The sequence below is a fragment of the Pantoea sp. S62 genome (genome assembly GCF_016658625.1).
Classification (GTDB): domain Bacteria; phylum Pseudomonadota; class Gammaproteobacteria; order Enterobacterales; family Enterobacteriaceae; genus Pantoea; species Pantoea vagans.
This window is the reverse complement of sequence record NZ_JACVVI010000003.1, coordinates 287578-344182: the sequence shown is the minus strand read 5'-3', so window position 1 is coordinate 344182 and position 56605 is coordinate 287578. Positions and strand designations below refer to the sequence as shown.

55 protein-coding genes, 1 tRNA gene, 1 pseudogene and 1 other annotated feature (1 of these 58 cut by a window edge) are annotated in these 56605 nt (G+C 53.8%); of the genes and pseudogenes, 26 read left to right on the top strand and 31 right to left on the bottom strand.

Features of this window, described 5'->3' with window-relative positions:
• Positions 1-293 precede the first annotated feature (293 nt).
• From IBT54_RS06710 to yeaG, 4 genes are all read right to left on the bottom strand, one after another.
• Positions 294-527 (bottom strand): DUF1480 family protein, encoded by a 234-nt coding sequence (locus IBT54_RS06710; RefSeq protein WP_013358069.1) that lies wholly within the window; start codon positions 525-527, stop codon positions 294-296.
• Positions 528-605: 78 nt separating this feature from the next.
• Positions 606-2333: a potassium/proton antiporter gene (locus tag IBT54_RS06705; RefSeq protein WP_033783277.1), complete on the bottom strand. Its 1728-nt coding sequence runs from the start codon at positions 2331-2333 to the stop codon at positions 606-608.
• A 248-nt stretch (positions 2334-2581) separates the two neighbouring features.
• Entirely contained in the window at positions 2582-3856 is a 1275-nt protein-coding gene (locus IBT54_RS06700) for a YeaH/YhbH family protein (protein WP_110330377.1), read from the bottom strand.
• Between the two features lie 89 nt (positions 3857-3945).
• The gene (gene yeaG, locus IBT54_RS06695) at positions 3946-5880 is read right to left on the bottom strand and encodes a protein kinase YeaG (RefSeq protein WP_003852739.1); all 1935 of its coding nucleotides are present in this window, start codon (positions 5878-5880) and stop codon (positions 3946-3948) included.
• Positions 5881-6300: 420 nt separating this feature from the next.
• Here yeaG and IBT54_RS06690 point away from each other — a divergent pair, with 420 nt between their 5' ends.
• Positions 6301-7050 (top strand): MipA/OmpV family protein, encoded by a 750-nt coding sequence (locus tag IBT54_RS06690; RefSeq protein ID WP_095707106.1) that lies wholly within the window; start codon positions 6301-6303, stop codon positions 7048-7050.
• Positions 7051-7122: 72 nt separating this feature from the next.
• On the top strand, positions 7123-7974 hold the full coding sequence (locus IBT54_RS06685; RefSeq protein WP_095707107.1) for an aldo/keto reductase: 852 nt from the start codon (positions 7123-7125) through the stop codon (positions 7972-7974).
• A 2-nt stretch (positions 7975-7976) separates the two neighbouring features.
• Here IBT54_RS06685 and IBT54_RS06680 read toward each other — a convergent pair whose 3' ends face one another.
• Together IBT54_RS06680 and gapA are read right to left on the bottom strand one after the other, a co-directional pair.
• On the bottom strand, positions 7977-8870 hold the full coding sequence (locus IBT54_RS06680) for a D-hexose-6-phosphate mutarotase (protein ID WP_201251857.1): 894 nt from the start codon (positions 8868-8870) through the stop codon (positions 7977-7979).
• A gap of 74 nt (positions 8871-8944) precedes the next feature.
• A complete protein-coding gene (gene gapA, locus IBT54_RS06675; RefSeq protein ID WP_013358063.1) occupies positions 8945-9943 on the bottom strand; it encodes a glyceraldehyde-3-phosphate dehydrogenase in 999 nt (332 codons plus the stop codon).
• A 340-nt stretch (positions 9944-10283) separates the two neighbouring features.
• Between gapA and msrB the strand changes: the two genes are divergently transcribed.
• Complete coding sequence (msrB, locus tag IBT54_RS06670; RefSeq protein WP_013358062.1) at positions 10284-10694, top strand: peptide-methionine (R)-S-oxide reductase MsrB; 411 nt, start codon at positions 10284-10286, stop codon at positions 10692-10694.
• A 3-nt stretch (positions 10695-10697) separates the two neighbouring features.
• On the top strand, positions 10698-10979 hold the full coding sequence (locus IBT54_RS06665) for a YeaC family protein (RefSeq protein WP_013358061.1): 282 nt from the start codon (positions 10698-10700) through the stop codon (positions 10977-10979).
• A gap of 29 nt (positions 10980-11008) precedes the next feature.
• Here the strand turns inward: IBT54_RS06665 and pncA are convergent, their stop codons facing one another.
• The 3 genes from pncA to sppA form a co-directional block, all read right to left on the bottom strand.
• Positions 11009-11617, bottom strand: a complete 609-nt coding sequence (gene pncA / locus IBT54_RS06660; protein ID WP_095707109.1) for a bifunctional nicotinamidase/pyrazinamidase — start codon at positions 11615-11617, stop codon at positions 11009-11011.
• 16 nt (positions 11618-11633) lie between these two features.
• The gene (gene ansA, locus IBT54_RS06655) at positions 11634-12647 is read right to left on the bottom strand and encodes an asparaginase (RefSeq protein WP_033783270.1); all 1014 of its coding nucleotides are present in this window, start codon (positions 12645-12647) and stop codon (positions 11634-11636) included.
• 85 nt (positions 12648-12732) lie between these two features.
• Entirely contained in the window at positions 12733-14595 is a 1863-nt protein-coding gene (gene sppA / locus IBT54_RS06650; protein WP_201251856.1) for a signal peptide peptidase SppA, read from the bottom strand.
• Positions 14596-14768: 173 nt separating this feature from the next.
• Between sppA and IBT54_RS06645 the strand changes: the two genes are divergently transcribed.
• From IBT54_RS06645 to IBT54_RS06635, 3 genes are all read left to right on the top strand, one after another.
• Complete coding sequence (locus IBT54_RS06645) at positions 14769-15320, top strand: NAD(P)H nitroreductase (protein ID WP_201251855.1); 552 nt, start codon at positions 14769-14771, stop codon at positions 15318-15320.
• A 193-nt stretch (positions 15321-15513) separates the two neighbouring features.
• On the top strand, positions 15514-17430 hold the full coding sequence (locus IBT54_RS06640) for a DNA topoisomerase III (RefSeq protein WP_201251854.1): 1917 nt from the start codon (positions 15514-15516) through the stop codon (positions 17428-17430).
• Positions 17427-17738 (top strand): YnjH family protein, encoded by a 312-nt coding sequence (locus tag IBT54_RS06635; RefSeq protein WP_003852760.1) that lies wholly within the window; start codon positions 17427-17429, stop codon positions 17736-17738. The genes IBT54_RS06640 and IBT54_RS06635 overlap by 4 nt, the downstream gene beginning before the upstream one ends.
• A 33-nt stretch (positions 17739-17771) precedes the next feature.
• Here the strand turns inward: IBT54_RS06635 and xthA are convergent, their stop codons facing one another.
• The 4 genes from xthA to IBT54_RS06615 form a co-directional block, all read right to left on the bottom strand.
• The gene (xthA, locus tag IBT54_RS06630; protein ID WP_201251853.1) at positions 17772-18578 is read right to left on the bottom strand and encodes an exodeoxyribonuclease III; all 807 of its coding nucleotides are present in this window, start codon (positions 18576-18578) and stop codon (positions 17772-17774) included.
• A gap of 170 nt (positions 18579-18748) precedes the next feature.
• Positions 18749-18833: transfer RNA gene (locus IBT54_RS06625), tRNA-Tyr, on the bottom strand.
• Positions 18834-18977: 144 nt separating this feature from the next.
• On the bottom strand, positions 18978-19826 hold the full coding sequence (gene purU, locus IBT54_RS06620; RefSeq protein WP_003852258.1) for a formyltetrahydrofolate deformylase: 849 nt from the start codon (positions 19824-19826) through the stop codon (positions 18978-18980).
• 56 nt (positions 19827-19882) lie between these two features.
• Positions 19883-20338, bottom strand: a complete 456-nt coding sequence (locus tag IBT54_RS06615) for a YchJ family protein (RefSeq protein WP_071822179.1) — start codon at positions 20336-20338, stop codon at positions 19883-19885.
• Between the two features lie 96 nt (positions 20339-20434).
• On the opposite strand from IBT54_RS06615, the gene rssA reads away from it, so the two are divergent.
• From rssA to IBT54_RS06590, 5 genes are all read left to right on the top strand, one after another.
• A complete protein-coding gene (gene rssA / locus IBT54_RS06610; protein ID WP_013358054.1) occupies positions 20435-21340 on the top strand; it encodes a patatin-like phospholipase RssA in 906 nt (301 codons plus the stop codon).
• A gap of 99 nt (positions 21341-21439) precedes the next feature.
• Entirely contained in the window at positions 21440-22456 is a 1017-nt protein-coding gene (rssB, locus tag IBT54_RS06605; protein WP_013358053.1) for a two-component system response regulator RssB, read from the top strand.
• A gap of 193 nt (positions 22457-22649) precedes the next feature.
• Positions 22650-23558 carry a UTP--glucose-1-phosphate uridylyltransferase GalU gene (gene galU, locus IBT54_RS06600; RefSeq protein WP_013358052.1) on the top strand — a complete coding sequence of 303 codons (909 nt, stop codon included), beginning with the start codon at positions 22650-22652 and terminating at the stop codon, positions 23556-23558.
• Positions 23559-23580: 22 nt separating this feature from the next.
• Entirely contained in the window at positions 23581-24921 is a 1341-nt protein-coding gene (locus tag IBT54_RS06595; RefSeq protein ID WP_013358051.1) for a UDP-glucose/GDP-mannose dehydrogenase family protein, read from the top strand.
• A gap of 14 nt (positions 24922-24935) precedes the next feature.
• Positions 24936-25943 (top strand): NAD-dependent epimerase, encoded by a 1008-nt coding sequence (locus IBT54_RS06590; RefSeq protein ID WP_201251852.1) that lies wholly within the window; start codon positions 24936-24938, stop codon positions 25941-25943.
• A gap of 75 nt (positions 25944-26018) precedes the next feature.
• Here IBT54_RS06590 and hns read toward each other — a convergent pair whose 3' ends face one another.
• Positions 26019-26429: a histone-like nucleoid-structuring protein H-NS gene (gene hns / locus IBT54_RS06585; protein WP_033732837.1), complete on the bottom strand. Its 411-nt coding sequence runs from the start codon at positions 26427-26429 to the stop codon at positions 26019-26021.
• Between the two features lie 408 nt (positions 26430-26837).
• Here hns and tdk point away from each other — a divergent pair, with 408 nt between their 5' ends.
• On the top strand, positions 26838-27458 hold the full coding sequence (gene tdk, locus IBT54_RS06580) for a thymidine kinase (protein ID WP_033783265.1): 621 nt from the start codon (positions 26838-26840) through the stop codon (positions 27456-27458).
• A gap of 68 nt (positions 27459-27526) precedes the next feature.
• Here the strand turns inward: tdk and adhE are convergent, their stop codons facing one another.
• A complete protein-coding gene (gene adhE / locus IBT54_RS06575) occupies positions 27527-30214 on the bottom strand; it encodes a bifunctional acetaldehyde-CoA/alcohol dehydrogenase (protein WP_013358047.1) in 2688 nt (895 codons plus the stop codon).
• Between the two features lie 459 nt (positions 30215-30673).
• Here adhE and IBT54_RS06570 point away from each other — a divergent pair, with 459 nt between their 5' ends.
• The 7 genes from IBT54_RS06570 (at position 30674) to oppF (ending at position 39282) form a co-directional block, all read left to right on the top strand.
• Positions 30674-31321, top strand: a complete 648-nt coding sequence (locus IBT54_RS06570; protein WP_201251851.1) for a YchE family NAAT transporter — start codon at positions 30674-30676, stop codon at positions 31319-31321.
• A gap of 581 nt (positions 31322-31902) precedes the next feature.
• Positions 31903-33528, top strand: coding sequence for an ABC transporter substrate-binding protein (locus IBT54_RS06565; protein ID WP_201251850.1), 1626 nt, complete (start codon positions 31903-31905; stop codon positions 33526-33528).
• Positions 33529-33682: 154 nt separating this feature from the next.
• A complete protein-coding gene (gene oppA, locus IBT54_RS06560; protein ID WP_201251849.1) occupies positions 33683-35323 on the top strand; it encodes an oligopeptide ABC transporter substrate-binding protein OppA in 1641 nt (546 codons plus the stop codon).
• Between the two features lie 92 nt (positions 35324-35415).
• The gene (oppB, locus tag IBT54_RS06555; RefSeq protein ID WP_147789160.1) at positions 35416-36336 is read left to right on the top strand and encodes an oligopeptide ABC transporter permease OppB; all 921 of its coding nucleotides are present in this window, start codon (positions 35416-35418) and stop codon (positions 36334-36336) included.
• A 14-nt stretch (positions 36337-36350) separates the two neighbouring features.
• On the top strand, positions 36351-37259 hold the full coding sequence (gene oppC, locus IBT54_RS06550; protein WP_013358041.1) for an oligopeptide ABC transporter permease OppC: 909 nt from the start codon (positions 36351-36353) through the stop codon (positions 37257-37259).
• 11 nt (positions 37260-37270) lie between these two features.
• Entirely contained in the window at positions 37271-38284 is a 1014-nt protein-coding gene (locus tag IBT54_RS06545; RefSeq protein WP_013358040.1) for an ABC transporter ATP-binding protein, read from the top strand.
• Entirely contained in the window at positions 38281-39282 is a 1002-nt protein-coding gene (gene oppF / locus IBT54_RS06540) for a murein tripeptide/oligopeptide ABC transporter ATP binding protein OppF (protein WP_013358039.1), read from the top strand. The genes IBT54_RS06545 and oppF overlap by 4 nt, the downstream gene beginning before the upstream one ends.
• 43 nt (positions 39283-39325) lie before the next feature.
• Here the strand turns inward: oppF and IBT54_RS06535 are convergent, their stop codons facing one another.
• Positions 39326-39649, bottom strand: coding sequence for an HI1450 family dsDNA-mimic protein (locus IBT54_RS06535; RefSeq protein ID WP_003853921.1), 324 nt, complete (start codon positions 39647-39649; stop codon positions 39326-39328).
• Positions 39650-39694: 45 nt separating this feature from the next.
• Positions 39695-41155: a cardiolipin synthase gene (cls, locus tag IBT54_RS06530; protein WP_013358038.1), complete on the bottom strand. Its 1461-nt coding sequence runs from the start codon at positions 41153-41155 to the stop codon at positions 39695-39697.
• A gap of 170 nt (positions 41156-41325) precedes the next feature.
• Between cls and IBT54_RS06525 the strand changes: the two genes are divergently transcribed.
• Complete coding sequence (locus IBT54_RS06525; protein ID WP_095707117.1) at positions 41326-41499, top strand: YciY family protein; 174 nt, start codon at positions 41326-41328, stop codon at positions 41497-41499.
• Positions 41500-41521: 22 nt separating this feature from the next.
• Here the strand turns inward: IBT54_RS06525 and IBT54_RS06520 are convergent, their stop codons facing one another.
• Complete coding sequence (locus tag IBT54_RS06520; protein WP_013358036.1) at positions 41522-41839, bottom strand: hypothetical protein; 318 nt, start codon at positions 41837-41839, stop codon at positions 41522-41524.
• 345 nt (positions 41840-42184) lie between these two features.
• Between IBT54_RS06520 and ycgZ the strand changes: the two genes are divergently transcribed.
• Positions 42185-42427: a regulatory protein YcgZ gene (gene ycgZ, locus IBT54_RS06515; protein ID WP_033732828.1), complete on the top strand. Its 243-nt coding sequence runs from the start codon at positions 42185-42187 to the stop codon at positions 42425-42427.
• Positions 42428-42619: 192 nt separating this feature from the next.
• On the opposite strand, the gene IBT54_RS06510 is transcribed toward ycgZ, so the two are convergent.
• A complete protein-coding gene (locus tag IBT54_RS06510) occupies positions 42620-42805 on the bottom strand; it encodes a hypothetical protein (RefSeq protein ID WP_041456886.1) in 186 nt (61 codons plus the stop codon).
• Between the two features lie 76 nt (positions 42806-42881).
• Positions 42882-43178, bottom strand: coding sequence for a YciI family protein (locus IBT54_RS06505; RefSeq protein ID WP_003853909.1), 297 nt, complete (start codon positions 43176-43178; stop codon positions 42882-42884).
• A gap of 197 nt (positions 43179-43375) precedes the next feature.
• Between IBT54_RS06505 and tonB the strand changes: the two genes are divergently transcribed.
• Positions 43376-44131 carry a TonB system transport protein TonB gene (tonB, locus tag IBT54_RS06500; RefSeq protein WP_201251848.1) on the top strand — a complete coding sequence of 252 codons (756 nt, stop codon included), beginning with the start codon at positions 43376-43378 and terminating at the stop codon, positions 44129-44131.
• Between the two features lie 36 nt (positions 44132-44167).
• On the opposite strand, the gene yciA is transcribed toward tonB, so the two are convergent.
• The 4 genes from yciA to IBT54_RS06480 are packed head-to-tail and all read right to left on the bottom strand — an operon-like array spanning position 44168 to position 46419.
• Positions 44168-44590, bottom strand: a complete 423-nt coding sequence (yciA, locus tag IBT54_RS06495; RefSeq protein WP_013358032.1) for an acyl-CoA thioester hydrolase YciA — start codon at positions 44588-44590, stop codon at positions 44168-44170.
• A 59-nt stretch (positions 44591-44649) separates the two neighbouring features.
• Positions 44650-45189 (bottom strand): septation protein A, encoded by a 540-nt coding sequence (locus IBT54_RS06490; protein WP_201251847.1) that lies wholly within the window; start codon positions 45187-45189, stop codon positions 44650-44652.
• Between the two features lie 51 nt (positions 45190-45240).
• Positions 45241-45975 (bottom strand): YciC family protein, encoded by a 735-nt coding sequence (locus IBT54_RS06485; protein ID WP_013358030.1) that lies wholly within the window; start codon positions 45973-45975, stop codon positions 45241-45243.
• A gap of 27 nt (positions 45976-46002) precedes the next feature.
• Positions 46003-46419, bottom strand: coding sequence for a YkgJ family cysteine cluster protein (locus IBT54_RS06480; protein ID WP_013358029.1), 417 nt, complete (start codon positions 46417-46419; stop codon positions 46003-46005).
• A gap of 197 nt (positions 46420-46616) precedes the next feature.
• Between IBT54_RS06480 and ompW the strand changes: the two genes are divergently transcribed.
• Positions 46617-47306 (top strand): outer membrane protein OmpW, encoded by a 690-nt coding sequence (gene ompW, locus IBT54_RS06475; protein ID WP_223811659.1) that lies wholly within the window; start codon positions 46617-46619, stop codon positions 47304-47306.
• A gap of 48 nt (positions 47307-47354) precedes the next feature.
• Here the strand turns inward: ompW and IBT54_RS06470 are convergent, their stop codons facing one another.
• The 6 genes and pseudogenes from IBT54_RS06470 to IBT54_RS06440 form a co-directional block, all read right to left on the bottom strand.
• On the bottom strand, positions 47355-47669 hold the full coding sequence (locus IBT54_RS06470) for a BON domain-containing protein (protein ID WP_009089937.1): 315 nt from the start codon (positions 47667-47669) through the stop codon (positions 47355-47357).
• A gap of 149 nt (positions 47670-47818) precedes the next feature.
• Positions 47819-48622 carry a tryptophan synthase subunit alpha gene (gene trpA, locus IBT54_RS06465; RefSeq protein ID WP_033783257.1) on the bottom strand — a complete coding sequence of 268 codons (804 nt, stop codon included), beginning with the start codon at positions 48620-48622 and terminating at the stop codon, positions 47819-47821.
• Positions 48622-49812: a tryptophan synthase subunit beta gene (trpB, locus tag IBT54_RS06460; protein ID WP_201251846.1), complete on the bottom strand. Its 1191-nt coding sequence runs from the start codon at positions 49810-49812 to the stop codon at positions 48622-48624. Before trpB ends, trpA begins: the two co-directional genes overlap by 1 nt.
• A 46-nt stretch (positions 49813-49858) precedes the next feature.
• A complete protein-coding gene (gene trpCF / locus IBT54_RS06455) occupies positions 49859-51220 on the bottom strand; it encodes a bifunctional indole-3-glycerol-phosphate synthase TrpC/phosphoribosylanthranilate isomerase TrpF (protein ID WP_201251845.1) in 1362 nt (453 codons plus the stop codon).
• 2 nt (positions 51221-51222) lie between these two features.
• Positions 51223-52817, bottom strand: a pseudogene (gene trpD / locus IBT54_RS25140) (bifunctional anthranilate synthase glutamate amidotransferase component TrpG/anthranilate phosphoribosyltransferase TrpD).
• The gene (locus tag IBT54_RS06440; RefSeq protein ID WP_201251844.1) at positions 52817-54382 is read right to left on the bottom strand and encodes an anthranilate synthase component 1; all 1566 of its coding nucleotides are present in this window, start codon (positions 54380-54382) and stop codon (positions 52817-52819) included. Before IBT54_RS06440 ends, trpD begins: the two are co-directional and overlap by 1 nt.
• Before the next feature lie 23 nt (positions 54383-54405).
• Positions 54406-54507, bottom strand: a sequence feature (Trp leader region).
• Between the two features lie 120 nt (positions 54508-54627).
• Between IBT54_RS06440 and IBT54_RS06435 the strand changes: the two genes are divergently transcribed.
• Both IBT54_RS06435 and IBT54_RS06430 read left to right on the top strand, forming a co-directional pair.
• A complete protein-coding gene (locus IBT54_RS06435) occupies positions 54628-55545 on the top strand; it encodes a PHP domain-containing protein (RefSeq protein ID WP_013358021.1) in 918 nt (305 codons plus the stop codon).
• Between the two features lie 12 nt (positions 55546-55557).
• Complete coding sequence (locus tag IBT54_RS06430; protein ID WP_013358020.1) at positions 55558-56178, top strand: L-threonylcarbamoyladenylate synthase; 621 nt, start codon at positions 55558-55560, stop codon at positions 56176-56178.
• A 12-nt stretch (positions 56179-56190) separates the two neighbouring features.
• Here IBT54_RS06430 and IBT54_RS06425 read toward each other — a convergent pair whose 3' ends face one another.
• Positions 56191-56605: the 3' portion of a hypothetical protein gene (locus IBT54_RS06425; protein WP_033783249.1), read on the bottom strand. It continues 233 nt past the right edge of the window; 415 of the gene's 648 nt are visible here — the last part of the coding sequence; the start codon falls outside the window, past its right edge — the gene reads right to left on this strand; the stop codon is at positions 56191-56193.

Below are 56605 nucleotides of genomic sequence, written 5' to 3'. Positions count from 1 at the left end.
AATAATTTTCAGTCTGTTGCAGTCAGTACAGCCAGTGCAGCTGCAAAAAAGGTAACGATTAAAGCGTGATGGTACTCACGAAATGTTGCAGCATTGAGAATGAGTATGCAGGAGTTATTTGACAGAGTTAATACGGAAAAAATCTGAAAACATCAAAAGTGATTAAAGTTTTAAATCGCTAACTGCGGGTTTTTATTGAATAAAATAAGGAAGAGGTCGGTTATAACCAAACTGTTTAAGACGCTTTTTAGGAATTACCGCCAAATCATATGACTGGCGGTAGTGATAGTGGCTCAGGCAGGTTTCTTTAAAATCCAGCGGTCCTGCTGTTTATCATAGTGGCCAATCTGCAGATTCACTGGCTCCCCGTCAATCCAGGCCGGTACGCTGGTATCACGATCCCAGCCATCGAGTTGGGTAATTAAGCCGGGATTGGTGTGACAGGGGATACTGACGGTGTCGGCGTTCTCACTGTCAAGATCGGCATCTACAATCTCATAACGACCAATTTTAACCACGTGTCCCATTCATTTCTCCCGTTTTAACTGGCATAGACAGTTAAGCTTAGCGCACTGAGAGAAAATAACGTGGCTGAATGATTAGGATTATTCCTTCTCTTCAGCCGGACGGACACCAATCTTCACGATGCGGTTATCCTCTTTCTCTGCGACGGTCCAGGTCAGCTGATTCCACTCCACCTGATCGCCGACGACCGGCGAGCCGCCCAGCATTGCCAGCACCAGTTGCCCCAGTGACTGCTGATCGTTAGTGCTCTCATCCAGCTCGAGTCCGTAAATCTGCGCAACGTCGCGCAGGCGGGCCTCGGCATCCAGAATAAAGTCACCAAAGAAGCGCTGATCGAGCGAAACAGGCGGTGACTGGCTGAACATCTTGCCCAGCGCCGGAAGATCGCGCTCACGACCAATCACGCAGATGACGTCGTTCTCTTTCAGCCGTGTCCCGCCGTTTGGGTGCATCAGCACATTGTCACGGAAGAGGGCGGCGATGCGGGTCTCGCGCGGCATCTGCAGGTCACGCAGTGCGGCACCCACGCACCACTTGTCAGCGCTGAGCTGATAAACAAACTGCTCCCACGGATTTTCCGGATGAATATCCAGGCCGACACGGCTGATCGGCGAGGCGGTGGGCGGCACCACCACTTTGGCTTTTTTCGCCGCAAAGCCCAGCGAGGTGCCCTGCAACATCAGGGAGACCAGCACCACGAAGAAGGCGATATTAAAATAGAGCGAGGCGTTCTCTAATCCGGCCATCATCGGGAAGACCGCGAGGATAATCGGCACCGCACCGCGTAAGCCGACCCAGCTGATAAAAAAACGTTCGCGCGTGGTGAAGCTGCGGAACGGCAGCAGCCCAATAAACACCGATAACGGGCGCGCCACCAGAATCAGCCATAGCGAGAGGATCATCGCCGGCACCGCGATATGCCATAAATCAGACGGCGTCACCAGTAGCCCCAGCACGATGAACATGCCAATCTGGCTCAGCCACGCCATCCCATCAAAGGTCTGCAGAATGCCATGCCGGTTCCGAATCGGGCTGTTGCCCAGTAAAAAGCCGCACAGATAGACCGCAAGGATACCACTGCCCTCTAACACCGTGGTCAGGGCGAACACCAGAATGCCGCCGCTCAGCGCCAGCAGCGGATAAAGCCCTGGGGCCAGACTGATGCGGTTAATCAGCTGCTGCAGCGCCCAGCCGCCGCCCAGGCCTAACACAATACCCAGACCAAACTGCTGCACCAGATGCACCAGGAACATCCAGTCAAGGCCGCTACGGCCCTGCTCGATCATCTCAATCAGGGTGATGGTCAGAAACACCGCCATCGGGTCATTGCTGCCCGACTCAATCTCCAGCGTGGAGCTGACGCGCTCATTCAGGCCTTTATCACCCAGCAGAGAGAAGACGGCCGCGGCGTCCGTAGAGCCGATGATGGCGCCAATCAGGAAGCCCTGCATCATATCGAGGTTAAATAACCAGGCCGCCACTACGCCGGTTAAGCCCGCGGTAATCATTACCCCGACAGTTGCCAGCGACAGCGCAGGCCCCAGCGCAACTTTAAACGAGCTGGCCTTAGTTCGCATGCCGCCATCCAGCAGGATGATCGCCAGCGCCAGGTTTGAAATCAGATACGCCGCAGGATAGTTATCAAAGGCGATGCCGCCGATACCATCAATACCGGTCAGCATACCCAGTGCGAGGAAGATAACCAGAATAGGAATACCCAGCCGGGATGAGAAAGAGCTGAGCAGAATACTCGATGCGACCAGCACGGAACCGATGATAAACAGACTGTAGACAATAGTGTGGTTCAAACCCGGTCTCCTGAGATATGGCAGTACGATGCGGCAACTGATGACAAATATCCATGCTATCTCTGAAAGATAATGTTTTATCAAGGAGTTGTCATTGTGAAAATGCGTATTATACGAATTGCTTAACAGCATATGGAATCAGATTAATGTGAAGAATGAGGGGGTTGGCAGGCAAGCGGGAGAAAACAGACTGTTTTAGCAGGTTATTCGGCAGATAAAAAAAGCCGGTGATTAACCGGCTTAGTGCATCAGGCTTCCGTTGCCTGTTTATGGAACAGCGATCGGAACACCGGATAGATATCTTCCGGCTCGCGAATATGTTCAATGGCAAAGTTATCAAACGTCGCCTGCAGATGCTCATACTCGCGCCACAGGGTCTGATGCGCCCGGCGGGTGATCTCGATATAACTGTAGTAACGCACGACCGGCAGAATATGCTTCGCCAGAATCTCATGGCAAAGCGGTGAGTCGTCAGCCCAGTTATCCCCATCCGAGGCCTGTGCTGCATAGATGTTCCATTGCGCCGGGTCATAACGCTCTTTCACCACCTCATCCATCAGTTTCAGCGCACTGGAAACGATGGTGCCGCCGGTCTCCTGAGAGTAGAAGAACTCCTGTTCATCGACTTCTTTAGCCTGCGTATGATGGCGGATATAAACCACATCGACATTCTTGTAGGTGCGGCTCAGGAACAGGTAGAGCAGGATATAGAAGCGTTTGGCCATATCCTTAGTCGCCTGATCCATTGAACCGGATACATCCATCAGACAGAACATGACTGCCTGGCTGGAAGGCTCCGGGCGCTTCTCAAAGTTTTTGTAGCGCAGATCGAAGGTGTCGATAAAGGGCACGCGTTCAATGCGCGCCCGTAACTCGGCAATCTCTCTGCGCAGCCGCTCCTCCTCCAGCAGTTGTGCCGGTTCAGCGTTCTCAACTTCCTGCAGCGTCTCTTCCAGTTCATGCAGCATCCGGCGTTTACCTGCTGTCATCGCCGTACGACGCGCCAGTGAGTTCTGCAATGAGCGCACAACGCTGATATTGGCCGGCACGCCATTGGAGGTGAAGCCGGCCCGGTGGGTCTTATACTCATTCAGCTGACGATGCTGGTTACGACGCAGGTTAGGCAAGGCGAGGTCTTCAAACAGCAGGTCAAGATACTCATCCTTCGATATCTGAAAGACAAACTCATCCTGACCTTCACCATCCTGACTGGCATTGCCCTGACCACTGCCGCCGCCGCCGCCACCCTGCGGACGCTCAACGCGGTCGTTCTGCACAAAATGGTCGTTGCCCGGATGGACCCGATGGCGGTTACCGCCGCGCCCCTGATGGAAAATCGGCTCATTGATATCGTCAATCGGGATAGAGACGGACTCACCGCTGCTTACGTCGGTCACCGAGCGTTTATTGATGGCCTCGGAGATCGACTGCTTAATTTGCGACTTATAACGGCGCAAGAAGCGCTGGCGGTTTACCGCGCTCTTGTTTTTGCCGTTAAGCCGGCGATCGATGAAATAGGCCATGGTATTCCCCCAAACTACATTGTAAGCAGGCCGGGCGAACCCGACCCTGTCAGACCGGTATCACTTACCGGCAAGCTTACAGACTCTTATCAGGACGATTTACGCACACGCAGATACCATTCACACAGCAGGCGAACCTGTTTGCGGGTATAGCCTTTTTCCATCATGCGATCGACAAAATCATCATGCTTTTTCTGCTCATCGGTAGAGGTCTTGGTATTAAACGAGATGACCGGCAGCAACTCTTCCGTATTCGAGAACATTTTCTTCTCAATCACGGTGCGCAATTTCTCGTAACTGGTCCAGTTCGGATTGCGGCCGTTATTGTGTGCCCTGGCGCGCAGCACGAAGTTGACAATCTCGTTACGGAAATCTTTCGGGTTACTGATGCCAGCAGGCTTCTCGATCTTCTCCAGCTCCGCGTTGAGCGACTCACGGTCAAACAACTGTCCGGTATCGGGATCGCGATACTCCTGATCCTGAATCCAGAAGTCGGCATAGGTCACGTAGCGGTCAAAAATGTTCTGACCATATTCAGAGTAGGATTCCAGATAGGCTGTCTGAATCTCTTTGCCAATAAACTCAGCATATTTAGGAATCAGATAGCCTTTGAGGTGCTCAAGGTATTTCTCCGCCTGATCCTGCGGGAACTGCTCGCGCTCAATCTGCTGCTCCAGCACGTAGAACAGGTGCACCGGGTTAGCCGCCACTTCGGCGTGATCGAAGTTAAATACCCGCGACAGGATTTTAAAGGCAAAACGGGTTGAAAGGCCGTTCATGCCTTCATCCACACCGGCGTAGTCGTGATACTCCTGCCAGGACTTCGCTTTAGGGTCGGTGTCTTTCAGGCTCTCACCATCGTACACCCGCATTTTGGAGTAGATGCTGGAGTTCTCAGGATCCTTGAGTCGTGACAGGATAGAGAAGCGTGCCAGCGTTTCCAGCGTGCCCGGAGCGCAGGGCGAGGTTGCCAGCTCACTGTGATTAAGCAGTTTGTCGTAGATTTTGATCTCTTCAGAGACCCGCAGGCAGTAGGGCACCTTGACGATGTAAACACGGTCAAGGAACGCCTCATTATTCTTGTTGTTACGGAACGTCACCCACTCTGATTCGTTGGAGTGCGCCAGAATAATACCGTTAAACGGCAGCGCCGAAATCCCCTCGGTGCCGTTGTAGTTACCTTCCTGCGTTGCTGTCAGGAGTGGGTGCAGCACCTTAATCGGCGCTTTAAACATCTCCACGAATTCCATGATGCCCTGGTTCGCGCGGCAGAGTGCACCAGAGTAACCGTAGGCATCAGGATCGTTTTGTGCGTGGTTTTCCAGTTTACGGATGTCCACTTTACCCACCAGCGCAGAGATATCCTGGTTGTTCTCATCACCCGGCTCGGTTTTGGCGATCGCCAGCTGTTCCAGAATCGACGGCCAGACTTTTACGACTTTGAACCGCGAAATATCGCCACCAAAGTCGTGAAGGCGTTTCGCAGCCCAGGGCGACATGATAGTGCCGAGGTAACGGCGCGGCACGCCATACTCTTTTTCAAGAATATGCGCGTCTTCCTGCGGATTGAACAGGCAAAGAGGATGATCGTTGACCGGACTACGTTCACCGTCAGCGCTTAGCACATAGATGGGCACCCGCTGCATCAGCGACTTAAGCCGTTCCGCCAGGGAAGATTTACCGCCACCCACCGGACCCAGTAAATAGAGGATCTGTTTCTTCTCCTCAAGTCCCTGAGCGGCATGTTTCAGATAGGAGACGATCTGTTCAATCGCTTCCTCCATGCCGTAAAACTCCTCGAACGCCGGATAGCGTCCCATCACACGGTTGGAGAATATTCTGGAAAGGCGTGGCTCCTGAGCAGTGTCGACCATTACTGGCTCTCCAATAGCCATTAACAGTCGCTCTGCAGCGTTGGCGTATGCACTGCGATCCTGCTTACAGATGGCAAGAAATTCCTGCAGTGTGAACTCTTCGTCCTTGGCAGCTTCATAACGCTGACGATAGTGATCGAATATATTCATAGCGATGCCCGTCCTTTCGTTTTTAGCACAGGTAAGGAGCGTAATTTAAGACGTGTAGCAGCTCCCGGAAGATATTCTCTGTTGAGTACAGCAACCCTTATGCCAACCTGATCTTTTTTATCGGGATACACAACTTTTGTGGTTACTCTGCTCGTACAAAATCTCTGCTGTTAATTCTAACTGTAGATGGCTTCTAGGAAATTTCCTCCATGGGTTTGGGCGAATGAGGGGAAGATCATGACTAATTCGGGTCAGTTGTGAGATGAGTTCATATGGGTGATGCTTTAACTTAACTTGTTTTTAACCTTTGGTGCCACTTTCATCTGTTGGTTGCTTAAAGGATTTCGATATAAGTTAATCCAGCCGTAAAAAAACGTTAGACTTCCTGTTTGATTGTTATATTTATGGAATGAATAAATTGTGAACCAATTCAAATTTAAGACGCTTGTTGCACTTTTACCCTGTTATTTACTGGCGGCGCACGCCAATGCCGCTCCGCTCTCTGTAGGGGCATCGGTCATCTATGCCGACTCACCTTATCGTGGCGGACAGGATCGTTATCTTCCGGTTCCGGTCATCAATTATGAGGGTGAAGACTTCTGGTTCCGCAGCCTGCAGGGCGGTTACTACCTGTGGAAAGATCCTCAGAATCAGCTCTCGCTGACGCTGCTGGGCTCACCGCAGGAGTACAAACCCAGCGACAACGATCTGGGCGATATGAAAGGGCTGGATAAGCGCCGCATGACGCTGATGGGTGGCGCAACCTATCGCCACACCGCCGACTGGGGGGTTGTCCGCACGGCATTGCTGGGCGACGTGCTCAATAACAGCAACGGCATAATCTGGGACCTGACTTACCTCTATCCCATCCAGATGGGTGACTTCAGCCTGACGCCGGGCATCGGTGCCATGTGGAATAGCGCCAATCAAAACCGTTATTATTACGGTGTTTCCGCGCATGAAAGCGCACGTACCGGCATCAGTCGTTACAATCCGGACGACAGCTGGTCACCTTATGTTGAGCTGAGTGCCAGCTATCAGATTGCAGCGCAGTGGAATGTTGGCGTGGTGGGACGTTACACCCGCTTCGACAGCGAAATCAAAGACAGCCCGATGATTGATAAGAGCGGGCAGACGACGATCTGGACAGGTGTCAGCTACACCTTCTGATAACGCACCGAAAGAGGGCACCGAGTGCCCTCTGTTCTTTTATGGGGCCTCAGAATGAGGCGGGAGAGCAGAATGCGCAACACGATCAACTTCGCTGGCTTCAGCGACCTGCCGGTAATCGGTCAGGGCACGTGGTATATGGGCGAAAACCCGGCGCAGCGGGCCGGTGAAGTCGCGGCATTACAGGCAGGTCTTGAGTGTGGATTGCAACTGATTGATACCGCCGAAATGTATGCAGAGGGCGGCGCTGAAGAGGTGGTCGGGCAGGCACTGCTGGGGCGTCGCGATAAAGCGTTGCTGGTTTCGAAGGTCTATCCGTGGAATGCCGGCGAAGTAGATGCCATTGAAGCCTGTGAACGCAGCCTGCGCCGTCTGCAGACCGATTACCTTGATCTCTATCTGCTGCACTGGCGCGGTAATATTCCGCTGGAAGAGACTCTGCGCGCCATGGAGCGCCTGCAGCAGCAGGGCAAGATTCGTCACTGGGGCGTCTCGAATTTTGATACTGATGATATGGCCGAACTGTGGGACGAACCCGGAGGCAATCAGTGCGCGACCAATCAGGTGCTCTACCATCTGGCTTCACGCGGTATTGAATTTGATCTGCTGCCCGTCTGTCAGCAGCGTGGCGTGCCGGTGATGGCCTATTGTCCGCTGGCACAGGCTGGACGGTTGCGGGACGCACTGTTTACTGATGTGGTGCTGAATCAGATTGCACAACAGAAGGGCATCAGCGTGGCGCAATTACTGCTGGCCTGGGTAATTTGTCAGCCTGGCGTCATTGCCATTCCCAAAGCCAGTTCTGTGGTTCACGTCCAGGAAAATGCTGCGGCGCTGGAGGTGGAACTGACCGATGAAGAGTTACAGCTCATCGATCGTGCCTGGCCAGCACCACAGCATAAATTACCGCTGGATATCGTTTAGCCCTAAGCTTTGTCGCTGGCTGCGACTTTCTTCTTAAGACGGAACGTTGTGGCCAGGCGTGCCGGCTTTTCACCCGCACTGCGCAGCGGCTTACTGATCCGGGCCGTCTCTACACAGACCATTGTCTTATACCCTTCATTCGCCATATCCGCCATGCTGCAGGAGAGTTCCACACCCGGATTCCAGGTGACAACGTCACTGTGATGGTGGTGGTAAACTTCGATCTGTCGCTCACCGGCTGTATCATTGATGACCGAGCAATCTTCTGCTGCAGTGAAGATACGGTCGATGCGTCCCGGATAGCGCTGTTTGCCATCACTGCTGGCAACCTCACCGTTATTTACTTTGTCGATATAGCTGTTGCCCAGACCGGAGACCTCAACACCGTTGATGTCACTGACGGTAAAGAAGCTATGCAGCGCTGCCGTGGCGTCAAAGTCACCATGCGCTTCCAGTTCAATCTCACAATGCTGACCCAGGCGGAAACGGGCGATCAGGGTAAATTCGTGTGGCCACAGTTTCAGCGTCTGAGTGTTGCTCTCAAGCACTAGCGTCAGCATTACGCCATCTTCATTCTCATCATGCGCCGTAAGCTTCCATGTCTGAATCCGGGCAAAACCGTGTGCCGGTTCGCCTGCCGGACCAAACCAAGGCCAGCAGATCGGTACGCCGCCACGAATCGCTTTGCCCGGTGAAAACAGACTCTTGTCGCTCAGCCACAGTACCGGCTTTTCGCCACTCGGCTGCCAGGCGATCAGGTGCGCGCCCTGCAGCGTGATCGCTGCCCGTACTTTTGGATGACTGACAACAATCGTCGGTAATTCGCCAACCTGACGCTGCGAAAGGTAAGGGGAGATCTGCGTAACCACGGGCAGAGAAAACAGTTTATCTTGCATGTTCGATTCCTTCCTGTGCGGATCAAAAAAAGGGCGACCGAAGTCGCCCTTAATCTCAATGATGTCTGTCTGCCTTATTTAGCAGAAACCAGCGCAATCAGGTCGAGAACTTTGTTTGAGTAGCCAGTTTCGTTGTCGTACCAGGAAACCAGTTTCACAAAGTTGTCGTTCAGCGCGATACCCGCTTTAGCATCGAATACTGAAGTCAGGACTTCGCCGTTGAAGTCGGTAGAAACCACGTCATCTTCAACGTAGCCCAGAACGTCTTTCATCTCACCTTCTGCAGCCGCTTTGATTGCAGCACAGATTTCTTTGTAAGAAGCCGCTTTTTCCAGACGCACGGTCAGGTCAACAACGGAAACGTTAGGGGTAGGTACGCGGAATGCCATACCAGTCAGTTTGCCGTTCAGCTCTGGCAGAACTTTACCAACGGCTTTTGCTGCGCCAGTTGATGAAGGAATGATGTTCTGCGATGCGCCACGGCCGCCGCGCCAGTCTTTGTGAGACGGGCCATCAACGGTTTTCTGAGTCGCAGTGGTAGCGTGAACGGTGGTCATCAGACCTTCAACGATACCAAACTTATCGTTGATGACTTTTGCCAGTGGTGCCAGGCAGTTAGTGGTACAGGAAGCGTTAGAAACGATATCCTGGCCATCATATTTGTCGAAGTTTGCACCACGAACAAACATAGGGGTGTCATCTTTAGATGGACCGGTCAGAACGACTTTCTTAGCACCTGCGGTGATGTGTTTACGCGCGGTTTCGTCGGTCAGGAAGATACCGGTTGCTTCAGCAACAACGTCAACGCCCACTTCATCCCACTTCAGGTTGGCCGGATCACGCTCAGCAGTAACACGGATTTTTTTACCGTTAACGACCAGTGCGCCATCCTGAACTTCTACGGTGCCGTCGAAACGACCGTGCGTAGAGTCATACTTCAGCATGTACGCCATGTAATCCGCGTCCAGCAGGTCGTTGATAGCAACGATTTCGATGTCAGAACGTTTCTGAGCAGCACGGAAAACGATGCGACCGATACGGCCAAAACCGTTGATACCTACTTTGATAGTCATATATTCCACCAGCTATTTGTTAGTGAATAAAAGGTTGCCTGTAAAATTACAAAAACCTTACCAGGCGTCAAGCGGAATCGTGTCAATTGTTGCGACAGGTCAATTCGCCTGAGAGGAATAATTCAATGCGCAACCGCTTGCGCGCCGCCAATGTTATCGCGTTTCGTCGAATCAATCGCCGAATATATAGGGATGCCCGGGATAAAAGGTGATCGAAGTCACAATTACGCTTTGCAGTGAACAGCATGAAAGGGTGAGCACAAAAAAAGACCCAGTAATGTTGATCGTTTGTTAGAATAATAGTCGAATTTTTCAGAATGGCACTTCCCGGAATCCTAAAATGGCTAAAGACACCGCACCCGAAGCAAAAATTGCGCAGCTGACTGAAATGCAGCGCTACGTCACTCAGCATCGCGGAACGGAACCGCCTTACAGCGGCGCGTTGCTCCACAACAAGCAGGAAGGGATCTACCACTGTCTGGTTTGTGAGGCGCCACTTTTCCTCTCAGAGACCAAATATGATTCAGGCTGTGGCTGGCCCAGTTTTTACCAGCCGGTGAATGATGATGCGATTCGCTATATCGAAGACAACTCTCATGGCATGCAGCGTGTTGAGATCCGCTGCGGGAGTTGCGATGCGCATCTGGGGCATGTCTTCCCCGATGGTCCGCAACCGACCGGTGAACGCTACTGTGTTAACTCCGCCTCGCTGAATTTCACCGACGAGCAGGGCGAACAGACCAAAGGGTAAGCGATGAAGGAACAACTTGAAGCAATGCTTGCGTCGATGACACCTGAAGTCTACGAACGACTGGCAACAGCAGTAGAGATTGGAAAATGGCCGGATGGTGTGGCACTGACGCAGGAGCAGCGCGACAACTGCCTGCAACTGGTTATGCTGTGGCAGGCAAGACACAACGATGCGCCGCAGCATATGACCATCGCCAAGGGCGGCGAGATGGTGATGAAGTCGAAAAAAGAGCTGAAAGAAGCGTTCGGCATCGACCCGGATGTCACCCGCATTCATCTGCACTAAAAAAAGCTGGCGTTATGCCAGCTCCATTTTTAAATCAGAATCGCGCCCTGAGCCGTCATTTGAGCAAAGGCGATTTCACTGTCCTCAGGATTCAGATTGACGCCGCGGCAGCCTTCTTTGACCACCTCGACGTGATACCCCAATTCCAGCGCATCCAGCACGCTATATTTCACGCAGTAATCTGTCGCCAGCCCCAGCATCACCAGATGGGTGATGCCACGCTCACGTAGCCAGCTGTCCAGCTCGGTTTTACGACGGTGGCCATTATCAAAAAAGGCGCTGTAGCTGTCGACATCCTGATCTTCACCTTTATGGAACGTCGCATCGAACAGTGAACGATCCAGACCGGGATGGAAGTCGGCACCTTCTGAGCCCTGAATGCCGTGATCGGGCCACCAGATTTGCGCCAGACCATTTAACTCGCCCAGCGTGTAGACTGGCTCACCGGAAACCGAGGCAAAGCTGCCGTGATCGGCCGGGTGCCAGTCCTGCAGGGCCAGTACGCATTCACCGTTTTCACGGAACAGCCGCGCATAGCGATTGGCCACCTCGACCGTGTGGTCGCCCTCATGGACTGCCATCGGGCCGCCGGGGCAAAAATCGTTCTGAATATCAATAATGATGAGTGCCCGCTTCATTACATGTCGCTCCGTTTCAGTCTTCAGTCAGTTCGCCGCGCAAATTCTGCTGCATTCTGGCACGGATTTGATCGGCAGAGAGTTCCTGGCTGAGTAAAAAGTGTAGCTTGGTCAGCGCGGCTTCTACCGTCAGGTCAAATCCGCTAATCACGCCAGCCTCTTCCAGCGCATTGCCGGTGGCGTATCCGCCCATATTCACCTTGCCTGAAATGCACTGGGTCAGGTTAACTACCACGATACCACGTTCGCTGGCCTGCTGAAGTTCGGCCAGAAATTCCTTGTTCTGCGGGGCATTGCCCACGCCATAAGAACGCAGAATCAGCGCCTTAACCGGCTGACGAAGGAAGTTACGCACCACGTCGGCGGAAATTCCAGGGTAGATGGTGACCACGCCAATAGGCTGAGGCGTAATGGTGTGAACTTTCAGTTCGCCCTGACCGGATGGGGCAGGTGGCGTATTGAGGCGGCGAATATGAATGCCCGCTTCCAGTAGTGCAGAGAGGTTCGGCGACGCGAAGGCGTTGAAGCCATCGGCATGGGCCTTGGTCGTACGGTTACCGCGATAAAGCGTGTTATTGAAAAACAGAGACACTTCGCTAATCGGGTAGTTAGCCGCCACATAGAGCGAATTTAACAGATTCTGCTGACCATCTGAGCGCAGCTCCGCCAGGGGGATCTGCGACCCGGTCACGATCACCGGCTTGGCCAGATTTTCCAGCATGAACGAGAGCGCGGAAGCGGTAAACGCCATGGTGTCAGTGCCATGCAGAATCACAAAGCCATCATAGCGATCGTAATTTTGCCGGATATCGTTGGCGATAAACTGCCAGTCTTCCGGGGTCATGTCCGATGAGTCGATCAGCGGCTGATATTCATGAATGGTGAAATCAGGCATCTCGGGGCGGTGGAACTCGGGCATATTCGCCAGCTGCTGCTGCAGGTGCCCTGAGACCGGAATATAGCCCTGCGCAGAGCGCTGCATACCGATTGTCCCGCCCGTGTAGGCTACGTAGATGTTTTTCTTTTGCATTAGAGAACTCAGACTCGCCATAAAACGCGCAGTATAAGGGGAATAGCGGGGAAAAGCAGCCCGACCAGCGGCCGGGCTGAGAGGTTTATCGCACTTCGCCGCAGTTCAGGCAGAAGGCATAACGGTTCTGAGGATCGTTCTGCTTGTCGAACAGACCCGGCTGGGCTTTCATGGCACTCATGACATCCAGCATTGGTGCAGGCAGCCAGGCTTTCAGCGTATCCGGCAATACGGCCTGTACCGAGGCGTTCATCTGGCCCAGCACCATATCCAGGAAGGTCGGTTCATCCTGATACCAGCTCAGCATGGGTTTACTGACTTTCGCCAGCTCGCCCGCCTTCTTCACGGCATCATCGAAGTCACCCAGCGCATCCACCAGACCATTGGCTTTGGCATCGCTGCCGGTCCAGACATGGCCCTGCGCTATCGCATCAATCTGCTCTGGAGTTTTATGACGCGACTTCGCCACCAGACCCACAAAATTGCGGTAACCATTTTCGATAGTCAGCTGCATCAGCTGCTGAACTTCTGCTGGCAGCGCTTTGGTGGTGGAGATATCCGCCAGCGGGGAGGTCGCGACGCCATCCGTGTGCACGCCAATGCTGTCCAGACTGTTCTCCAGTGTATTGATCACGCCGAAGATACCAATCGAGCCGGTCAGCGTGCTGGGGTTCGCCACAATGTAGCTGGCAGGCGTTGAGATCCAGTAACCGCCGGATGCCGCCATGCCGCCCATAGAGACCACAATCGGCTTACCTGCGGCCTGGGCCGCCGCCAGCTCTTCACGAATTGCTTCCGATGCTGTCACGCTGCCACCCGGGCTGTTCACCCGCAGAATAATCGCTTTGATTTTTGGATCGAGACGCGCATCGCGGATCTGAGCGGCTGTCGTGTCGCCACCGACGTTGCCCGGCGTCTCTTCGCCATCCATGATGGCACCGCTGGCCATGACGACCGCAATGTTGCCATCCTGCTGCGAGGAGGCCGGTTTCACGCTGTAGTCATAGATGCTGACGCTACGGTAATCGTTGCTCTGCTTATCCAGACCAAAGGTTTTCACCAGCTCCTGATCGGCTGCTGCACGGGAACCCAGGGCATCGACCAGCTTGTTATCCAGCGCATATTGCGCGGTGTCGCCTTTAACCGCGTTTAAACCAGCAATGATCGCTGCTGCGCCCGGGAAGAGTTGTTCCGGCGTCAGCTGGCGATTTGCCGCCACGGTATTCAGGTAGTTCTGCCACAGCTGACCTACCCAGCGGCTATCAGCGTCACGTGCCGCGGGTGACATGTCGTCACGCAGGAACGGCTCGACCGCTGATTTGTAGGTCCCGACACGGAAGACGTGTGAGGTGACTTTCAGCTTCTGCAGCAGGGTTTTGTAATAGAGTCCGTTGGTGGCGAAGCCATGCAGATCCACTGTGCCCTGCGGCGACAGATAGATTTTTGTGGCGTAGCTGGCAAGGTAGTATTGCGCCTGGCTGTAGCTGTCGCCCAGAGCATAAATTGGCTTACCGCTGTCGCGGAATTCACGCAGCGCTTTACCCACATATTGCAGCGAAGGCTGATCGCCACCGGCAAATTCGCGTAAATCCAGCACCATGCCTTTAATATTGCTGTCGCCCTTTGCCTGGCGAATGGCATCGACCACATCAAACAGCGAATTTTCCTGTAAGCGGTCACTGCTGGCACCCAGCAGCTGGCGGCCAATTTTACTCAGACGGTTGCTTACCGACGGTTTATCCACCAGTACGCCGCTGAGATCGACTTTCAGTGCGCCCTGCTGAATCGGCGCTGAACTGCCGCCCGAACCGCTGACCTGCAGCCAGATCCCCACACCCACCACAATCAATAAAATCAGGAAAATATTCAGAATGAATTCCCTGATAAAATTCAATACCCGCCAGCTCCAGCGGAACAGACCTGCAATTATTCGCCACAATGTGCGCATCAGACTCTCCATAAATATGTAGCAGGAAGTGGCCGCCGCGCGGACCAGACTTCCCCGACGAGCTCATCCTAAAGAGCGGCGTGTTAAAAGTCAGCAGGAAATCACTGCGCACTGTTACAAAAAATCTGCCTGTGCCAGGATAACGGCAACATTACAGAGATCGGGAGAGAAACATGGACGCACTGGAGTTACTGGTCAACCGACGTTCGGCTTCACGCCTGACTGAGCCGGCACCCGCGGGTGACGCACTGGAAAATATCCTGCGGGCGGGTATGCGCGCCCCGGATCACGGCACGCTGCAACCCTGGCGCTTCATCATTGTAGAAAATGAAGGGCGTGACCGGATGAGTCAGCTGCTGGAGAAGGCGGCACGCGATAGCCAGCTGGATGAAAAGGCGATTAATAAAGCAAGCCAGGCGCCGTTTCGCGCACCGATGATCATTACAGTGGTGGCACATTGCGAAGCGCACCAAAAAGTGCCGCGCTGGGAACAGATTGCCTCGGCCAGCTGTGCAGTGATGGCGATGCAGATGGCGGCGCTTGCTCAGGGGTACAACGGTATCTGGCGCAGCGGTCCCTGGACCGATGACGAGCAGGTCCGGCAGGGCTTTGGCTGCCGCGAGCAGGATGCCATCGTCGGCTTCCTTTACCTGGGTACCCCGCAACTGAAATCCAGCACTACGGTGCTCCCGCCAGACACTGCGCCTTTCGTCCGTTACTTCTGATCTGCCTGTCCGGTTCCGGCAGGGTGCATTTCAGCCCTGCCTGTTGCACGGTTCCTGTGCGAACGATCGCTAACACCGCGCGTCATGCTTACACCCGAAGCCCTGCCAGGCTAACATAGCCCGCGAGATTCAAACCGACAGCGAACAACCGGTTATCACTGTGTTCCCCTGATGTTAAGGATGTCCTGATTCAATGCGTTTGTTTATTGCGGAAAAACCGAGCCTTGGGCGTGCTATCGCAGATGTGCTGCCGAAACCGCATCGCCGCGGTGATGGCTTTATTGCCTGCGGCAACGATCAGATCGTCACCTGGTGCGTGGGACACCTTCTTGAGCAGGCGCAGCCCGACAGTTATGACAGCCGTTACGCGCGCTGGTCGCTGAACGATTTGCCGATCATTCCGGAAAAATGGCAGCTGAAACCACGTCCGTCGGTTGCGAAGCAGCTGAAAGTGGTGGAGGGTCTGCTGGCGCAGGCGAGTGAAGTGGTACATGCCGGTGACCCGGATCGGGAAGGGCAGTTGCTGGTGGATGAGGTGTTGGATTACCTGAACCTGCCCGCTGAAAAACGCAGTAAAGTGCAGCGCTGTCTGATCAACGATCTTAACCCTCAGGCAGTGGATCGCGCCGTAAATCGCCTGCGTGAGAATCGCGAGTTTATCCCGCTGTGCGTCTCTGCGCTGGCCCGCGCCCGGGCTGACTGGCTCTACGGCATCAATATGACCCGCGCCTGGACGCTGCTGGGACGCAATGCCGGCTACGATGGTGTGCTGTCAGTAGGCCGGGTACAGACACCGGTGCTGGGGCTGGTAGTGCGGCGCGATGAAGAGATCGAGAACTTCGTGCCGAAAGACTACTTCGAAGTTAAAGCGCATATCCTCACGCCTGATGGTGCCAGATTTGTTGCCAGCTGGATCCCCAGCGAAGCCTGTGAGCCGTGGCAGGATGAAGAGGGACGGCTGCTCAAACGCGCACTGGCCGATCATGTGGTGGCGCGTATCACCGGTCAGCCCGCCATCGTCACGGCCTACAGCGATAAGCGCGAAAATGACGTCGCTCCGTTGCCATTCTCCCTGTCCAGTCTGCAGATCGAGGCCGCGAAACGTTACGGACTGAGTGCCCAGACGGTCCTGGACACCTGTCAGCGGCTCTATGAAACCCACAAACTGATTACCTACCCGCGTTCAGACAGCCGCTATCTGCCGGAAGAGCATTTTGCCGGTCGTCATACGGTCTTGAAGGCGATACAGGCGCATCAGCCCCAGCTCACGCCACCAGCAGACTTTAACGCCGCTCGCAGAAATCGCTGCTGGGACGATAAAAAAGTCGATGCTCACCATGCCATTATTCCCACGGCCCGAAGCAGCGCGGTGAAGCTCAGTGAAAACGAACAGCACATTTATGAGCTGGTAGCGCGCCAGTATCTGATGCAGTTCTGCCCGGATGCGGTATTCCGTAAATGTGTCATCGATCTTGATATTGCGGGCGGAAAGTTTATGGCGAAAGCGCGCTTCCTCGCAGAGGCTGGCTGGCGTGCGCTGCTGGGCAGCAAAGAGCGGGATGAAGAGAACGACGGCATGCCGCTGCCGGTAGTGGCGAAAGGCGATGAGTTGCTGTGTGAGCGTGGCGAGGTGCTGGCGAAGCAGACTCAGCCGCCTCGACCGTTTACCGATGCCACCATTCTTTCTGCAATGACCGGCATCGCCCGTTTCGTTCAGGATAAAGAATTAAAGAAAGTGCTGCGTGCGACCGATGGTTTAGGAACGGAAGCCACACGCGCCGGCATTATCGAATTACTGTTTCGTCGTGGCTTCCTGGTGAAGAAGGGCCGTTACATCAATTCCACGGATGCCGGACGCGCCCTGATTCACTCTCTGCCCGATCTGGCAGCGCGCCCGGATATGACGGCGCAGTGGGAATCGACACTGACGCGTATCAGCGAAAAGGCCTGCCGCTATGATGAGTTTATGCAGCCGCTGGTGCAGACCTTAACCGGCCTTATCCAGCAGGCGCGGCAGCAGCCTGCGGCGCATGCATTTCGGGGATTACCGTCCACCGGACATAAACGTCCGGTGCGCAAAACCAGGCGTAAAGTGAAGGAGACGGAATGAGGCATTATTCGGTATTTCTGGTCGTGGCTCTGACGCTGGTGACCAGCGCAGTGCAGGCCAACAGTCGTTATCAGTCGATGCCACAACAGGGCAGCAACGGTGTGAACACCGATGTGGTGGTGGATATGCCGCCGGAAGCCTGGACGCAGTCAGAGAGACGCCAGCAGGACTGTCTCCGCTGCTGTATTTTTGAGAACCGCAACTACACAGAAGGCGCGGTAGTGAAATCTGAGGGTGTGCTGCTGCAGTGCGCGCGTGATGAACAGTCTCTTGGCACCAACAACCTGATCTGGAAAATAGTGAAATAGCCGTCGCGTGGCGTTCTGCCACGCGACCATTAATTAAAAGCGGAAGGTTGACCAGATGGGGGCGTGGTCAGACGGCTTCTCCATGCCCCGAATCTCATAATCAATGCCGCTCTCAACGCAGTGTGCTGCCAGATTTTTACTTGCCAGCACTAAATCAATGCGTAAGCCACGATTATCATCAAACCCTTTCGAACGATAATCGAACCAGGAGAAACGGTCCGCTATTTCCGGATTGTGCTCGCGCCAGGTATCCACCAGTCCCCAGCCCAGCAGGCGATCCATCCACTCACGCTCTTCCGGCAGGAAAGAGCATTTGCCGGTGCGCAGCCAGCGCTTGCGGCTCTCCTCACCAATACCAATATCCAGATCGGTGCTGCTGATATTCATGTCACCCATAACCAGAACCGGTTTATCGGCAGGCAAATCGTCGGTCAGCAGGCGTTGCAGATCGCGATAGAACTTCTCTTTAGCCGGGAACTTGGTGGGGTGGTCGCGACTTTCGCCCTGTGGGAAATAGCCATTGATCACTGTGATGTCGCCAATCGGGCTGGGGATTTCCGCCATGATCAGGCGGCGCTGGGACTCTTCGTCATCGCCCGGAAAGCCCCGGCTCACTGAAACGGGCTGCGCTTTGGTTAGCAACGCCACGCCGTAGTGGCCTTTCTGTCCATGATAAAAGACGTGATAGCCAAGCTTTGCCACCTCCTCCAGCGGAAACATGTCGTCGTGGACCTTGGTTTCCTGCAGACCGATCACATCGGGCTGATGCTGTTCGACAAGCGCCTGAAGCTGATGCGGGCGGGCGCGCAACCCATTGATGTTAAATGAAACAAATTTCATGAGATCGACCATTGTTCAGCGAGTAATGGGCAAAGATGGTAGCGATTTTTATTGAAGAAGTCATGGCAGAACAGGCTGAGATTGTGTGAAAGCGGGTAAGAAACGTGAGGAGGTGTAAGGCAGAACAAGGGGCTCAGATATTTTTTGGGAGTCGTGTGCGATATACAAGATGGTGGTGGGAGAAGGATTCGAACCTTCGAAGTCTGTGACGGCAGATTTACAGTCTGCTCCCTTTGGCCGCTCGGGAATCCCACCATGGCCTGAATCTTTGTCTCTTAAAGCGGGGCGCATCATACCAAATGCGATAAGGGTGTAAAGCGCCCACTGGCAAAACCGCAACTGTTTGCCCACTTTTTACACGTAGCGCTGAATCTGCAGACAATTCAGCGCCCTGGCTGATTAAAGAATAATCGTACGGTTACCGTAAACGAACACGCGTTGTCCCAGTACTTTGTACAGAGCGTTGCTCAGGACATTCTTTTCCACGTCGCGACCGGCACGCATCATCTCATCCGCGGTGTAGCTGTGATCGACGTTAATCACATCCTGCATGATGATTGGACCTTCATCGAGGTTGTCATTCACGTAGTGCGCGGTAGCACCGATGATTTTCACGCCACGCTCATAAGCCTGATGGTAAGGGCGGGCTCCGATAAAGGCGGGCAGGAAGGAGTGATGAATATTGATAATCTGGTTCGGATAACGCTGCACGAAAGCGGGCGTCAGAACGCGCATATATTTTGCCAGCACCACGTAATCGGGCTGATAGCGGTCAATCTCTTCTACCATGCGGTTATCGTGCTCTTCACGCGTCAGCCCCTCATGACTCACCAGCACAAACGGAATATCGAAACGCTCAACCAGTGAACGCAGGGTGTCGTGGTTACCCACTACCGCTGCAATTTCCATATCCAGGCCGCCAAATGCGCTCTTCATTAACAGATCGCCCAGGCAGTGTGCCTCTTTAGTCACCAGAATCACTACGCGACGGCGACCGGCACTGTGAAGTTCCCGCACGGAACCCTGCGGCAGGGCGCTGTCGAGATCGGCGAGCAGGGTATTGTCGTTAAAAATCCCTTCCAGCTCGGTGCGCATGAAAAAACGCCCGGTGCGATGATCAACAAACTCATTGTTCTGCACGATATTAAGTTCGTGCTTGTAACAAATATTGGTGATTTTGGCGATCAGACCTTTTGCATCGGGACAAATGGTTCGTAAAACTTTTCTTTGCATGGTTTGCGCTTGCATCTCAATCAGAGTCCTGTCAAAGCATTAGGGTGTAAACCGCTGGGGTAGCCGTCAGCTTAACCACAACATTTTTTGTATTTTTTGCCACTGCCGCACGGGCAGGGATCGTTACGCCCCACGGGCGGTTCTGTTCCGTCAACATAGTACCAGCGTTGATCCTCGCGAAGAAAGCGTGAACACTCATGAATGGTATGAATGTTGGTTTTCTCGCGGTATCGCGCAAAAAAGGTAACGAAAGCTTCGTTCTCATGGCTTCCATGATTACAACGGGTTACATTCAGGCTAAGCCATTCGGTGCCTGGAAAACTTTCAGATAAAAGCCCCGACAGCGCCGGATGGCGTTTCTCAGGATGCCAGGTTGCAACCAGATAGTCCGCATTATGCTGAACATAGGCGCAATAACGGGATCGCATAAGTTGCTCAGCTGTAACAGGAATCTGGTTACCCTGCAGAAAGGGCCCGCAACATACGCTATACTGCTCTCCGCTACAACATGGGCAGGTTTCTGACACATTGTCTCCCGGGAATGATGAGTCGATTTCACAAGCGCGCTATGTTAGCTGACCCCACGTTGTGACGCTACGTATTGACGGCAGGACCAGATACAAATGAGAAAGGTAAAAATTGGATTGGCTCTGGGGTCTGGAGCGGCCAAGGGATGGGCGCATATTGGCGTGATTAACGCGCTGGAACGTGCGGGCATTGAGATCGACGTTGTTGCAGGCTGCTCAGTCGGCGCACTGGTCGGGTCTGCCTATGTGAATAACCGTCTGCCGCTGATGCAGAAATGGGTGAGCGCATTTCGCTACTGGGATGTAATTCGCCTGATGGATGTCTCATGGCAGCGTGGCGGGCTATTACGCGGCGAGCGGGTATTCAGCCATGTCCGTCAGTTGATCCCGAATGATGCGATAGAGCACTGTAATAAACCCTTCGGCGTGGTGGCGACCAACCTGAGTACGGGGCGTGAGCTCTGGCTGACTGAAGGCGATCTTCATCAGGCGGTACGCGCATCCTGCAGTATGCCAGGTTTATTACCGCCGGTGGGCTACAATGGGTATTGGCTGGTGGATGGCGCCGTCGTGAACCCGGTGCCGATTTCACTGACGCGTGCCCTGGGGGCAGACATTGTTATCGCCGTTGACTTACAGCATGACGCACATTTAATGCAGCAGGATCTCTTTTCCGTTACACCTCAGAACAGTGAAGAAGAAGCCGCCGCAGCGGCATTGAGTTGGAGTGGAAAGTTGCGACAGCGCCTGGTGAATTTCACTCAGCGCCGTGCATCTCAGTCACCTGGCGCGATGGAGATTATGTCTACCTCTATCCAGGTGCTGGAGAATCGTCTTAAGCGAAACCGTATGGCAGGCGATCCGCCCGATGTTTTGATACAGCCGGTCTGTCCGCAAATTTCGACGCTGGACTTTCATCGTGCTGAAGAGGCCATTGAGGCAGGCAGGGCCGCCGTAGAGAAGAAAATGGATGAACTATTACCACTGGTCCGTGGCAGATAATCAGGTTGTTCATTCAAAACGGTGACTTCGGGCAATTCTGAAAGGCGCAACTGCGTTTTATGAACCACTATTGAATTATCTGGTACGCAGGGGGAAAGAATGGAAAAACCACTACTCGGCAAAAAGATACTCATTGTCGAAGATGAGGCTGTTTTCCGTTCGTTGCTGGACCAATTTTTGTTATCGATGGGTGCTGTGACGTTACAAGCGGAAGATGGTCTGGAAGCAATTGCACAACTACAACAGCATACTGTCGACCTGATTATCTGCGATCTGGAAATGCCCCGTATGAGTGGCATCCAGTTCGTTGAGCATATTCGTACCCGTGGCAATGTCGTGCCGATTCTGATCATCTCGGCCACTGAAAACATGTCCGATATCGCCCACGTACTGCGTCTTGGGGTGCAGGATGTGCTGCTTAAACCACTCAAAAACTTCGAACGCTTCCGTGAAGCGGTTTATGAGTGCCTTTATCCCTCAATGTTCACCTCAAAGGTGGAAGAGGATGAGCAGCTTTTCCAGGACTGGGATGCGCTGGTTCGCGATCCAAAAGCAGCCGCCAAGCTGCTCAAGCAACTCCAGCCGCCGGTGCAACAGACCATTGCTAACTGCCGGATTAACTATCGTCAGCTGACGATGGCCGAGCAGCCTGGGCTGGTACTTGATATCGCGGCACTCTCCGATAAAGATCTGGCGTTCTACTGTCTCGACGTGACGCGCGCCGGTGATAACGGCGTGCTAGCGGCGCTATTACTGCGTGCACTGTTTAATGGCCTGCTGCAGGAGCAGCTTACGGGCCAAAAACAGCGTCTGCCGGAGCTGAATGGACTACTCAGACAGGTCAATCTGCTGCTGCGCCAGGCGAACCTGAGCGGTCAGTTCCCGCTGCTGGTGGGTTACTATCATCGCGGTTTAAAAAATCTGATTCTGGTTTCGGCCGGATTAAACGCCACGCTTCATGTTCATGCCCATCAGATTCAGCTCAGTAATGGTGTCCCGCTTGGCACTATGGGCAGCACCCATCTTAATCAAATCAGTCAGCGCGCAGACAACTGGCAGTGCCACGTCTGGGGCGCGGGCGGTCGTATCCGGCTGATGCTGTCCACGGAAGAATAAGTGCAAAAAACAGTGAGATTCTGGTGCTGATCTCAGGGCCAGAGTTTAGCTTTACAGTTGGGTAATAGTCTTAATTTCGACGGTTTGGTCCCTTCCAGGATAAATCCGTTCGATACTAACTGATATACTCATTTCCGATTTTAAACCGACATATCAAGTATTAACTTGAACGGCCTATGAGAGAGGTATCTTAATGTCTGCCAATAATACCAAAGTAAAAAAAGCGGTAATCCCGGTAGCGGGTTTGGGTACGCGTATGCTCCCGGCTACCAAAGCGATTCCAAAAGAGATGTTACCGCTGGTTGATAAGCCGTTAATCCAGTATGTCGTTAACGAGTGTATCGCTGCTGGCATCAACGAAATTGTGCTGGTTACGCATTCATCAAAAAATGCCATCGAAAACCACTTTGATACCAGCTTCGAACTGGAATCAATGCTGGAAAAACGCGTTAAGCGTCAGCTGCTGGACGAAATCCAGTCTATCTGCCCGCCACACGTTACCATTATGCAGGTCCGTCAGGGCATCGCTAAAGGTCTGGGTCACGCTGTGATGTGTGCGCACCCGCTGATCGGTGATGAGCCATTTGCGGTCATCCTGCCAGACGTCATCATCGACGAATATGAATCCAACCCAACCAAAGATAACCTGGCAGAGATGCTGAGCCGTTATGAAGAGTCTGGCCGCAGCCAGATCATGGTTGAGCCGGTTGCCGATGTTACCGCGTACGGTGTTGTTGATTGCCAGGGCGCAGAACTGAACCCAGGCGACAGCGCACCTATGGTCGGTGTGGTTGAGAAGCCTAAAGCGTCAGAATCACCATCAAACCTGGCCGTTGTAGGTCGTTATGTGCTGTCTTCAGACATCTGGCCACTGCTGGCGAAAACGCCTCCAGGTGCAGGCGGCGAAGTTCAGCTGACTGACTCCATTGCTATGCTGATGGAAAAAGAGACTGTCGAAGCTTATCACCTGAAAGGCGTGAGCCATGACTGTGGTAACAAGCTGGGCTACATGCAGGCTTTCGTTGAGTACGGTGTTCGTCATCCGGTATTGGGCAAAGATTTCTCTGAATGGCTCGATGGCGCAGTTGGCAACAAAAAGTAATTCATAAACACAGGATAACTCGATGAAAGTCACTGTATTTGGTATCGGCTATGTCGGTCTGGTTCAGGCTGCGGTGTTAGCCGAAGTCGGACATGACGTTCTCTGCATTGATGTCGACGCTAATAAAGTCGAAAATCTGAAAAAAGGCATCATTCCTATTTTCGAACCAGGTTTAACGCCGCTGGTAATGTCCAATTACGAAGCGGGTCGTCTGAAGTTCAGCACTGATGCTGAGCTGGGCGTAAACCATGGTGTTATGCAGTTTATTGCAGTTGGTACACCACCGGACGAAGACGGCTCTGCCGATCTGAAATATGTGACCGCCGTAGCGCGCACCATTGCGCAGCATATGAACGATCACAAAGTGGTTATCGACAAATCAACCGTTCCGGTTGGCACAGCAGACAAAGTTCGTGCAGTAATGACGGAAGCGCTGAAAGCGCGTGACGCCAACATCACCTTCGATGTGGTATCAAACCCGGAATTCCTGAAAGAGGGTGCAGCAGTTAATGACTGTATGCGTCCGGAGCGTATTGTTGTCGGTACTGACAACGACGACGTGGTCGAACTGTTACGCGAGCTCTATGAGCCGTTTAACCGTAACCACGATCGCATGATCATGATGGATATCCGCAGCGCAGAGCTGACCAAGTATGCCGCAAACTGCATGCTGGCCACCAAAATCAGCTTTATGAACGAGATGTCTAACCTGGCTGAACGTTTAGGCGCGGATATTGAGAAAGTACGCCAGGGTATCGGTTCTGATCCCCGCATTGGCTACCACTTTATCTATCCTGGCTGTGGCTACGGCGGCTCCTGCTTCCCGAAAGATGTGCAGGCGTTAATCCGTACCGCTGAGTCCATTGGCTATCAGCCACGTCTGTTGCAGGCGGTGGAAGATGTGAATGACAACCAGAAAAACAAGCTGCCTACCTTCATTAAGCGTCATTTTGGTGACGATCTGAAAGGTAAAACGTTTGCACTCTGGGGCCTGTCATTCAAGCCGAACACTGACGACATGCGTGAAGCCTCCAGCCGTGTGCTGATGGAAACACTGTGGGAAGCGGGTGCATCTGTTCAGGCGTTTGACCCTGAAGCGATGGATGAAGCGCAGCGCATCTATGGTCACCGCAGCGATCTGAAGCTGATGGGTACCAAAGAAGCCGCACTGCAGGGCGCAGACGGTCTGGTCATCTGTACGGAGTGGCAAAACTTCCGTGCGCCTGACTTCGACGTTATCAAAAATGCACTGAAAGAAGCCGTGATTTTTGATGGTCGTAACCTGTATGATCCAGAGCGTATCAGCAAACGCGGTTTCGTTTATTATGCAATCGGCCGCGGAGCGTCTATTCAAACTGCATAATTAACGAGGGATTTATGAACTTTCTGGTCACCGGTGCCGCAGGCTTTATTGGTTTTCATGTCAGTCAGCGTCTGCTGGCCGCCGGTCACCAGGTTGTCGGTATCGACAACCTGAATGATTATTACGACGTAAATCTCAAGCATGCCCGTCTCGATTTAATTAAAGCTGATTCTGGTTTTACATTTATTGAGATGGATCTGGCGGACCGTGACGCAATTGCGTCACTGTTCGACCAGAACACATTCCAGCGCGTTATTCACCTTGGCGCTCAGGCTGGCGTCAGGTACTCCATTGAAAACCCCCATGCCTACGCAGACTCAAATCTGAGCGGTCACCTCAATATTCTTGAAGGCTGCCGTCATCATAAAATTGAACATCTGCTCTACGCTTCATCAAGTTCAGTTTATGGCCTGAATCGCAAAATGCCGTTCTCAACCGAAGACAGCGTTGATCACCCGGTTTCTTTATATGCGGCGACCAAAAAAGCTAATGAGTTAATGTCGCACACTTACTCACATCTTTATCAGTTGCCGACGACCGGACTGCGCTTCTTTACCGTTTACGGTCCATGGGGCCGTCCCGATATGGCACTCTTTAAGTTCACCCGGGCAATGATTGCGGGTGAAGCGATAGATGTTTATAACCAGGGCCAGATGAAACGCGACTTTACCTATATTGACGATATTGCTGAAGCGATTGTCCGCCTGCAGGATGTTATTCCGCAACAGGATGATAACTGGACCGTTGAAACCGGTTCACCCGCAACCAGCTCTGCGCCTTATCGGGTCTACAATATTGGTAACAGTCAGCCGGTTACGTTGATGAACTATATCGAAGCGATTGAGAAAGCCCTGGGGATTACGGCGAAGAAAAATCTGATGCCAATGCAGCCCGGCGACGTACTGGAAACCAGTGCGGATACCGAAGCGCTGTATAAGGCCATTGGTTTTAAACCGCAGACCGGGGTCGAAGAGGGCGTTAAAAACTTCGTTGACTGGTATCGCGATTTCTACCGCGTCTGATTAACAGAAAAAGGAAGCTTCGGCTTCCTTTTTATTGGTTATCAGGCTAACGCTTAAGCGGCGAAGCCGTATGCATTACAGTAAAAAATCGTCCAGTGATTTACCCTGTTCTTCCAGCGCTTTTTTAATCACGGCCGGTGTCCGTCCCTGACCTGTCCAGGTTCTGGACTCGCCTTTTTCATCAGTATAACCATATTTGGCCGGACGCACTGAGCGTTTACCTTTTGCCGCAGCGCGGGGAGTGGCGGTCAGCGTGTTAATCAGTTCATTAGGGTCGATTCCATCCGCCAGCAGCATTTCACGATACTGATTAAGCTTACGCGTGCGTTCTTCATTTTCTGCCTGAAAATGTGACTCTTCTTCGCGGCGTTCTTTTACCACCACGTCCAGTTTTTCCAGCATCTCTTCCAGTGTTTCGACGGAATACTCTCTGGCCTGGGCGCGCAGCGTACGGATATTATTAAGAACTTTTAGTGCTTCGCTCATTGTCCTGGTCTCTGAATAAGGGAAAAGTTGTGTTGCCCGCTAATAGTAGTGGTGACATTAAATAACTTCAATCTTAAAAAAATATTCAGAACGATAATTGCCAGAGTAATTAAAATAATCACCCTCAAAATTCCACGGTAATGGCAAATAAAAAATAGTTTCCGCGGGTCTGATATGCAATAAATTTAATGTATTTAGCCTGGTAACAAAAATGTCATTCCTTTTGTTGCGGGTAAAATAAGCAAAACTTATCCAGCGTGAAGTGTACATAACCGGCACCCTGTGAAGCACGAAGTGGAATAATCACTCAGCCGTTACGCTTTAATTACCGCTACAGCGCAACGTATTACCTGCACTTTGTGATAATATGCGCTCCATTCCGTTAAGTCCTGATGAAGATACGCTCCTATGGCTCAACTCTATTTTTATTACTCTGCTATGAATGCAGGGAAATCGACGGCACTGCTGCAATCCTCCTATAACTATCAGGAGCGCGGCATGCGTTCGCTGGTCTATACCGCTGAGATCGATAACCGGTTCGGTGCCGGGCAGGTGAGTTCCCGTATCGGACTCTCGTCGCCGGCCATGCTCTACAATGCTGAAACCGCACTCTACAGCGACATTGCCGCCGAACATGCTGCGCAGCCAATCCACTGCGTGCTGGTTGATGAGAGTCAGTTCCTGACCCGGGAGCAGGTTAAAGCGCTCTCTGATGTCGTAGACGATCTGGATATTCCGGTGCTCTGCTATGGCCTGAGAACCGATTTTCGTGGTGAACTGTTTGTGGGCAGTCAGTATCTGCTGGCATGGGCAGATAAGCTGGTTGAACTGAAAACCATTTGTCACTGTGGCCGCAAGGCAAGCATGGTGCTGCGACTGGATAGCGAAGGTAAACCTTTCAGTGAAGGCGAGCAGGTGGTCATTGGCGGTAATGAACGCTATATCTCTGTCTGCCGTAAGCATTATAAACAGGCGATAGAGCAGGGATCGTTACAGGCGATTCACGGCGCACAGACTCCGCTGAATTAACCGCGTCATTCAGGCAATAAAAAACCCGCCGAGGCGGGTTTTTTTATCACATAGTCAGAAGCGGTCTATCAGACTTTTTTCACTTTCTTATCAACTTTCACGCCTTTTACCGGCTGCTCAGCTACGGCTTCGGCGACACTTGAGAACGGTTCGACAAATTCACGTCCGTAGTAGGTATCGAGCATAATCTGTTTCAGCTCAGCAATCAGCGGATAGCGTGGGTTCGCGCCAGTACACTGGTCATCGAACGCATCATCGGCCAGTTTGTCGACTTTCGCCAGGAAGTCCGCTTCCTGCACACCGGCTTCGCGGATTGAGGTCGGAATACCGAGTTCAGTTTTGATCTCGTCCAGCCATGCCAGTAGCTTCTCAATTTTCTGCGCGGTGCGGTCGCCCGGTGCGCTCAGACCTAAGTGGTCAGCAATCTCAGCGTAACGACGGCGCGCCTGTGGACGATCATACTGGCTGAACGCGGTCTGTTTGGTCGGGTTGTCATTCGCGTTGTAGCGAATAACGTTCGAGATTAACAGGGCATTCGCCAGACCGTGTGGGATATGGAATTCTGAACCCAGTTTGTGTGCCATTGAGTGACAGACCCCGAGGAAGGCGTTGGCAAACGCAATACCGGCGATAGTCGCGGCATTGTGAACGCGTTCACGCGCCACCGGGTTTTTAGCACCTTCGGCATAGCTGGCCGGCAGGTTCTCTTTCAGCAGTTTCAGTGCCTGCAGCGCCTGACCATCAGAGTATTCATTTGCCAGCACGGAAACATAGGCTTCCAGCGCGTGGGTTACCGCATCCAGACCACCGAAGGCGCAGAGTGAACGCGGCATATCCATCACCAGGTTGGCATCAACAATCGCCATATCCGGCGTCAATGCATAGTCAGCCAGAGGATATTTCTGACCGGTCGCATCATCGGTTACCACAGCGAACGGTGTGACTTCTGAACCGGTACCTGAGGTTGTCGTAATGGCAACCATGCGTGCTTTGACGCCCATTTTCGGGAACTTGTAGATACGTTTACGGATGTCCATGAAACGTAAGGCCAGCTCTTCGAAGTGGGTTTCCGGATGTTCGTACATCACCCACATGATTTTCGCGGCATCCATTGGGGAACCGCCGCCCAGCGCAATGATGACGTCAGGTTTAAAGCTGTTCATCTGCTCTGCACCTTTGCGTACGATGCTCAGCGTTGGGTCAGCTTCAACTTCGAAGAATACTTCAGTCTCGATGCCGTGTGATTTCAGCACGCGGGTCACCTGGTCAGCATAACCGTTATTGAACAGGAAGCGGTCAGTGACGATAAAGGCACGTTTCGCGCCGTCCGTTGCCACTTCTTCCAGCGCAATTGGCAGTGAACCCCGACGGAAGTAGATGGATTTAGGAAGTTTATGCCACAACATATTCTCAGCTCGCTTGGCGACAGTTTTGGTATTGATCAGGTGTTTTGGACCGACGTTCTCTGAAATAGAGTTACCGCCCCAGGAACCACAACCCAGCGTCAGAGACGGCGCCAGTTTAAAGTTGTAGAGGTCACCGATACCGCCCTGAGAGGCAGGGGTGTTGATCAGAATACGCGCGGTTTTCATTTTGTCGCCGAAGTAGTGCACGCGCTCAGTCTGGTTATCCTGGTCGGTGTAAAGGCAGGAGGTGTGACCGATACCGCCCATGGCGACCAGTTTCTCCGCTTTATCTACGGCATCCTGGAAATCTTTTGCCCGATACATCGCGAGGGTAGGTGAGAGTTTTTCGTGGGCGAATGGCTCAGACTCATCCACCAGTTTTACCTCACCAATCAGGATCTTAGTGCTCGGTGGCACGCTGAGACCCGCCATCTCTGCAATTTTGAAGGCAGGCTGACCCACGATGGCCGCATTCAGGCCGCCATTTTTCAGGATGATATTCTGTACAGCGCTCAGTTCAGCACCCTGCAGCATGTAGCCGCCATGGCTGGCGAAACGTTCACGCACGGCGTCATAAACTGAATCAACCACAATGACAGATTGTTCAGAGGCGCAGATCACCCCATTATCAAAGGTTTTCGACATCAGAATGGAGGCAACGGCACGCTTCACATCGGCAGTTTCATCGATCACTACCGGCGTGTTACCGGCACCGACACCAATCGCCGGTTTACCGGAACTGTATGCCGCTTTCACCATGCCCGGACCGCCGGTGGCGAGAATCAGGTTGATGTCAGGGTGATGCATCAGCTGGTTTGACAGTTCAACAGACGGGGCATCGATCCAGCCGATAATGTCTTTAGGCGCACCGGCAGCAATGGCGGCCTGCAAGACGATATCGGCAGCTTTGTTTGTTGCGTCTTTGGCGCGTGGGTGGGGCGAAAAGATAATGCCGTTACGGGTTTTAAGACTGATTAACGCTTTGAAGATGGCGGTTGAGGTTGGGTTGGTGGTCGGGACGATACCGCAAATCAGGCCAATCGGCTCGGCGATGGTAATGGTACCGAACGTATCATCAGTGGCTAACACGCCACAGGTCTTTTCATCTTTATAGGCGTTGTAGATATACTCAGAAGCAAAGTGGTTTTTAATGACTTTGTCTTCGACGATGCCCATACCGGATTCGGCAACGGCCATCTTAGCTAGCGGGATTCGGGCGTCTGCGGCGGCAAGGGCGGCGGCACGAAAGATGGCGTCGACCTGTTGTTGAGAAAAGTTGGCATATTCACGCTGGGCTTTTTTTACACGTTCGACCAGTGCATTGAGTTCAGCGACATTGGTTACGGCCATGGTGTTCTCCTGAAGGAAGTTAATCTTTTTTAGTAAACAATCCTGCGTCCTGAGTATAGTCACGCGGAAATAACGTGACTGGCTGGCAGGTAAAGCGTGGATTTTCAACTGTTTACTGAACGAGTCTTCTGCTGGCGTTAACGAGCTTTCTTACGCTGACGCTTATACTTCCGTTAAGAAAAGATTACCTGGTTTGGGGTAGGTTAATTTTGATGCAGATCAATTTAAGCGCAAGCTGACACCTTTCAGCACCCCTTTTTACTGCTTTTCTGTTAAGCCGGTCTGCTCCTGCGCTTAGACCTTATGGTAGTGGCTAAATCCAGCCACTTTTTAATCTCTGGCGGAAAGCGCTAAATGCTTTGCTGTTTATCAGGATAAATAGCCAGGCGCACATCTGGCGTATCTGCACGTTTTCACATACATTAGGCGCGTTTTCCCCCTGTGGTACGGAGTAATGTTGTGAATCCAGCGCTGTTAGATCTATCAGGCTATATAAAATTTTTTGTCGGGCTCTTTGCGCTGGTCAATCCGGTAGGCATTATTCCGGTGTTCATCAGCATGACGCGTTATCAGGGGGTGGCGGAGCGTAACAAAACCAACCTTACGGCTAATCTGGCCGTTGCCATTATTCTCTGGACGTCACTTTTCCTCGGCGATGCGATTTTGCGTGTGTTTGGCATTTCGATTGACTCGTTCCGTATTGCGGGCGGCATTCTGGTTGTCACCATTGCGATGTCGATGATCAGCGGCAAGCTGGGCGAGGATAAGCAGAATAAACAGGAGAAGTCAGAAACCGCGATTCGTGAAAGCGTGGGTGTAGTACCTCTGGCATTTCCACTGATGGCGGGACCAGGGGCTATCAGCTCGACCATCGTCTGGAGTACCCGCTATCACAGCTGGATAAATCTGCTGGGATTCACGCTGGCGATTGCCATTTTTGCGTTCTGCTGCTGGCTATTGTTCCGGGCTGCGCCATTAATGGTGCGGATTCTTGGGCAAACCGGTATTAACGTCATTACCCGAATTATGGGGCTGTTACTGATGGCGCTGGGCATTGAATTTGTCGTAACCGGTATGAAGTCGATTTTCCCCGGCTTACTAAACTAAATACTCACTTATTTCATGCAGCGAAGCGAAAGGGTGACCTGAAGTGGTGCAGTAAAGCGTTTTATTGCACCATAACAATGCAGTTATTCATCCTGCTTAATAAAAACAGAGGATTATAAATTCCATTACTGCGGGGTTGCTCACAGACTTTTTTTTGCAAAATAATGTCACTATTTTCACACGACAATCTGCTATCTGATCTCCACTTAACCCGATAAATCCCCATGGTTTAGTGCTCAGCCTGAATTTCATCACGTCCTTGCCGTTTTTATCAATACAAATACCAAAACAGACGCTTTTTGTGGCTCCATAACGCCCTGGAAGCAGGTTTCCAGCTAAATAGCCTATTTTTCATATCGATATAATATTTTCAGGACGAAAATTAACACTTTCGCTGCCTGACATCTCATGATAAAAGAGAATTAGTTAACATTTTAGCTATTTTGTTTTGGCGCCCCTTCGCGGCTTCTGATAATTTTTGGCCCAGCGTAAATTTTTTCTCCGAAAGTCCAAAGTGAGAACGCTTTTTGCTTAAGCCTATCGGGATACTTAATTAAAGGTTGGCGTTTCGCATGATTGGGATGAAAAACTTGCAACAACAGCGGTCAGCAATCGCACTCTTTTTGTTCACGGCTTTTTCTCCGGCTTACGCCGCCACGGTTCCGCCTGGAATGGTTCTGGCGGCGCAACAGCAAATAGTGATCAATAACGGAAGCGAAGTCTCCTCACTGGATCCGCATAAAACCGAAGGCGTGCCTGAATCCAATCTTATTTATAACCTGCTGGATGGCCTGGTAAACACCGATAACTTTGGTCAGGTTGTGCCGGGCGTCGCCAAAAGCTGGGAAAATCCGCAACCTACCGTCTGGATTTTTAATCTGCGTGATGATGCGAAGTGGAGCAATGGTGAGCCGGTGACCGCCGCTGATTTCGTCTATAGCTGGCGTCGGCTGGTGGACCCGAAAACCGCGTCGCCTTACTCCAGCTATCCGCAGGCTGCCCATTTTGCCAATATCGATGCCATCCTGGCCGGTAAAGCCCCACCCGATCAGCTGGGCGTCAAAGCGCTGGATGCTCATCGCCTGCAGATTACCCTGAGCGAACCGGTCCCTTACCTGGTAGCGATGTTAGCGCACACGGCGATGAAACCGGTTTATGCGCCAGCTATTAAGCAGTGGGGCGACGCCTGGACCCGTCCCGATCACTACATCGGTAATGGTGCCTATACGCTGAGCGACTGGGTGGTGAATGAAAAAATCGTCGTGAAGCGTAATCCCCATTACTGGGATAATGCGCATACGGTAATTGAGCAGGGGACCTTCCTGCCGATCGCCTCTGAAAACAGTGATATCAATCGCTACCGCAGCGGCGGAATGGACATGACCAACAGTGCGGTGCCGCCGGAGATGTTTGGCAAGCTGCGCAAAGAGCTGGGCGATGAAGTAAAGGTCAGCCCGCTGCTCTGCACCTTCTACTACGAAATTAACAACAAAAAAGCGCCGTTCACCGATGCACGAGTGCGCGCCGCGCTGAAAATGACCCTCGATCGCGAGGTGATAGCTAATAAGATCATGGCTCAGGGGCAGATTCCGGCCTATAGCCTCACGCCACCCTTTACGGCGGGTATTAAGCTATCCCCGCCTGAATGGTTCACCTGGACACAGGCGCAGCGTAATGAGGCGGCGAAAAAGCTGCTGGCAGAGGCGGGCTTTGATGCCAGCCATCCGCTGACCTTTAAGCTGCTCTATAACACCTCTGATCAGAACAAACGCCAGGCAATTGCGGCCGCATCGATGTGGCAGAAAAATCTGGGCGCGAAGGTGACGCTGCAGAATCAGGAGTGGAAAACCATGCTGGAGACCCGTCATCAGGCCCAGTATGACGTGGTGCGTGCCACCTGGTGTGCCGATTACAACGAGCCCTCCACCTTCCTGAATATGCTGATCAGTAACGCCTCGATCAACACCGCATTTTACAGCAGCGCGACCTTTGATCGCCTGATGGCGGAGACGCTGACGGCGGGCAGCGAGGCGCAGCGCGCCGGCCTGTATCAGCAGGCTGAAACACAACTCGACAAAGACTCACCAATTGTGCCAGTTTACTACCGCGTAAGTGTGCGCCTGGTAAAGCCCTGGGTTGGCGGCTTTACGGGCAAAGACCCGCAGGACATGACAGACCTGAAGTACTATTTCATCAAACAACACTGATCTGATCGCCGCTTCGGCGAGACAGTCGGGACACGCATCAGCGTACAGACCATTTTGGGGTCAATCTCCCTGGGAACAGGCCAGGGAGCCCGGAGACGGGGGACGCCGGAGCAGAGCATCGCCACGGTGACGATAATAAAACTGGAGTGTAATAATGAACAACATCACGAAAAAAAGCCTGATTGCAGCGGGCGTTTTCGCCGCAGTGAGTGCCCTGGCAGGGAATGCGGCTTTCGCAGCAACCGTGCCTGCGGGCGTTGAGCTGGCTGCAAAACAGGAGCTGGTTCGCGGTAATGGCGATGAAGTCCAGTCGCTCGATCCGCACAAAATTGAAGGCGTGCCGGAAGACAACGTGGCGCGCGACCTTTACGAAGGTCTGCTGGTCAATGACAGCAACGGTAAACCGATCCCGGGCGTAGCGGAAAGTTACGAAAACAAAGATTTCAAAGTGTGGACGTTCCACTTACGTAAAAATGCCAAATGGTCCAATGGCGAGCCGGTGACCGCGCAGGACTTCGTCTACAGCTGGGAGCGTCTGGTCGATCCTAAAACGGCGTCCCCGTACGCCAGCTATCCGCAGTATGGTCATATCCTGAACGTCGATGACATCATCGCCGGGAAAAAACCGATTACCGATCTGGGCGTAAAAGCCATTGATGACCACACGCTGGAAGTCACCCTGAGCGAGCCGGTTCCCTATTTTGATAAGCTGCTGATTAACTCCGTCATGTCACCGGTTTATAAACCGGCAATTGAGAAGTTTGGCGAGCAGTGGACCCAGCCACAGAACTGGGTCGGCAACGGTGCCTTTAAACTGGACGCGCACGTGATTAACGAGCGCATCACCCTGGTCCGTAACCCGAACTACTGGGATAACGCACACACCGTGCTGAACAAGGTCACCTACCTGCCAATCAGTTCTGAAGTCAGTGACGTTAACCGTTACTTCTCTGAGAACGGCAGCGACATGACCTACAACAATCTGCCGATTGAGCTGTTTAAAAAGCTGCAGCGTGACAATGGTAAAGAGCTGCACGTCGATCCTTACCTCTGCACCTACTACTACGAAATAAACAACCAGAAAGCGCCATTCACCGATCCCCGCGTGCGCGCGGCCCTGAAGCTGGGTCTGGATCGTGACATCATGGTGAATAAAGTGCTGGCGCAGGGCCAGAAACCGGCTTACAGCTACACGCCGCCATCCACTGACGGCATGGACATTCTGCCGCCAGACTGGTTCACATGGTCGCAGGACAAACGTAACGCCGAAGCGAAAAAACTGCTGGCTGAAGCGGGCTACACCGCCGACAAACCGCTGACCTTTAACCTGCTGTATAACACCTCCGATCTGCACAAGAAGCTGGCGATTGCCGCCTCGTCGATCTGGAAGAAAAATATCGGCGTGAACATCAAGCTGGAAAACCAGGAGTGGAAAACATTCCTGGATACCCGTCATCAGGGTAACTTCGATGTGTCGCGTGCGGCATGGTGTGCGGACTACAACGAACCGACCTCCTTCCTGAACACCATGGTGTCCAACAGCAGCAGTAACACCGCACACTATAAGAGCGATGCGTTTGACAAAGTGGTGCGTGATGCGATCAAAGCGCCGGATGCCAAAGCCCGTGCAGCAGACTATCAGAAGGCTGAACAGATCCTGGATAAAGACAGCACCATCGTACCGGTTTACTACTACGTGAATACGCGTCTGGTGAAACCTTATGTCGGCGGTTACACCGGTAAAGATCCCCTGGATAAAACGCTGTCTAAAGACTTCTACATCATTAAACACTAATAGCATTCAGGCTATCAGCAGTGGCGGCGCGTCTGGCGCCGCCTTTTTTAATTTTTTATATGTTGTGAAGCAACAGCCTGGTAGGTACGGCAATGTTAAAATTCATCCTGCGTCGCTTGCTTGAAGCGCTACCGACGCTGTTCGTCCTGATTACCATCTCCTTCTTTATGATGCGCCTGGCCCCCGGTAGTCCTTTTACCGGCGAGCGTACGCTGGCACCCGAAGTCATGGCCAACATTGAGGCGAAGTACCACCTCAACGATCCCATTGGTAAGCAGTATGTCGATTACCTTGTGCAGCTGGCGCACGGCGATTTCGGCCCGTCGTTTAAGTACAAAGACTATTCGGTCAACTATCTGGTCGCACATGCGTTCCCGGTTTCTGCCAAACTCGGCCTGGCCGCGTTCCTGCTGGCGATAGTGCTGGGCGTAACCGCTGGCGTCATCGCCGCGCTCAAACAAAATACGTTGTGGGACTTCGCGGTGATGGGGGTGGCAATGACCGGCGTGGTCATACCCAGTTTCGTGGTCGCGCCGCTGCTGGTCCTGCTGTTCGCCATCAGCCTGAAATGGCTGCCGGGCGGCGGCTGGAATGGCGGGCAGTGGAACTACATGCTGCTGCCGATGGTGGCGCTGTCGCTGGCGTATATCGCCAGTATCGCGCGTATTACCCGCGGGTCGATGATTGAAGTGATGCACTCCAACTTTATCCGTACCGCGCGTGCCAAAGGCCTGCCGCTGCACCGCATTGTGCTGCGTCATGCGCTGAAGCCAGCATTGCTGCCGGTGATCTCCTACATGGGCCCGGCGTTTGTCGGCATCATCACCGGTTCGATGGTGATTGAGTCGATCTACGGTCTGCCGGGCATCGGTCAGCTGTTTGTGAACGGTGCGCTGAACCGTGACTACTCACTGGTGATGAGCCTGACCATTCTGGTCGGTTTGCTGACCATTGTCTTCAACGCGATTGTTGACGTGCTCTATGCCGTTATCGATCCAAAAATTCGTTACTGATAGCGGAGTTCGCCATGATGTTAAGTAAGAAAAACAGCGAAGCTCTTGATGCGTTCAGTGAGAAGCTGGAAGTAGAAGGGCGCAGTCTCTGGCAGGACGCGCGTCGTCGTTTTATTCATAACCGTGCTGCCTCAATCAGCCTGCTGGTACTGTTACTGATTACCCTGTTCGTGATTTTTGCGCCGATGCTGGCGCAGTTCACCTACGACGATACCGACTGGGCCATGATGTCCTCGCCGCCGGATACCACTTCCGGCCATTGGTTCGGCACTGACTCATCGGGTCGTGACCTGCTGGTGCGCGTGGCGATTGGTGGTCGCATCTCGCTGATGGTGGGTGTGGCCTCTGCGCTGATCGCGGTGATCGTGGGCACGCTTTACGGTTCGATTGCTGGCTATCTCGGCGGCAAAACGGACTCGGTGATGATGCGTATTCTGGAAATTCTCAACTCCTTCCCGTTTATGTTCTTCGTGATCCTGCTGGTGACCTTCTTTGGTCGCAACATCCTGCTGATTTTTGCCGCTATCGGCATGGTTTCGTGGCTGGATATGGCGCGTATTGTGCGCGGCCAGACGCTGAGCCTGAAGCGTAAAGAGTTTATCGAAGCGGCCCATGTCGGCGGGGTATCAACCTGGAAAATCGTGGTGCGCCATATCGTGCCGAACGTGCTGGGCGTAGTGGTGGTTTACGCCTCGCTGCTGGTGCCAAGCATGATCCTGTTTGAATCCTTCCTGAGCTTCCTGGGTCTGGGTACGCAGGAGCCTTTAAGCAGCTGGGGCGCACTGCTCAGCGACGGCGCCAACTCGATGGAGGTGTCGCCGTGGCTGCTGCTCTGGCCGGCGGGCTTCCTGGTGGTGACGCTGTTCTGTTTCAATTTTATCGGCGATGGCCTGCGTGATGCCCTCGACCCGAAAGATCGTTAAGGAGTTTCCCGATGACTATTCATGAATTTCAGCCAGCAATGGCGGCCCGCGCGGGAAGCGAACAGCTACTTACGGTCAAAGATTTACGCGTGACCTTTGGCACGCACGATGGGGATGTGACCGCTGTTAATGACCTGAACTTCTCGCTGCGCGCGGGTGAGACGCTGGGCATTGTTGGTGAGTCGGGTTCCGGCAAATCACAGACGGCCTTTGCCCTGATGGGGTTGCTGGCAAAAAATGGCCGCATTGGCGGCTCGGCGATGTTCAACGGCAAAGAGATCCTGAACCTGCCTGAGAACCAGCTCAATAAACTGCGCGCCGAACAGATTGCAATGATCTTCCAGGACCCGATGACGTCGCTTAACCCCTATATGCGGGTAGGCGAGCAGCTGATGGAAGTGCTTAAGCTGCACAAAGGAATGAACAGCGCACAGGCGTTTGAAGAGTCAGTGAGAATGCTGGACGCGGTGAAAATGCCGGAAGCGCGCAAACGCATGAAGATGTACCCGCATGAGTTCTCTGGCGGGATGCGTCAGCGCGTGATGATCGCGATGGCGCTGCTGTGCCGGCCAAAACTGCTGATCGCTGACGAGCCCACTACGGCGCTGGATGTGACGGTGCAGGCGCAGATCATGACGTTGCTCAACGATTTGAAGCGTGAATTCAACACCGCCATTATCATGATCACCCACGATCTCGGCGTAGTAGCTGGGATCTGCGACAAGGTGCTGGTGATGTATGCCGGGCGCACCATGGAGTATGGCCGCGCCCGCGATGTCTTTTATCAGCCTGCGCACCCTTACTCAATCGGTCTGCTGAATGCAGTGCCGCGCCTGGATGCGGAGGGCGAGAGCCTGACCACCATTCCGGGCAATCCACCCAATCTGCTGCGTCTGCCGCAGGGCTGTCCGTTCCAGCCGCGTTGTTCGCACGCCATGGATATCTGCACCCAGGCTCCGCCGCTGGAGCCGTTTGGCGATGGCCGTCTGCGTGCCTGCTTTAAGCCGGTGGAGGAGTTAGTATGAGCACCGTAGCTGAAAAAAGAGTGTTACTGGAAATCGCCGACCTCAAAGTCCATTTCGACATCAAAGATGGCAGGCAATGGTTCTGGCAGCCGTCAAAAACCCTGAAGGCGGTGGATGGCGTCAGCCTGCGCCTTTATGAGGGAGAAACGCTGGGCGTAGTAGGCGAGTCTGGCTGCGGTAAATCGACCCTGGCGCGCGCCATTATCGGGCTGGTTAAAGCGACAGAAGGTCGGGTGGCCTGGTTAGGCCGCGATCTGCTCGGCCAGAGTGAAGAGGAGTGGCGCAAAGCGCGCAGCGATATCCAGATGATATTCCAGGACCCGCTGGCATCGCTGAACCCGCGTATGACCATCGGCGATATCATCGCCGAGCCACTGCGCACCTACCATCCGAAAATGGCGCGGCAGGAAGTGAAAGACCGCGTCAAAAATATGATGATGAAAGTGGGGCTGCTGCCTAACCTGATTAACCGCTACCCGCATGAGTTTTCGGGCGGTCAGTGTCAGCGTATCGGTATCGCCCGTGCGCTGATTCTGGAGCCGAAGCTGATCATCTGCGATGAACCGGTCTCGGCGCTGGATGTTTCGATTCAGGCGCAGGTGGTGAATCTGCTGCAGCAGTTACAGCGTGAGATGGGGCTGTCGCTCATCTTCATTGCCCACGATCTGGCTGTGGTGAAGCATATCTCTGACCGTGTGCTGGTAATGTATCTGGGGCATGCGGTGGAGCTGGGTACCTACAGCGAGGTCTACAGCAATCCGCAGCATCCATACACCCGTGCGCTGATGTCTGCCGTGCCGATTCCCGATCCCGATCTGGAAAAGAACAAGCAGATTCAGCTGCTGGAAGGGGAGTTGCCGTCGCCGATTAATCCGCCGTCAGGCTGCGTGTTCCGCACCCGCTGTCCGATCGCCGGCCCGGAGTGTGCGAAAACCCGGCCGCTGCTGGAAGGCAGTTTCCACCATGCGGTCTCCTGTCTGAAGGTCGATCCGCTCTAAAGCAAAACGCCGGGCAAGTGCCCGGCGTTTTGTTATCTGATGCTTACTCGCGCCACAGGATATGACAGAGCTTGTGATCTTTCTCGCGGCACAGCAGCACGCGGGCAAAGACATCAGTGATCGGCTCACCATCCGCTTCACCCAGCCCGATGACCACCTCGGCGAAAAAGTCCGGGTTCAGATCGAAATCGACATGATCTTTCCAGTCTTCAGAGGGATCAAACAGCTCTGCGCCACCGCGCTCTTCGAACTGCAGATTGAAGAGAATGACGTCTGCCGGATCGAGGTTGTCGACGGCCAGTTCGAGAAAAATATCGTAGGCCTGTTCCAGCGTTTCATCTTCGGTAAGGCGATTATTCAAATCCATAGTCTGTCCTGTCGGCCTGCGGCCATTTACACAATCTGGCTCGTTTTACAGTAAAGGGCTGAAGAAGTAAAACAGTCGTTCGACGATGCGCTGCCACCACGCACGTTTTGCCCAGCGCTTGCCATCCAGCAGGCGTGAGCGGGCGATATAGTCATCCTGCACACAGGCGAGATCGCTGCCAAATCCGGCATCATCCACCACCAGCGTTACTTCAAAATTCAGCCATAAACTGCGCATATCGAGATTGACGGTTCCCACCAGACTCAGCTGTCCGTCGACCAGCACGCTTTTAGTGTGCAACAGCCCATCTTCAAACTGATAGATCTTCACGCCCGCTTCCAGCAGTTCGCTGAAGAAGGAGCGGCTGGCCCAGCCGACCAGCAACGAGTCATTGTGACGCGGCACAATCACGCTGACACTGACGCCACGCTGTGCGGCCGTGCAGATAGCATGCAGCAGATCGTCGCTCGGCACTAAGTAGGGTGTGGTCATAATCAGCTGTTCACGCGCGGAATAAACCGCGGTCAGCAGCGCCTGATGGATCATATCCTCCGGGAAGCCAGGACCGGAGGCGATGACCTGCACGGTGTGGCCGCTCTCCTGCTCAAACGGCATGATGTTGCGATCGGGCGGTGGTGGCAGAATACGTTTGCCGGTCTCAATCTCCCAGTCACAGCTGAACACAATGCCCATCGCGGTCGCGACCGGACCTTCCATACGCGCCATCAGGTCAATCCACTGGCCCACACCCGCGCTCTGTTTAAAGAAGCGCGGATCCACCAGGTTCATGCTGCCGGTATAGGCGATGTAATTATCAATCAGAACGATTTTGCGATGCTGACGCAAATCCATTCGACGCAGGAACACGCGCAGCAGGCTGACCTGCAAGGCTTCCACGACGTCGATACCGGCGTTGCGCATCATGCCGACCCATGGGCTGCGGAAAAAGTTGACGCTGCCTGCGGAGTCGAGCAGCAGTCGGCAATGAACGCCACGGCGTGATGCGGCCATCAGCGATTCTGCAACCTCATCCGCCAGTCCGCCGGGATGCCAGATGTAAAACACCATCTCAATGTTATGACGGGCCAGCTGGATATCACGAATCAGCGCCTGCATGACGTCGTCCGCGCTGGTGAGCAGCTGGAGCTGGTTGCCCTTGACCCCGGCAATGCCCTGACGATGGTAGCAAAGCTCAAACAGTGAACGGGCAACGTCGCTGTGCTCGGTGGCAAAAATTTCACGGCACTGTTTCAGGTCGTTGAGCCAGCGGGCGGTCGACGGCCACATGGTGCGGGCGCGCTCCGCGCGACGTTTGCCCAGATGCAGTTCACCAAACGAGAGATAAGCGATAATACCCACCAGCGGCAGAATATAGATTACCAGCAGCCATGCCATCGCCGAGGTTACGGCCCGGCGCTTCATTAACACGCGCAGCGTAACCCCGGCGATCAGCAGCCAGTAACCAAATACCAGCAACCAGCTGATCAGGGTATAAAAAGTGGTCATAAAGTGGACATCCCGTTCGCGCTTTCGTCTGGCAAGTTTACGTGCAGATCACCGCTAGCGAAACCCTTTATCCCGGACAGTCTCGATGAGAGATCTGATTTGGCATTACGGCGGAGATCTCTATAATGCCCTCGCACAGGTCTTGCACGTATGAAGTCAGAGAGGAAGTGATGAAAAGAAGCAGAAATGAAGTGGCGCGCTGGAGAATGTTACGTCAGGTGCATCGCCGCCGCTCCCGCTGGCTGGAGGGACAGTCGCGGCGTTACAAGCGTATCCATTGCATTCGCCATCAGCTGGCCCAGCAGCAACGACGCTCGATCCTGTTTATTACACAGTTAGTCTAGGTTATGTCGGGAGCAGCCCTGTTCAGGCTTCAAAAAATCCCGATTCTGCCATGACGCGTCGCGCCATTGAATGCTCCTGACGCGACGCACCCCGGTCGGTGACTTCGCGCATCAGGCACTCCATCGTGCTGCCCAGCGCCGTCGGTCTGCGATATCCCGTCCGATCGTACCATTCGTAAGACCATTTTCCCGATTTACGCTGGTAATAGATGGTCAGCCACGCAGAGCAGTTTGCAGGGTAACCACTCATGACTTCGATTTTCGGATCAACAATCGCCACAATTCGTGATAACAGTGGGTCGAGCAGAGTAAGTGCCTGGCCGGGATACGTTTTATTCATAATTTGCCCGCGATTCCGCTGTGCTTCCATTCAGAGGTTTAACTCACAAAAGCTAAATGTAGACAGCTCTGCCAGATAATTCCTCCCGACTGCTAAAAAAATGACACAGAGATCATTTTTTAAGGCTGAACAGGCCATCTCAGGGTGTATTTGTGGGGGTGTACAGCCGCTGACGTTAAACCTGTACAACTTTACATTTTATCAAGTTATTGTTAAGTAAGGGTTTATCGATTTAATCACCAGGCAGGGCAATCTTTTGCGTTAAATACCTGTACAAGGGAGGCGTTGTTGTATAACTTTACCGCATCGGTTAGTAACTTTTAATGAATCCTATGAGGGTCAACCATGCAAACTAACGTTCGTATTCCCGCTTCAGTATCTGACATCTCCGCTTATTTACACAGTGCTGCGCAGCCTTCCCAGCAGGCCATTCTGGGTTCTGTGGTGACGGAAATTATCGCCTCTGGTCGTAGCCTGAATCGTAAAGCGATTTGCTCAAAACTCATCAGCCGTTTACAGCATGTCACCAGCCCGGAAGAGGAGCAGCACTATCATGCGCTGATCGGTCTGATTCTGGACAGGGGTTAATTCAGCGCAACTATGCCAGTGAGTGACGGGAAATCAAAGCGGGTTAACTGAGCAGGCAGGCCCGCTTAGCCATGAATAAGCGCTTAACGGTTATACAGAGATCGTCGCGTTCAGCCGTATGGGCAGAGGCGTAATGCAGTGCGAAAGCCCTGTTTCGCAGAGGGTATTCACGTTAATAAGCTGTATGAATAATTAACCCGAAAGACGTTGTGACGTCATCATCAGCGTGACATTCACCAACTGCAGTGCTGCCGCCAGCACGATCAGCATCACAATCCACTGCTTTTTATTACGCCAGCCCTTTGTTCGCCAGAGGTATAGCGCACCGCCAATCAGTAAAGCGATCATTGCTAGCAGCCCCAGAATGATTATCTGCATCTTTTCTCTCTGAATATTCAAAACAAAAATGGCTTCTGTGCCAGGCACAGAAGCCATTCTGACTGCAGATACGTTATCAGAAGACGCGTTTAAACGGCTTAACCGAGACCTGTTTGTAGACGCCCGCCGCAAAGTAAGGATCATCCTGCGCCCAGGACTGCGCGGCTTCTAATGATGGGAACTCAGCAATAACGGTTGAGCCGGTAAAGCCCGCCACGCCAGGATCGTTGCTATCCACAGCAGGCATCGGGCCTGCGATGATCAGGCGTCCCTCTTCCTGCAGCAGTTTGAGTCGCGCCAGGTGGGCAGGGCGCACGGCGTTACGTTTTTCCAGTGACTCTGCAGTATCTTCTGCATAAATGACGTAAAGCACTTAGGAACTCCTGGTTATCAGAATTTTGCAACACGTTAAGGGATTGACGATTAGAGTGCAAACGAAACCTGTGGGCGGCTAATGGCTCAGCATAAAGGGCTAAAAAGCACTTTTCTTCAGGCCGGATGGCGGGAGTTATTGAAACTGATTGCTATTTGCATTTAAAATCGCTGTTCTATTCAATCACTGCGACTGTTATGACCACGCTGACTATGCCATTACCTAAACGCACGCCTGTCTCTATGTTGTTGTCTGTTGCGCTGCATGGCGTCGTGATTGCCGGAATTCTTTATGCTTCATTCCAGCAGGTGATTGAGGTACCTAAAGCATCGCAGCCCATCAGCGTTACCATGGTCGCGCCTGAAGTTCAGCCCGAGCCTGCACCGGCTATCGCAGAGCCGCCTGCGCCACAACCTGAACCGCAGCCGGAACCAGAGCCGGAACCGCAGCCCGTGCCGGAACCGCCAAAAGCGGAGCCGGTACCCATTCCGAAACCTGAACCGAAGCCTAAGCCTAAACCTAAACCAAAGCCGGAGCACAAACGGCAGCAGCCAAAACGCGAGGTGAAGCCGCGTCAGGAGAGTAAGCCGGAGGCCGACCCGTTTAAGCAGCAAGCACCTGCGACGCAAAGCAAACCGGCGACGGCGCCAAAAGCGACGCCGGCTCCCACCGCGTCGGCATCAAACGGTCCTAAGGCATTGAGCGTGAGTAAGCCTGGTTATCCTCAACGTGCTTTTGCATTGCGGGTAGAAGGGCGTGTCAGGGTGAAGTTTGATGTGGACAGCGACGGACGGGTGGATAACATCCAGATTCTCTCTGCTGAACCGCGCAATATGTTTGAGCGGGAAGTGAAGCAGGCGATGAAAAAATGGCGCTATCAGAGCGGGCAGCCAGGACAGGGTCTTACCATGAATATCGTGTTTAAAATTAATGGTGGCGCCAGCATTGAATAAGGCGTCGGGTCAGGCAGAAGCTGCCTGACCCGTCACTTATCCGGCAGGCTGCTGATTGGCACGACCGGCTGGCAGAGGACGTGAATTGCCCTCATTGTCGACCGCTACATAGATAAAAACCGCCTCTGTGGCACAGTAGGTCTGCCCGATGGGCTCAGACGACACTTTTTTAATCCACACTTCCACATTAATCGTCATCGAACTGTTGCCGGTCCGGAGACAGCTTGCATGACAGCTCACCACGTCACCCACCGCGACAGGCTTCATAAATGACATGCCGTCGACGCGCACGGTAACAACGCGCCCTTCAGCGATCTCTTTCGCCAGGATTGCGCCGCCCATATCCATCTGTGACATCAGCCAGCCGCCAAAAATATCGCCATTGGCGTTGGTATCTGCCGGCATGGCGAGCGTACGCAGCACCATTTCGCCTTGCGGCAATTTATGTTTTTCGCTCATTGCTTCCACTTCTTATGCAGATGAATGCTAAAAAAATGCCCGGCGTACCGGGCAGATGATTATTTTTGTTCCTGCTGCGGCATCTGACGCCAGATATAAAGCCCGCTGAGCAGGGTAAACAGTAAGGTCAGACCGGAGAGACCGAACACTTTAAAGTTAACCCAAAACGCCTGAGATAACCAAAAGGCGACATAGATGTTCACCAGGCCGCAGATCAGAAAGAACAGCGCCCAGGCGACGTTCAGCCGCCGCCAGACCGCATCAGGCAACTGCAGCTCTTTACCCAGCATGCGCTGAATCATCGTCTGCTGCATAAACCACTGGCTGTAAAGCAGGGCAGCGGCAAACAGGGTGTAGATCACCGTGACTTTCCACTTAATGAACTCATCGTTGTGGAACACCAGCGTCAGGGTGCCAAAGACGGCCACCAGCACAAAGGTGAAAATCGTCATCTTTTCCAGTTTGCGATAGAGCACCCAGCTGACGACCAGGGCCAGGCCGGTGGCCACAATCAGTGCGCCCGAGGCGACAAAAATGTCATACAGCTTGTAGAAGATGAAAAAGACCACCAGGGGAAGAAAGTCGAGTAGCTGCTTCATAGTTTTTCCATTCAGAGTTGGCTGCGAATGTGTCCGAAGGCACACCGTCAATCAACGTAACAGCATATAGAGCCGATAGAGATAGATAATCAACATGGCTGAAACCACATTGCCTGCCGCGGTAAAAATCACCGACGAGACATTGAGGGGTAATACCGTCAGCGATGAGAAGAAGAGCATCACAATGACTTTAGCCAGCAGCCAGAGCAGAATTGCCGGGGCGATCAGCCTGACATTCTTCCACGCCATCCGCATGCTGGCGCGCATGGCAGCAAAGACACCCATCTTCTCACTGGCCACCATCACTGGCGCCAGCGACAGCAGGATCGTCAGCAGAATGCCTGGCACCACCAGCACCATAAAGCCCAGCTGCGCGACCAGCGTCATCAGGAAGGTGAGCAGCAGCAGCTTTGGCAGCAGCGGTGCTGACGCGCCAATGGCCCGCAACGCACTGACGCGCTGGCCGGAAGAGACCATCGGAATCAGATAGAGCATACCGCCAAGCAGCAGCGTATTCCCCATCAGCGCGGCAAAGGTGCTGGCCGCCGAGGCGCGCAGCAGCACCTGTTGCTGTTCCGGTGACATATTCTGCACTATCTCAAACAACGAACTGGCGCTGTCATCGCCCTGCTGCAGGATGGCCATCTGATCGGCACCAGGTGTCAGCACATGCACCAGCATGACGGTGACAAACGCGGCCAGCAGCGACATCAACAGCACCGTAGCCAGTTGATGGCGCGCGAAATTTCCTGTGTCACGGTATAACGAGCTTGCCGTGATAGACATGTACACTCCTTGGAGGAACCGGGTTAATTAACCCGGCGATTGTACATGTTCTGGCAGCTCCGGGGCACCCGGCAGGGCATAACTTTCTGTAATATGAGGTAAAGAGGGCGCAAAAAGGGGAGGAAGGCCATAACGCGCGCGGGCGCGATCGCAGGCTTCGTTATGGATACCTTCTTCACCCGACATTGAGAACTCCCGACAGGGCGTCGGGCGTTGTTCATAAATGCCACAGGAAACGCAGCCGCCAATGTCACCCTGCAGGGCGACGCAGCGAGGCGCACGATCGTTCGTACCACGCATGTTGCGCATTAACAGGCTTAACGGCTCAGTTAATTCAGTGGGGACCAGACCGCCCGCATCGTCGGCTTCAGCCCAGTAAAATGAGACGCGGAAATGGGCGCAGCAGGCGCCACAGCTGACACAAGGGTTAGAGAGTTCACTCATTTGATCACCCGCCCCTCCCAGGGCATCGAACCAAAATCAACAATGAAGATAAGCAACATAGAACTGGCGAAATTATTCAGCAAGCGGTATTTGCGAGCTGCTGAAAGCGCCGAAATTGATCTAAATCAATCCATTGTTTTTTAAGTAATTTATCTCAGGGCTACTGAGTGCAATTTTCTGTAAATCACGTTAAATAATTGCCAGCAAAAAAAGCGATTCCGTTCGCGACATTAACATTAAGCAAAGGAGTGATAATGAAACTGGCAAAATGCGCGATGCTGCTGGCCCTGGCTCTGCCTCAACTGGCGATGGCCCACGAAGCAGGCGACTTCTTTATGCGTGCCGGCAGCGCCACCGTCCGGCCCACCGAGGGTTCCGATAACGTGTTAGGTATGGGTGAGTTCAGCGCCACTAACGACACGCAGCTGGGACTGACCTTCACGTACATGGCAACGGACAATATCGGTGTCGAGTTACTGGCCGCCACGCCTTTCCGTCACAAAGTGGGTCTTGGCCCGACCGGTACGCTGGCTACCGTACGCCAGTTACCGCCGACGCTGATGGCGCAGTACTACTTCTTCGACAGTAAAAGCAAAGCGCGCCCTTACGTTGGCGTGGGGATCAACTACACCACCTTTTATGATGCCGACTTTAACCAGACCGGTCGCGATGCTGGCCTGACCGATCTCAGCGTCAAGGATTCCTGGGGTGTGGCGGGCCAGGTCGGTCTGGATTACCAGATTAACCGCGACTGGATGCTGAATGCGTCGGTGTGGTACATGGATATTGATACGGAAGTGAAGTTCAAAGCCGCTGGCGAGCAGCAGAACATCAATATGCGCATCGACCCATGGGTCTTCTTCTTCGGGGCGGGATACCGGTTCTGATGAGAAAAAGGCCGCTGAATGAGCGGCCTTTTTTTGTCTGTTAAGACGTTATTTGATCTGCATATTGTTGACGACTGATTTCACGCCCGGCACGCTGCGCGTAACCTGAACGGCACGATTCGCCATCTGTGGTGATGAAACAAAACCGCTCAGCTGAACTTTACCTTTAAAGGTTTCTACGTTGATTTCAGTCGATTTCAGCGAGTCATCTTTCAGCAGTTCACCTTTGACTTTAGTGGTCACCACGGTGTCATCAATATAGCCACCGGTTCCCTCTTTGGTTGCGGTTGGCGCACAGGCGCTTAGTGTCAGCGCAACCACGCCCGCCAGTACAGCACCTGTCAGCAGTTTAACGAATTTCATTGCTTTCTCTCCCTGTCACAAAATGGATGCGACGTTACCGTAACGGCGCATTGTCATTGTGGTGCAGATTTTGCAAAAAGGGCAAATAGCGGAATGAAAAAAAAGGAAACAAATCATGCCTTATCGCGCGATAAGGCATGATGGCAGGATTAACGGCTGGCGGCCTTGAGGCGGCTGACAAAATTCTTCAGTTCACTCAGCATCACTTCAGGCTCTGCATGGTGTTTTTCAATGATTCTGACAATCGCAGAGCCGGAGATAGCGCCCGCTGCACCGGCAGCGATCGCCTCCTTCACCTGTTCCGGTTCTGAAATACCAAAGCCCTGCAGCGGTGGCGCGGCGTGGTATTCACGCAGCTTGTCGATCAGATGCTTCAGCGGCAGGCTGGCGCGGTTTTCAGCACCAGTCACACCCGCGCGTGACAGCAGATAGGTGTAACCCCGTCCGTGCGACGCGATCTCACGCAGCAGCTCATCGCTGGCGTTAGGCGGACAGATAAATATGGGTGCGACACCATGACGCAGCGCTGCCTGACGGAAGGGCGCAGACTCTTCAACCGGCACATCCGCCACCAGCACTGAATCCACACCGGCTTCAGCACAACGGGCATAGAACTCATCCACGCCGTTGGTGAAGACCAGGTTAGCGTACATCAGCAAGCCAATCGGCAGATCCGGGTATTTACGGCGGATAGTCGCCAGCATTTCAAAACACTGGCTGGTGTTGGTGCCCGCCGCAAAGGCGCGCAGCGTCGCGTTCTGAATGGTCGGGCCATCTGCCAGCGGATCGGAGAAGGGAATACCCAGCTCCAGTGCATCTGCGCCACCTTCCACCAGCGCGTCAATCACGCGCAGTGAAAGCTCCGGAGAGGGATCGCCCAGCGTAACGAAAGGAACGAATGCGCCTTCGTTATTCGCTGACAGCCGCGTAAAAAGTTGATTGTAACGTTCCATCAGATTTCTCCCTGCGCTGTCAGAATGTCATGAACGGTGAAAATATCTTTGTCGCCGCGGCCAGAGAGGTTGACCACAATCAACTGCTCTTTTTCTGGTTCAGCGTGAATCATCTTCAGGGCGTGCGCCAGGGCGTGAGAAGACTCCAGCGCCGGAATAATCCCTTCTGCGCGACACAGCTGTTTAAAGGCGTCCATCGCCTCATTATCGGTAATAGAGACATACTCCGCGCGACCAATGCTGTTCAGATGCGCATGCTGCGGACCGACCGATGGGAAGTCGAGGCCGGCAGAGATGGAATAAGACTCCTCAATCTGGCCATCGTGGGTCTGCATCATCGGCGATTTCATACCGAAGTAGATGCCGACGCGACCATGTTTAAGCGGTGCGCCATGCTCGCCGGTTTCAATGCCGTGACCCGCAGGCTCAACGCCGATCAGCTTCACGCTGGTTTCATCGATAAAGTCGGCAAACATCCCGATGGCATTTGAACCGCCGCCTACGCAGGCGAGGATCGCATCGGGCAGGCGGCCTTCTCTTTCCAGAATCTGCTTTTTGGTCTCTTCACCAATCATGCGCTGGAACTCACGCACGATAGTCGGGAAGGGATGCGGACCCGCCGCAGTGCCGAGCATGTAGTGTGAGGTCTCATAGCTGCCTGACCAGTCACGCAGCGCTTCGTTACAGGCATCTTTCAGCGTGGCGGAGCCGCTGTGAACCGGGATCACTTCTGCGCCCATCAGACGCATACGGAACACGTTAGGGGACTGACGCTCGACATCTTTCGCGCCCATATAGATGCGGCATTTCATGCCCAGCAGCGCACAGGCCAGCGCAGAAGCGACGCCATGCTGACCGGCACCGGTCTCGGCAATGATTTCGTTTTTGCCCATGCGTTTGGCTAACAGCGCCTGACCCAGCACCTGGTTGGTTTTATGCGCGCCACCGTGCAGCAGATCTTCACGCTTGAGATAGAGGCGGGTTTTGGTGCCTTTCGTCAGATTTTTACACAGCGTCAGGGCAGTAGGACGGCCCGCGTAGTTCTTCAGCAGGTCGGTAAATTCGGCCTGAAACTCGGGATCTTTCTGGGCGTCGACAAACGCCTGTTCCAGCTGGCGCAGGGCTGGCATCAGGATTTGCGGAACATACATTCCGCCAAATTCGCCAAAGTAGGGACTCAGTAACGTCATTTTTTATCTTCCTTTCTCGGGCCCGCCGTAGAGCAGGCCAGGCAAATCAGTAGGCACGCAGTGTCTGAAACACCGCGGCAATTTTACGGGCATCTTTGATGCCAGGCGCGCTTTCCACGCCAGAGTTGAAGTCCAGTCCGGCACAGCCCAGCTGCGCGGCTTCAACACAGTTATCCGCACTCAGGCCCCCGGCCAGCAGCACATTGTCCAGCATCTGCCCCTGTAACAACGACCAGTCGAAACGCTGTCCGGTTCCGCCATCGCCATTATCAAACACATAACGGTCAACAAGTGGCCAGTCGCGTGCCGGCAGGGCACCTTCAATGCGCAGCGCCTTCCAGATTTGAATCTCTGCTGGCAGAGCCTCGCGCAGTTCGGCCACAAATTCTGGTGTTTCATTACCATGCAGCTGCACTGCAGACAGTGAAAGTGCGGTAGCCTGCGTGACAACGTCACTGACAGAGTTATTGCGGAACACGCCGACGTAGCGCAGCGGCGCAGCGGCGATCACGTTCTGCGCGGTAACGGTGTCAATCTGACGTGGTGATCCTTCCGCGAAGATCAGACCACCAAAGATTGCACCGGCTTCATAGGCGGCACGGGCGTCTTCGGCACGCGTCAGACCGCACACTTTATTGCTACCCAGCGTAACCCGACGCACCGCACCGGTCAGGTCAGCTTCTTCCATCAGGGCAGAGCCAATCAGGAAGCCGTTGGCAAAGTGGCTCAGCTCACGAATATCAGCGTAGCTGTTTATGCCCGATTCGCTGATCACGGTGACGCCGTGTGACAGGCGCGGCGCCAGCTGACGGGTGCGGTTGAGATCGATAGAGAGATCGCGCAGGTCACGGTTGTTAATCCCCACGACTTTTGCCTGTAGCGCGATAGCCCGCTCCAGTTCCTCTTCGTTACTCACTTCGGTCAGAATGCCCATCTTCAGGCTATGCGCCACGGCGGCCAGCTGACGATACTGCTCATCATCCAGCACCGACAGCATCAGCAGAATGGCATCCGCCTGGAAGTAACGGGCCAGATAGATCTGATAGGGATCGATAATAAAATCTTTACACAGCACTGGCTGGGTAATGGCGGCGCTGACAATCGGCAGAAAGGCGAAGTCGCCCTGAAAATATTTCTCATCGGTCAGCACGGACACCGCAGAAGCATAGTGGCGGTAGACCCCGGCAATGGCGGCCGGATCGAAATCCTCGCGAATCACGCCTTTTGAGGGGGACGCCTTTTTACACTCCAGGATAAACGCGGTTCTTGCACCCTGCAGCGCGTCGTAGAAATGACGGCTGGCAGGTTCAATGCTGTTCTGAAAGGTGGAGAGAGGCTGCTGCTGCTGACGGGCTTCAACCCAAATCGCTTTGTCCTGAACAATTTTTTCTAACACGGTGCCTTTCATGATTATCCTCTTGCTGCCAGTGCGACGACACGCTCATAAGCCTGTCCGCTGCGGATGGCGTTAAGCGCCTGCTGTGCGTTTTCACGCAGATCTTCCTGACCGAATACTTTAAGCAGCATCGCCACGTTGACGGCAACCGCCTCCTCATGGGCCTGCTGGCCATTACCCTGGAGTAAAGCCGTCAGAATGTCACGATTTTCTTCCGGTGTGCCGCCCGCCAGCGCCTCTTTGGGATGGAAGCCAAAACCAAAGTCTTCCGGCGAAAGCTGATAGCGGGTAATTTCCCCTTCACGCAGCTCAGCCACATGGGTCACATCGTGCAGCGCCACTTCATCCATGCCGCCACCGTGAACGACCGCCGCACGCTGATAACCCAGCACTTTCAGGGTCTGCGCAATCGGCATCACCAGCTCCGGACTGTAGACGCCAATCACCGCCAGTGGCGGGCGCGCCGGATTGATTAATGGGCCTAACACGTTGAACAGCGTGCGGGTCTTCAGTTGCTGGCGCACTGGCATCGCGTGGCGAAAGCCGGTGTGATACTGCGGCGCAAACAGGAAGCAGACGTTAAGGTCGTCCAGCGCCTGACGCGCCCGATCAGCGGGCATATCGAGGTTGATACCAAAGGCGGCCAGTAGGTCAGACGAGCCCGATTTGCTGGAGACGCTGCGGTTGCCGTGCTTCGCCACTTTCAGACCGCAGGTGGCGGCAACAAATGCGCTGGCCGTCGAGATATTAATGCTGTTACTGCCATCGCCGCCGGTGCCGACGATGTCCGCGAAAGCGTAATCCGGGCGGGGAAAGGGTTTCGCATCTTCCAGCAGCGCGGTGGCGGCTCCGGCGATCTCTTCCGGCGTTTCACCACGTACTTTCATGGCGACCAGTGCAGCGGCGAGCTGCGTGGGTTCCAGCTGTCCGGTAATAATGGCGCTGAACAGCTGATGACTCTCAGCCTGATTCAGCGTCTGCGCCTGGTAAAGTTTTTCCAGTGTCTGTTGCATCGTTAATCTCCCTGTTACTTCGCCAGCGCCCAGGCCAGCGTCTGCTCAAGCAGGCGCGCGCCCTGAGAAGTCAAAATCGATTCAGGATGGAACTGAAACCCGCAGACGCGATCGGTTTCATGACGAACTGCCATCACCATCCCGTTAAAGCTGGCATTAACCGTCAGCTCATCCGGCGTGTTGCTGCCTACCAGCGAATGATAGCGCGCCACCGGCAGCGGATTGCTCAGGCCGGCAAACATCGCCTCGTCGTCATGAACGATAGACGAGGCTTTGCCGTGCAGGATTTCGCCCGCCTGGCCTACATGGCCGCCATAGGCTTCCACAATCGCCTGATGTCCCAGACAGATGCCGATGATCGGCAGGCGTCCGCGCAGCACCCGCAGCAGCTCCGGCATACACCCGGCATCTTTTGGCGCGCCGGGGCCGGGTGACAGCATCAGCACCGGATCTTCCATCCGCTCCAGCTGAGCAATTAACAGTTCAGCGGGCAGGTTGTTGCGGTAGATCACCACGTTGTGACCAAAGGTCCGAAGCTGATCAACCAGGTTATAGGTAAAAGAGTCGATGTTATCGAGCAGCAGAATATCGGCCATCAGAAGATCTCCTTGCAGTGATGGGCAGTCGCGATAGCGCGCAGAACGGCGCGGGCCTTATTGCGGCTTTCATCAGCTTCAGCCTGCGGATTAGAATCCAGCACCACACCGGCGCCCGCCTGAACGGTGGCAACGCCATCTTCGACATAGGCCGAACGAATAACGATGCAGGTGTCGAGATCGCCCTGCGCGGTGAAGTAGCCCACCGCGCCACCGTAGCTGCCGCGACGGGTGCGTTCAGCACCGGCAATCAGCTGCATAGCGCGAACTTTTGGTGCGCCGCTCAGTGTGCCCATGTTCATACAGGCGCGATAGGCGTGCAGCACGTCGAGGTCGGCGCGCAGCGTGCCGACGACGCGGGAAACCAGATGCATCACGAACGAGTAGCGATCAACTTTGGTCAGGTCAGCCACGTAACGGCTGCCGGGCACGCAGATGCGCGCCAGATCGTTACGCGCCAGATCGACCAGCATCAGATGTTCAGCCAGCTCTTTATGGTCGGTGCGCATCTCCAGCTCAATGCGGCTGTCGAGGTCGCGGTCCAGCGAGCCATCAGCATGGCGGCCGCGCGGGCGGGTACCGGCAATCGGGTAGATCTCAATCTGACGCGAGGTGGCGTCATACTTCAGTGAACTCTCTGGCGACGCGCCAAACAGGGAGAAATCCTGATCCTGCATAAAGAACATATACGGGCTGGGATTGCTGTTTTTCAGCGTGTCGTAGGCGGCCAGCGGTGACGGGCACGGCAGCGAGAAGCGGCGTGATGGCACGACCTGGAAAATTTCACCGATGCGAATCGCCTGCTGCATGGTGCGAACGACTTCACAATACTCTTCATCGCTCTGGCTGGTGGTCAGCATCATCTGTTCGACCTTTTGTACCGGCAGTGCAGGTGCTGGCTGCAGCATCTGGCCATGCAGCTGCTCGATACGGCGTTGCAGACGCTGGAACTCGCTGGTGGACGGGCAGAACAGGGTGGCCTGCAGACGCGCGCTGCGGGTCTGGTGATCGATCACCAGTAATGTCTCTGCCAGGTAAAAACAGTAGTCAGGGCAGCGCTGCTGATTATCCAGTTCCGGCAGGGTTTCAAAACCAGCCACCAGGTCATAGGCAAACAGACCACCCAGCAGCACGGCTTCGCGCTCGTCGGCAGGGGCGTTAACCAGCTGGGGAATCAGTCGCAGTGCATCAAACACCGAGAGTGCTTTGAGACGGGAATCTTCGTCCTGATGCGGATCGGTGCTCTGTGGAAAAGTCAGCTCTCGGCCATCGGGACGGACCTGATTGCTGACGGAAGCGGGCAGAGCCTCATCCAGCAGCGGCAGCACGGCACGGCCATTTTCTGACAGCGCCTGAACGGTCACCGTATTACCCATGGCGCTGATACGCAGCGCGCTGTCGACAATCAGCAGACTTTTTAAATTACGCTTGCTGTCGATATCCGCAGATTCAAGCAGCAGGGTTGCCGGACGTGCGCCGCACAGCTGGTGAAACACTGCGGCCGGATCTTCGCGGTAAGGCGCGGTGCCGGTAATCAACTTCACTGTAGGTTTCGCATTTGGCATGATGATTTCTCTGAATTTCGCTCAAAAAAAAGCCCGCTCGGTGGCGGGCTCAGGTATTAGCACAGCGGTTACGCAAAGTGTGCACGATCCTGTCGCCCGTTTTCGGGAACATCGCGCCAACCGTTTAAATGCGTGATTACAACAGCCATGATTGAATACCCGTTACGTGTGAACTTGTGTACTAGTTAACGGGTTCATGACGTAAATGTCAATACACTTTTTCACTGACCGTGAAAATCGTTATCATGCTGGCCGGTTTAGTTTTAGCAGGAGTTCTCTTGAGCGATATCGCCCGTTTTCCGGTTTATGATTTACACAGCCACACGCGCGCCTCCGATGGCTTACTGACGCCAGCAGACCTGGTGCAGCGAGCCGTTGAGATGCGCGTTGGCGTACTGGCGATCACCGATCACGACAGCGTTGCAGGGGTAGAGGAAGCGCAGCAGACGGCACGGGACCACGATTTACCGATAAAAGTGCTGGCCGGGGCAGAGATCTCTACGCTGTGGGAGAACCATGAGATTCACATCGTCGGCCTGAACATTGATATTCATCATCCGGCGATGATGACGTTTCTGGCCGGACAACATGACTGCCGCCGGACGCGGGCGGAAGAGATTGGTGAGCGACTCGCCAGGGCACGTATCCCGGATGCGCTGGCGGGTGCGATGCGTCTGGCTGATGGCGGCATCATTACCCGTGGTCACTTTGCCCGCTTCCTGATTGAACAGGGCAAAGCGGACAATATGGTACAGGTATTCAAAAATTATCTGGCGCGTGGCAAAACCGGCTACGTGCCGCCACAATGGTGTACAATTAAACAAGCTATTGATGCGATTCATCATTCTGGTGGGTGTGCCGTGCTGGCGCATCCTGGCCGATATGGCTTATCGGCGAAGTGGCTTAAACGGCTGGTCGCCCATTTCCGCGAGGCGGGCGGCGATGCGATGGAAGTCGCGCAGTGCCAGCAGCCACCCAATGAGCGTACAACACTGGCACAATACGCCAGAGATAATGAACTGGCCGCATCACAAGGTTCTGATTTTCATCAACCCTGCCCGTGGATTGAGCTGGGCCGTAAACTCTGGCTGCCTGCAGCGGTTGAGCCGGTCTGGGAACGCTTCCCGGATCTCGCGCCCGGCCTGACAATCACGGAAAGGTGACACGAGGTTTCTATGAGTCAATTGTTTCACATCCATCCGGACAATCCTCAGCCACGGCTGATTAACCAGGCGGTCGACTACCTGAACAAAGGCAGCGTCATTGTCTATCCTACCGACTCCGGCTATGCGCTGGGCTGTCGGCTGGAGGAGAAGGGCGCAATGGAGCGTATCTGCCGTATTCGTCAACTCGACGGGCACCACAACTTCACCCTGATGTGCCGGGATCTTTCGGAGCTGTCGGTTTATTCGCAGGTAGGCAACTCGGCTTTTCGCCTGCTGAAAAACAACACGCCAGGCAACTACACCTTTATTCTCAAGGCGACCAAAGAAGTGCCGCGTCGCCTGATGAATGAAAAGCGTAAGACCATTGGTCTGCGCGTGCCCTCCAATCCGGTGGCGCTGGCGCTGCTGGAAGCGCTGAATCAGCCGATGATGTCGACCTCATTGATTCTGCCGGGCAACGATTTTACCGAGTCAGACCCGGAAGAGATCCAGCACAGCATTGGTAAGCTGGTCGATCTGATCATTGACGGCGGTACGCTGGGTCAGCAGCCGACCACGGTGGTCGATCTGACCACCGATTCGCCAGAAATCGTGCGTGAAGGCGTGGGCGATACCCGCCCGTTCCTGTAATTACGTCGGGCTTCAGACACCGCGCGACGGTGTCTGAGCCAGATTCGACTCTAACCAGTTCTTAAACTGACCGTAAGGAATATAAAGTGATACATCTTTGAGGATCACTTTGTTATTACGCCCATTCTTAATCGAGTCAGAATAGCCAACAATAACGCCGCCCAGCGTATCATCCCGATTATAAACGCCACCGCCAGACATTCCCTGAACGACCCCCGCATTCGAGGCCATCGCTAAGCAGGGACTTTTATTCCATTTATTCCGAATAGCCGTGCGGGCTAAATTAACCCCGGACGACTCAACCGGCATCGCGGAAATAAAGCTGTAACCATACATTTTAACCGGATCGCCGATGTCGCTGCTGCGGAACTTAGTCAGCGTGCTGGCATCATTCTTGTGATAAATAATCGCAAGGTCGCAATAAGGG

What these genes read in the sequence shown, in the direction of transcription:
- IBT54_RS06710 (WP_013358069.1), bottom strand. Translation starts at nt 527, where the DNA reads ATGGGACACGTGGTTAAAATTGGTCGTTATGAGATTGTAGATGCCGAT.
- IBT54_RS06700 (WP_110330377.1), bottom strand. Translation starts at nt 3,856, where the DNA reads ATGGCCTATTTCATCGATCGCCGGCTTAACGGCAAAAACAAGAGCGCG.
- yeaG (WP_003852739.1), bottom strand. Translation starts at nt 5,880, where the DNA reads ATGAATATATTCGATCACTATCGTCAGCGTTATGAAGCTGCCAAGGAC.
- IBT54_RS06685 (WP_095707107.1), top strand. Translation starts at nt 7,123, where the DNA reads ATGCGCAACACGATCAACTTCGCTGGCTTCAGCGACCTGCCGGTAATC.
- IBT54_RS06680 (WP_201251857.1), bottom strand. Translation starts at nt 8,870, where the DNA reads ATGCAAGATAAACTGTTTTCTCTGCCCGTGGTTACGCAGATCTCCCCT.
- gapA (WP_013358063.1), bottom strand. Translation starts at nt 9,943, where the DNA reads ATGACTATCAAAGTAGGTATCAACGGTTTTGGCCGTATCGGTCGCATC.
- msrB (WP_013358062.1), top strand. Translation starts at nt 10,284, where the DNA reads ATGGCTAAAGACACCGCACCCGAAGCAAAAATTGCGCAGCTGACTGAA.
- IBT54_RS06665 (WP_013358061.1), top strand. Translation starts at nt 10,698, where the DNA reads ATGAAGGAACAACTTGAAGCAATGCTTGCGTCGATGACACCTGAAGTC.
- pncA (WP_095707109.1), bottom strand. Translation starts at nt 11,617, where the DNA reads ATGAAGCGGGCACTCATCATTATTGATATTCAGAACGATTTTTGCCCC.
- ansA (WP_033783270.1), bottom strand. Translation starts at nt 12,647, where the DNA reads ATGCAAAAGAAAAACATCTACGTAGCCTACACGGGCGGGACAATCGGT.
- sppA (WP_201251856.1), bottom strand. Translation starts at nt 14,595, where the DNA reads ATGCGCACATTGTGGCGAATAATTGCAGGTCTGTTCCGCTGGAGCTGG.
- IBT54_RS06645 (WP_201251855.1), top strand. Translation starts at nt 14,769, where the DNA reads ATGGACGCACTGGAGTTACTGGTCAACCGACGTTCGGCTTCACGCCTG.
- IBT54_RS06640 (WP_201251854.1), top strand. Translation starts at nt 15,514, where the DNA reads ATGCGTTTGTTTATTGCGGAAAAACCGAGCCTTGGGCGTGCTATCGCA.
- IBT54_RS06635 (WP_003852760.1), top strand. Translation starts at nt 17,427, where the DNA reads ATGAGGCATTATTCGGTATTTCTGGTCGTGGCTCTGACGCTGGTGACC.
- xthA (WP_201251853.1), bottom strand. Translation starts at nt 18,578, where the DNA reads ATGAAATTTGTTTCATTTAACATCAATGGGTTGCGCGCCCGCCCGCAT.
- purU (WP_003852258.1), bottom strand. Translation starts at nt 19,826, where the DNA reads ATGCAAGCGCAAACCATGCAAAGAAAAGTTTTACGAACCATTTGTCCC.
- rssA (WP_013358054.1), top strand. Translation starts at nt 20,435, where the DNA reads ATGAGAAAGGTAAAAATTGGATTGGCTCTGGGGTCTGGAGCGGCCAAG.
- rssB (WP_013358053.1), top strand. Translation starts at nt 21,440, where the DNA reads ATGGAAAAACCACTACTCGGCAAAAAGATACTCATTGTCGAAGATGAG.
- galU (WP_013358052.1), top strand. Translation starts at nt 22,650, where the DNA reads ATGTCTGCCAATAATACCAAAGTAAAAAAAGCGGTAATCCCGGTAGCG.
- IBT54_RS06595 (WP_013358051.1), top strand. Translation starts at nt 23,581, where the DNA reads ATGAAAGTCACTGTATTTGGTATCGGCTATGTCGGTCTGGTTCAGGCT.
- IBT54_RS06590 (WP_201251852.1), top strand. Translation starts at nt 24,936, where the DNA reads ATGAACTTTCTGGTCACCGGTGCCGCAGGCTTTATTGGTTTTCATGTC.
- hns (WP_033732837.1), bottom strand. Translation starts at nt 26,429, where the DNA reads ATGAGCGAAGCACTAAAAGTTCTTAATAATATCCGTACGCTGCGCGCC.
- tdk (WP_033783265.1), top strand. Translation starts at nt 26,838, where the DNA reads ATGGCTCAACTCTATTTTTATTACTCTGCTATGAATGCAGGGAAATCG.
- adhE (WP_013358047.1), bottom strand. Translation starts at nt 30,214, where the DNA reads ATGGCCGTAACCAATGTCGCTGAACTCAATGCACTGGTCGAACGTGTA.
- IBT54_RS06565 (WP_201251850.1), top strand. Translation starts at nt 31,903, where the DNA reads ATGAAAAACTTGCAACAACAGCGGTCAGCAATCGCACTCTTTTTGTTC.
- oppA (WP_201251849.1), top strand. Translation starts at nt 33,683, where the DNA reads ATGAACAACATCACGAAAAAAAGCCTGATTGCAGCGGGCGTTTTCGCC.
- oppB (WP_147789160.1), top strand. Translation starts at nt 35,416, where the DNA reads ATGTTAAAATTCATCCTGCGTCGCTTGCTTGAAGCGCTACCGACGCTG.
- oppC (WP_013358041.1), top strand. Translation starts at nt 36,351, where the DNA reads ATGATGTTAAGTAAGAAAAACAGCGAAGCTCTTGATGCGTTCAGTGAG.
- IBT54_RS06545 (WP_013358040.1), top strand. Translation starts at nt 37,271, where the DNA reads ATGACTATTCATGAATTTCAGCCAGCAATGGCGGCCCGCGCGGGAAGC.
- oppF (WP_013358039.1), top strand. Translation starts at nt 38,281, where the DNA reads ATGAGCACCGTAGCTGAAAAAAGAGTGTTACTGGAAATCGCCGACCTC.
- IBT54_RS06535 (WP_003853921.1), bottom strand. Translation starts at nt 39,649, where the DNA reads ATGGATTTGAATAATCGCCTTACCGAAGATGAAACGCTGGAACAGGCC.
- cls (WP_013358038.1), bottom strand. Translation starts at nt 41,155, where the DNA reads ATGACCACTTTTTATACCCTGATCAGCTGGTTGCTGGTATTTGGTTAC.
- IBT54_RS06525 (WP_095707117.1), top strand. Translation starts at nt 41,326, where the DNA reads ATGAAAAGAAGCAGAAATGAAGTGGCGCGCTGGAGAATGTTACGTCAG.
- IBT54_RS06520 (WP_013358036.1), bottom strand. Translation starts at nt 41,839, where the DNA reads ATGAATAAAACGTATCCCGGCCAGGCACTTACTCTGCTCGACCCACTG.
- ycgZ (WP_033732828.1), top strand. Translation starts at nt 42,185, where the DNA reads ATGCAAACTAACGTTCGTATTCCCGCTTCAGTATCTGACATCTCCGCT.
- IBT54_RS06510 (WP_041456886.1), bottom strand. Translation starts at nt 42,805, where the DNA reads ATGCAGATAATCATTCTGGGGCTGCTAGCAATGATCGCTTTACTGATT.
- tonB (WP_201251848.1), top strand. Translation starts at nt 43,376, where the DNA reads ATGACCACGCTGACTATGCCATTACCTAAACGCACGCCTGTCTCTATG.
- yciA (WP_013358032.1), bottom strand. Translation starts at nt 44,590, where the DNA reads ATGAGCGAAAAACATAAATTGCCGCAAGGCGAAATGGTGCTGCGTACG.
- IBT54_RS06490 (WP_201251847.1), bottom strand. Translation starts at nt 45,189, where the DNA reads ATGAAGCAGCTACTCGACTTTCTTCCCCTGGTGGTCTTTTTCATCTTC.
- IBT54_RS06485 (WP_013358030.1), bottom strand. Translation starts at nt 45,975, where the DNA reads ATGTCTATCACGGCAAGCTCGTTATACCGTGACACAGGAAATTTCGCG.
- IBT54_RS06480 (WP_013358029.1), bottom strand. Translation starts at nt 46,419, where the DNA reads ATGAGTGAACTCTCTAACCCTTGTGTCAGCTGTGGCGCCTGCTGCGCC.
- IBT54_RS06470 (WP_009089937.1), bottom strand. Translation starts at nt 47,669, where the DNA reads ATGAAATTCGTTAAACTGCTGACAGGTGCTGTACTGGCGGGCGTGGTT.
- trpA (WP_033783257.1), bottom strand. Translation starts at nt 48,622, where the DNA reads ATGGAACGTTACAATCAACTTTTTACGCGGCTGTCAGCGAATAACGAA.
- trpB (WP_201251846.1), bottom strand. Translation starts at nt 49,812, where the DNA reads ATGACGTTACTGAGTCCCTACTTTGGCGAATTTGGCGGAATGTATGTT.
- trpCF (WP_201251845.1), bottom strand. Translation starts at nt 51,220, where the DNA reads ATGAAAGGCACCGTGTTAGAAAAAATTGTTCAGGACAAAGCGATTTGG.
- IBT54_RS06440 (WP_201251844.1), bottom strand. Translation starts at nt 54,382, where the DNA reads ATGCCAAATGCGAAACCTACAGTGAAGTTGATTACCGGCACCGCGCCT.
- IBT54_RS06435 (WP_013358021.1), top strand. Translation starts at nt 54,628, where the DNA reads ATGCTGGCCGGTTTAGTTTTAGCAGGAGTTCTCTTGAGCGATATCGCC.
- IBT54_RS06430 (WP_013358020.1), top strand. Translation starts at nt 55,558, where the DNA reads ATGAGTCAATTGTTTCACATCCATCCGGACAATCCTCAGCCACGGCTG.